Origin of the sequence: Pseudoalteromonas sp. NZS71, assembly GCF_015864715.1 — a bacterium.
GTDB classification, from domain to species: domain Bacteria; phylum Pseudomonadota; class Gammaproteobacteria; order Enterobacterales; family Alteromonadaceae; genus Pseudoalteromonas; species Pseudoalteromonas arctica.
The window spans coordinates 1-42,567 of record NZ_JADYWS010000034.1; the positions used below are offsets into that span (position 1 = coordinate 1).

The 42,567-nt window shown below is 38.8% G+C and carries 36 protein-coding genes; 26 read left to right on the plus strand and 10 right to left on the minus strand.

Annotated features, from left to right (window positions below; translation table 11 throughout):
• Window positions 1-113: 113 nt before the first annotated feature.
• Window positions 114-644 (minus strand): hypothetical protein, encoded by a 531-nt coding sequence (locus I6E85_RS18165; RefSeq protein WP_024591507.1) that lies wholly within the window; start codon window positions 642-644, stop codon window positions 114-116.
• A gap of 52 nt (window positions 645-696) precedes the next feature.
• Here I6E85_RS18165 and I6E85_RS18170 point away from each other — a divergent pair, with 52 nt between their 5' ends.
• Entirely contained in the window at window positions 697-1,089 is a 393-nt protein-coding gene (locus I6E85_RS18170; protein WP_007586205.1) for a DUF1294 domain-containing protein, read from the plus strand.
• 55 nt (window positions 1,090-1,144) lie between these two features.
• On the opposite strand, the gene I6E85_RS18175 is transcribed toward I6E85_RS18170, so the two are convergent.
• The 9 genes from I6E85_RS18175 to I6E85_RS18220 form a co-directional block, all read right to left on the minus strand.
• On the minus strand, window positions 1,145-1,489 hold the full coding sequence (locus tag I6E85_RS18175; RefSeq protein ID WP_007586203.1) for a PEGA domain-containing protein: 345 nt from the start codon (window positions 1,487-1,489) through the stop codon (window positions 1,145-1,147).
• 219 nt (window positions 1,490-1,708) lie between these two features.
• Window positions 1,709-2,038, minus strand: coding sequence for a DUF600 domain-containing protein (locus I6E85_RS18180; RefSeq protein WP_197237218.1), 330 nt, complete (start codon window positions 2,036-2,038; stop codon window positions 1,709-1,711).
• Window positions 2,039-2,047: 9 nt separating this feature from the next.
• Window positions 2,048-2,854: a PoNe immunity protein domain-containing protein gene (locus I6E85_RS18185; protein WP_197237219.1), complete on the minus strand. Its 807-nt coding sequence runs from the start codon at window positions 2,852-2,854 to the stop codon at window positions 2,048-2,050.
• Between the two features lie 5 nt (window positions 2,855-2,859).
• Window positions 2,860-3,606, minus strand: coding sequence for a PoNe immunity protein domain-containing protein (locus I6E85_RS18190; protein ID WP_024592072.1), 747 nt, complete (start codon window positions 3,604-3,606; stop codon window positions 2,860-2,862).
• Window positions 3,607-3,615: 9 nt separating this feature from the next.
• Window positions 3,616-5,415: a hypothetical protein gene (locus I6E85_RS21045; protein ID WP_231621092.1), complete on the minus strand. Its 1,800-nt coding sequence runs from the start codon at window positions 5,413-5,415 to the stop codon at window positions 3,616-3,618.
• 201 nt (window positions 5,416-5,616) lie between these two features.
• Window positions 5,617-5,958 (minus strand): immunity protein YezG family protein, encoded by a 342-nt coding sequence (locus I6E85_RS18200; protein WP_024592070.1) that lies wholly within the window; start codon window positions 5,956-5,958, stop codon window positions 5,617-5,619.
• 32 nt (window positions 5,959-5,990) lie between these two features.
• On the minus strand, window positions 5,991-6,491 hold the full coding sequence (locus I6E85_RS18205) for a hypothetical protein (RefSeq protein WP_008170468.1): 501 nt from the start codon (window positions 6,489-6,491) through the stop codon (window positions 5,991-5,993).
• 32 nt (window positions 6,492-6,523) lie between these two features.
• Complete coding sequence (locus I6E85_RS18210; protein WP_008170470.1) at window positions 6,524-7,267, minus strand: Imm49 family immunity protein; 744 nt, start codon at window positions 7,265-7,267, stop codon at window positions 6,524-6,526.
• Between the two features lie 10 nt (window positions 7,268-7,277).
• Window positions 7,278-10,832, minus strand: coding sequence for a contractile injection system protein, VgrG/Pvc8 family (locus tag I6E85_RS18220; RefSeq protein ID WP_231621093.1), 3,555 nt, complete (start codon window positions 10,830-10,832; stop codon window positions 7,278-7,280).
• A 337-nt stretch (window positions 10,833-11,169) separates the two neighbouring features.
• Here I6E85_RS18220 and I6E85_RS18225 point away from each other — a divergent pair, with 337 nt between their 5' ends.
• The 25 genes from I6E85_RS18225 (at window position 11,170) to I6E85_RS18345 (ending at window position 42,495) form a co-directional block, all read left to right on the plus strand.
• On the plus strand, window positions 11,170-11,604 hold the full coding sequence (locus tag I6E85_RS18225) for a hypothetical protein (protein ID WP_007584504.1): 435 nt from the start codon (window positions 11,170-11,172) through the stop codon (window positions 11,602-11,604).
• A 21-nt stretch (window positions 11,605-11,625) separates the two neighbouring features.
• Entirely contained in the window at window positions 11,626-12,093 is a 468-nt protein-coding gene (tssJ, locus tag I6E85_RS18230; RefSeq protein ID WP_007584502.1) for a type VI secretion system lipoprotein TssJ, read from the plus strand.
• Window positions 12,093-13,433 carry a type VI secretion system baseplate subunit TssK gene (gene tssK, locus I6E85_RS18235; protein ID WP_169044738.1) on the plus strand — a complete coding sequence of 447 codons (1,341 nt, stop codon included), beginning with the start codon at window positions 12,093-12,095 and terminating at the stop codon, window positions 13,431-13,433. The genes tssJ and tssK overlap by 1 nt, the downstream gene beginning before the upstream one ends.
• Window positions 13,434-13,448: 15 nt before the next feature.
• The gene (gene icmH, locus I6E85_RS18240; protein ID WP_007584493.1) at window positions 13,449-14,171 is read left to right on the plus strand and encodes a type IVB secretion system protein IcmH/DotU; all 723 of its coding nucleotides are present in this window, start codon (window positions 13,449-13,451) and stop codon (window positions 14,169-14,171) included.
• Between the two features lie 8 nt (window positions 14,172-14,179).
• Window positions 14,180-17,851, plus strand: coding sequence for a type VI secretion system membrane subunit TssM (gene tssM / locus I6E85_RS18245; RefSeq protein WP_024592022.1), 3,672 nt, complete (start codon window positions 14,180-14,182; stop codon window positions 17,849-17,851).
• A gap of 10 nt (window positions 17,852-17,861) precedes the next feature.
• Entirely contained in the window at window positions 17,862-18,854 is a 993-nt protein-coding gene (tagF, locus tag I6E85_RS18250) for a type VI secretion system-associated protein TagF (RefSeq protein WP_007584486.1), read from the plus strand.
• Window positions 18,851-20,422, plus strand: a complete 1,572-nt coding sequence (locus tag I6E85_RS18255) for a TssA family type VI secretion system protein (RefSeq protein WP_101163512.1) — start codon at window positions 18,851-18,853, stop codon at window positions 20,420-20,422. The genes tagF and I6E85_RS18255 overlap by 4 nt, the downstream gene beginning before the upstream one ends.
• A gap of 76 nt (window positions 20,423-20,498) precedes the next feature.
• Window positions 20,499-21,020 carry a type VI secretion system contractile sheath small subunit gene (tssB, locus tag I6E85_RS18260; RefSeq protein ID WP_007584482.1) on the plus strand — a complete coding sequence of 174 codons (522 nt, stop codon included), beginning with the start codon at window positions 20,499-20,501 and terminating at the stop codon, window positions 21,018-21,020.
• Between the two features lie 10 nt (window positions 21,021-21,030).
• A complete protein-coding gene (gene tssC / locus I6E85_RS18265) occupies window positions 21,031-22,557 on the plus strand; it encodes a type VI secretion system contractile sheath large subunit (RefSeq protein ID WP_007584480.1) in 1,527 nt (508 codons plus the stop codon).
• Window positions 22,558-22,711: 154 nt separating this feature from the next.
• Window positions 22,712-23,044, plus strand: coding sequence for a hypothetical protein (locus I6E85_RS18270; RefSeq protein WP_024592020.1), 333 nt, complete (start codon window positions 22,712-22,714; stop codon window positions 23,042-23,044).
• Window positions 23,037-23,528, plus strand: a complete 492-nt coding sequence (locus I6E85_RS18275; protein WP_029769970.1) for a hypothetical protein — start codon at window positions 23,037-23,039, stop codon at window positions 23,526-23,528. The genes I6E85_RS18270 and I6E85_RS18275 overlap by 8 nt, the downstream gene beginning before the upstream one ends.
• Before the next feature lie 144 nt (window positions 23,529-23,672).
• Entirely contained in the window at window positions 23,673-24,158 is a 486-nt protein-coding gene (locus I6E85_RS18280) for an Hcp family type VI secretion system effector (protein WP_007584479.1), read from the plus strand.
• A gap of 56 nt (window positions 24,159-24,214) precedes the next feature.
• Window positions 24,215-24,622, plus strand: coding sequence for a type VI secretion system baseplate subunit TssE (gene tssE / locus I6E85_RS18285; RefSeq protein WP_007584478.1), 408 nt, complete (start codon window positions 24,215-24,217; stop codon window positions 24,620-24,622).
• A 21-nt stretch (window positions 24,623-24,643) separates the two neighbouring features.
• Entirely contained in the window at window positions 24,644-26,362 is a 1,719-nt protein-coding gene (gene tssF, locus I6E85_RS18290; RefSeq protein ID WP_024592018.1) for a type VI secretion system baseplate subunit TssF, read from the plus strand.
• Window positions 26,359-27,342, plus strand: a complete 984-nt coding sequence (tssG, locus tag I6E85_RS18295) for a type VI secretion system baseplate subunit TssG (RefSeq protein ID WP_007584475.1) — start codon at window positions 26,359-26,361, stop codon at window positions 27,340-27,342. Before tssF ends, tssG begins: the two co-directional genes overlap by 4 nt.
• A gap of 18 nt (window positions 27,343-27,360) precedes the next feature.
• Window positions 27,361-30,096: a type VI secretion system ATPase TssH gene (gene tssH / locus I6E85_RS18300; RefSeq protein ID WP_007584473.1), complete on the plus strand. Its 2,736-nt coding sequence runs from the start codon at window positions 27,361-27,363 to the stop codon at window positions 30,094-30,096.
• Window positions 30,097-30,121: 25 nt separating this feature from the next.
• Window positions 30,122-32,143, plus strand: a complete 2,022-nt coding sequence (locus I6E85_RS18305; protein ID WP_024592016.1) for a type VI secretion system Vgr family protein — start codon at window positions 30,122-30,124, stop codon at window positions 32,141-32,143.
• A 17-nt stretch (window positions 32,144-32,160) separates the two neighbouring features.
• A complete protein-coding gene (locus I6E85_RS18310) occupies window positions 32,161-32,577 on the plus strand; it encodes a hypothetical protein (protein WP_024592015.1) in 417 nt (138 codons plus the stop codon).
• A gap of 4 nt (window positions 32,578-32,581) precedes the next feature.
• Window positions 32,582-33,742 carry a hypothetical protein gene (locus I6E85_RS18315; protein ID WP_024592014.1) on the plus strand — a complete coding sequence of 387 codons (1,161 nt, stop codon included), beginning with the start codon at window positions 32,582-32,584 and terminating at the stop codon, window positions 33,740-33,742.
• Window positions 33,732-34,763 (plus strand): DUF2169 domain-containing protein, encoded by a 1,032-nt coding sequence (locus I6E85_RS18320; RefSeq protein WP_169061371.1) that lies wholly within the window; start codon window positions 33,732-33,734, stop codon window positions 34,761-34,763. The genes I6E85_RS18315 and I6E85_RS18320 overlap by 11 nt, the downstream gene beginning before the upstream one ends.
• Window positions 34,753-35,652: a hypothetical protein gene (locus I6E85_RS18325; RefSeq protein WP_024592012.1), complete on the plus strand. Its 900-nt coding sequence runs from the start codon at window positions 34,753-34,755 to the stop codon at window positions 35,650-35,652. Before I6E85_RS18320 ends, I6E85_RS18325 begins: the two co-directional genes overlap by 11 nt.
• Window positions 35,649-36,674: a DUF4150 domain-containing protein gene (locus I6E85_RS18330; protein ID WP_197237220.1), complete on the plus strand. Its 1,026-nt coding sequence runs from the start codon at window positions 35,649-35,651 to the stop codon at window positions 36,672-36,674. The genes I6E85_RS18325 and I6E85_RS18330 overlap by 4 nt, the downstream gene beginning before the upstream one ends.
• Window positions 36,671-40,552 carry a toxin VasX gene (locus I6E85_RS18335; protein WP_024592010.1) on the plus strand — a complete coding sequence of 1,294 codons (3,882 nt, stop codon included), beginning with the start codon at window positions 36,671-36,673 and terminating at the stop codon, window positions 40,550-40,552. The genes I6E85_RS18330 and I6E85_RS18335 overlap by 4 nt, the downstream gene beginning before the upstream one ends.
• Before the next feature lie 26 nt (window positions 40,553-40,578).
• The gene (locus I6E85_RS18340) at window positions 40,579-41,748 is read left to right on the plus strand and encodes a hypothetical protein (RefSeq protein ID WP_024592009.1); all 1,170 of its coding nucleotides are present in this window, start codon (window positions 40,579-40,581) and stop codon (window positions 41,746-41,748) included.
• A 99-nt stretch (window positions 41,749-41,847) separates the two neighbouring features.
• Window positions 41,848-42,495 carry a hypothetical protein gene (locus I6E85_RS18345; protein WP_197237221.1) on the plus strand — a complete coding sequence of 216 codons (648 nt, stop codon included), beginning with the start codon at window positions 41,848-41,850 and terminating at the stop codon, window positions 42,493-42,495.
• Window positions 42,496-42,567 lie beyond the last annotated feature (72 nt).

Consider the following 42,567-nt stretch of genomic DNA (forward strand, 5'->3'; position numbering starts at 1 on the left):
ATCCGAGGTGTGTGAAACCAAAACCCAGTAAATACCCCAATAAAAAAAGCCAGTCAGCTGTTAACTGACTGGCATTAAGCCTAGGCTGCCTTTTTTGTGTTTATAAATCGCGGCTATTTAAATTTAACCGTTTTTGTACTGCGTGTATAACTTCTGCTTTCGGGCTTAGTCCATTCACCCTTTTTAAGATAAGAGGTCGATACAATAAACTTATCGTCTTTTAAATCACTAGTAGATTTAACCTTAGTCACTCCCTCTTTACTGCCTGTTACTTCCTCATAGGCTACAAACTGAGTAGGGCTTAATACCGTTATTGTGCCTTTAGTGTAAAATCCTGCCGTAGTGAAATAATAAAATACGAGTGACTTCTTTTTGCTATCATAAAAAATCATCGACTCACCGCCATACTCACCCTCGTTAATCGAGTGCATGGTACGAATAGCTTTACCGTTTAAAGCGCGTTCCCAACGGCCAACATCTTGTATTTTTTTAGCGCCTTCTGGTACTTTAAAGTCTGCTTGCCACGTTCCTAAGTAAGGTTTAAACACTTCTAGCTCTTTATCAAGGTTACTGGCAGTTTCATTAGCAAAGCTACTAAATGTGCATAAACATAATGCTAAGAATAGCGATTTAAAATATGTCATAATTTGGCTCTCGTTGTTAGGCTCTTATAAGCCCAGTATAGGTGATAATTAATTGATAAAGAAAATATTAATCACGTTCTCATTGCTTTATTTAGCTGCCATTTGGTTAGCTTACCCGCTGCAATACTTACCTGTTTATATACCAATATATGTACCTGGTTATATAAGTGTATTAAGTGCTATAACTTTTTTAATGTACGCGTGGGATAAGCGACAAGCTAAGCGTTCTTCACATACAAAAGTAAACCGCACGCCAGAGCGTACACTGCAACTACTTGCATTATTTGGAGGATGGCCGGGGGCATTACTTGCTCAACAATTACTTCGTCATAAATCGCAAAAGCGACGTTTTATTATTGTGTTGTGGTTATGTATTTTAATTAATGTTGGTAGTTATTTCGCAGTAGGATATTTGTGGCTTTATGAAGGATTTAATATGCCTTAGGCCAGTTATTAAATTAACCAGGCTAAGGCATATAAACTAAAACGTACTGAGAAGCTTATTGAGCCGATTGGCTTGCTTCCATTGTATCGAGTTCAACAGTTAGTATTGTTTTTTTATCAACTGAAACCCATTTTCTGTAAGTAAGGTATCCTGCTTTGCTTACTTCAATATCGTATTTACCTTCTTTAAGCTCAATACCAGCTTTGTAAACAGGGTTGATATTCATAATACGAACGCGAGCATCAGCAGGGTTAGTAATAACTGTTAATGAAATTGGTGCAGCTACTTCGTTAATCTCTGCAATAGGTTCTAAAACTACTTGCTCAGTTTCTTGGGCTGGAGGAGGTGTAGAACAACCGCTTAATAACAGTAAACCCAAAAGTGCGCTTAATTTTTTCATAGGTACTCCGTAAAATTATTTTAAATAATAAATGTTAAATGTCACGAAATATCATGGAGGAGTATTAATAAGTTGGGGTACCTAACTCGTCTTCCTTGACTTTCGTTTGTTTAAAAAACAAATTGGCGTACAGTTTAATATGTATCCAGCTCAGGTTCAATTATTGTTATTAATTTATAAAGTTTTAAATAAATTTAACGCTATGCTTATGCTGCTCATTTAAAGTAATAAAGTGGCTTCATCGCTATTATCGCGTTCAAAGTTTAAGTTGAACTGACCTTGACGAGTGGTAGTAAAAATAGCGCGCTGCCAATCTTCCACTTTATTTTTAATTGCGTGGTCAAATAACGTTTTAAACAACGCTGTTATATTTTCAGATACAGCAATTGCATGCTGTGTTTCGTCGTCTGCTTTAATAAAGTGAGCTTTGCACTCAATCACATTATTATCGCAATCTAAAATAAGCTGTGCTTCAAGCCACGGAGCATCAATTTGTTGATAAAGATACTGACCTAGGTGTTGCGGGATGTGTTTTATATCAGGTTGCATTGGCTGTCCTTAGCGCTCATGTTTATTACGTATTAAATCATTGGCTAGCATTGGATGTGGCGTAAGCTGTACTTTGGTTATACCAAGTAAGTTTGCCACTAACGCATGCTCTAAACACCAGTACCCAATATAATAATCAGTATATTCAAATTCACAATTACATTCATGGTTGCCGTGCCAGTCGGCATCATCAAGTTGGGCATACCACTGCGATATAAACTGGTTTAGCTTCTGTGCTTGCGTATTTTTATCAAGACTAAAGGCATCAAACAAACACTGGTAAACATCAGGGTAATAGAGGGTTTTTGCCATAGGGCGCTGTGAATCACCGAGCTTTACGGCAATAGCATCAAATAATGCATCTTTACCTTGTTCACCAATGACATCAAGCGTTTTACTAATATGCTCAGTGGGCGCGTCGCAGGCAACTAGCAACGACAGCCACCAAAGCGTATAAATATAGCGATTTATATTCGCAGAGCCACACGCATCGCCAGCGCCTCCAAGTTGCTCAAAATCAACACGGTAAAACTGATGGGGTTGTGGAATGTTATTAGCTACCAAGGTGAGCTGTTCACGATAAGGTAAAATAGCGAGTACAAAAGGGCGTAGTTCATCAATAGAGGCACCATAAGAATAATGCGCTACAGCTCGCATAATCGCTAGTTGAAACAATCTCTGAGCCACATCAACGCGCTGAGTAGGGGAGGTAAATACAGCGTCGTCGAGTGCGGCTTGTGTTTCAGTTAGAGCTTCATCAAGGTCACTCGTAAGTGTTTGAAAGTAGCTTTCATCCTTACGGTTATCACGTAACATCTATGTCATCCTTTAAGGTGAACTAAATCTTTAGGGTAATACGGGTGGTCAATAAAGCTACTGTCGTCAATATTATAAAGTTTAACGACTAAAGCCGAACCCCAGCACCAGTAGCCAATGTAAGCATCCGTATCCATTAAGTGGTAATCAGGGCTTCCTTCGGCTTTATACCATGCATCAAGATATGCTTTCACTAATTCAGGTCGCTGCTCGGGTGTCCCTTCAATAACACTGTATAACTTACCAAAACGTTTTTTGAATAACGGCATTGTTGCAGCTTGGCGTTCACTATCTCCCATCGCGATAGCGAGGTTATCGAGTAAAGCATCTTGCCCTTGATTAGCTATAAGCTCAAATGCTTTTAGGTAATAGTCTTCACCCATGCCCAAGCAGTAGGCAAAGGTAAGCCAAATAATTGTGCGCCTTAAATCATCTTCGTGTAACTCCTCCCAATCGATACGATTTTTTTGCTCATTTGCAGGCAAGGCGTCAGCATAGTCTTTTTGCCATTGACGGTATTCAAGTGCTTCAAGTAAATGAGGCTTAAGCTCAGTTAAGTTGTCTCCGCGAGAGTAACGTTCGTGAAGCAATCTTGAGGTGTAATCTACGAGTCTAAAAGAAAACCTCATTTTTGAATTAACAGTTAAGCTGTTATCATTTTTTAGGTCATCAATGTATTCTTGAATTGTTTCAAGACTAAATTCTACTTGTTCATCAAAGTAAGCTTTACTTTTTAATTTATCTCTAAGCATTTTTTCTTCCTAAAAGCCTAGGGGTGTACCGATGACACTCCCACTAATATCTAATTTTTTTACAACAAGCGTACCATCAGGCTTATTGCGTATTAATATTTTTTCAACTGAGCCATCATTTTTATCTAGGCTTTTCAAAATTTTCGATCGTTCTTTCCTACTTAGCCCTGCTTTTTCAAGTCTTTCATCATTAAGCCACTTGTCACTCATTTGCTTGCCGTCACTAGTCATTCCTAGCCTGGCCTTGTTGTACTTGGCTTCAGTAATGGCTGTTTTTGGTGGCGGGCCTATATAAGAATAAATACCATCAATGCCCGTTTCGCCCATTTTATACTGACCATTTGTATTACCGATGGGTTTATAGTTTTTTGATGTCATTAACGCATGGGCATTATATTCACCTGCGGCTGCTTTTCTATGATTAAGTGATTTAAATATGTCTTTAAAATCATCAGGTGTTTTCAGGCTTAAGCGACTCGCTGCTTTAGCCCCTTTAAGCTCATTACTAATTGGCGCATCTAATTCATTCGCAACGCTCTTTTTAGGTTTACCCACAATACCGGTGCTTTTCGGCGGTTCGAATTCATCGAGGGCTTTGTTTACGCGATTGCCAATCTCACTTGCTGCGTCTTTAACGCCCTGGTCTATTTTGGGCGCTATTTCATCAAGCTGTTTAATCGTGGCTTGCATGCCGTCTATGGCAAGCTGTGGCAGCAGCAAATCATATTGCCAACTTGTTGATATTTCGTGAAGTGTATCGCGCAGGCCTTTTATAAAGGCTTTTACTTCGCTGGCTGCTTGTTTACCTAGGTCTTGCCAATTTATTTTACGTAAATACTGAACAGGGTCGCCTTTGCCCAACTTGCGTAACACTGCAATTGCGGCTTCTATTGTGTCGCCGCTGTTTTTAATCACCACTTTACCGACGCCTTTTACCGCGGAGCCGAGCACCGGTACTAAACCTATCGCGGTGAGCGTAAAGGCAATCCAGCCATCACTGTCGTTGGCTTTATCGTCATCAGTCAGTAGCATTATATTGGCTAAAATATCCCGCACGTCCATGACTTGGTCAATAACAGGTATCATTGAAATAATACTGCCTACCACAATCTGCGCCGTTGTAGGGTCTTTATTAAAGTCACCTTGCAGTGCTCCCCATAACCAATCACCTTGCAGTGCTCCCCATAACCAATCACCTGCTTGGCTGGCTATGTTGCTTGCTTCATCAAGTGTTGCTGCTTGCCCAGCTCTGCTCATTTGTATGGCAGAGGCGGGGGTTATTCTTTTATAAAGTGGGTTTGGCGTGGTGTTATCTTGTGGTTCAAACTCGCGCGTATCTTCGCCGTATTGAACAGTAAATTGACCATTTGGTACGTCGGTTAATTGCGCTATCCCGTCTTCATCTAGCTGGCCTGTGCTTTGTGTTCCATCATCAAATTTAATTGTATAAGGTGCGTTTTTTACAGGGCTGCCATCTTGATAAACATAAAGTAAATCCACTACGCTTGACGTTGTTGCAGCAATACCTGCGTCATTAATGGTTATATCACTAATGCGGCTAATATTGGCAGGGCTTGCATTGCTCGGTGCCCGCGCTGTTTGTGGACTAGTTATGTTGTAATCAACTGGGCCATCAAAGGTTATAAATGTGCCATCGAGTGTAAGTACGTTAGTGGCGGTAATATCAACATTGCCTTGACTGTCGAGTTTTATCTCGCCGCCTGCGTTGTGAATAATTAAATCGCCATTACCTGAGCCCGTAATGCTTATATTATCGTTTGTTTGTAAAAACGTAGAGCCATTAGGCACATTAAGCTTTTACTTTTTAAGCGCAGCGTCTCTAGCCCTCTTTGTGAATAATTTACTCAAAAAACATATTGCACAAAGAGAAAAGAATGAGAAGTAAATGAGGGACCCAATTTGAAATACAGCCAAAAGCTAAGGTACTAATTTTAAAAGGCTGTAGCACCAGCAAGCATCCATGTTGTTAAAGGGCGGTTAAATTATTGCTTAACGTGTTGGAACAGCGGCGATTACTTCTTCATCGTTATTATCGCGTTCAAAGTTTAAGTTAAATTGGCCTTTACGCGTCATTGTAAAAATAGCACGTTGCCAATCTTCCACTTCATTTTTAATGGCGTGGTCAAATAACGTTTTAAACAACGCTGTTATATTGTCAGATACAGCAATTGCATGCTGTGTTTCGTCATCTGCTTTAAAGTGAGCTTTGCACTCAATCACATTATTATTATCGCAATCTAAAATAAGCTGTGCTTCAAGCCACGGAGCATCAATTTGTTGATAAAGATACTGACCTAGGTGTTGCGGGATGTTTTTAATGTCGGGTTGCATTTGCTGTCCTTAGCGTTACTTTACATCATTAATCATTGCTCAATGAGTACGACGATTGATTTACCTTGCTCAGCCGCATCTCTAAAGGTTACAAAGTACTTGTCTCGAACTAGCTCATACGCTTCGGGGTTTACTTCGTCGATACCATCTTGCTCAATTTCAGCAATAATTTGCTGACCTTCCAAATTGCTAATATCGAAGTCGTATTTTTCTTCCATTATGGTATATAAATCTTTGACCATATCAGCAGGAAAAAATCCGAAAGTACCGCTAATATCAGCGTCAGGTGGTAGTAGCTTATGAGGGAAAAAGTTAAAACTAGCAATAAGTAATAAGCGGCTATTACCAGCGATGGCATCCCACAATTGCAGTGCTGGCTCAAAGCCGCGCAGGTTTATTTCGATTGACTGCCAATGAATGGCTTCTTCTTCAGTAATTTCCAGTAACTGTTGGTATTTGCTTTCATCATCACCGTTAAGCGAGGTCGGGTAACTTTCTTCGTCAATAAGTAATAAGTGAATTAAGCTGCTCATAGGTAATAGGCTCGTGTTGTGTGATTAGCGAACTAATCAATTAAAAATAAGGGTAGATAAAGTGAATTGGTTTGGCATTGCCAGCCGTGCAGGTCTTTGCCTAATTTAGCCATAGTAAGCGCATTTAAACAGATAAAGCCTTCTTCCATATCTTTGTAATCACCAAATTTGCATTCATCAGTATGCCATTTTATGGCTTTATCAATACTGGCTTGCCAAAGTGTTATATCGGCTGATGTTAAAGCAGAAATCGCTTCGATTAACGGGAGGATATACTGTAATACATCTTTATCCTTGGTGTTTTTGGTTTCAAGTAAGGCGGCATCAATATCGCTTTGCTCAGGTGTGCCACCTGTAACAATATTTTTTAATAATTCAACATATTGGAGTTTGGCTTGATGTTGAACACTCGATAGTTTTATTTCACTGTGTTTAAGTTTTTCTAAAACTTCCTGCTCAGCAAAAAGAAGAACAATATTGAGATCTTGTTGAATAGTCCAATCGTTATGACTTGTTTTTAACTCAGGGTCAAAACCTCGTAAAAATGCAAAAGGTGCTGCTTTTTCGAAGTATGATTTAGTTTCAGGGAAATTTTCTAATACATAGTATGCATATGCTAATTCAATATATTTATTAGCTACCACAAAGGTGGCTTGCTGCCTCACTTCTATATAAACAGAATTGTCTAGTATTTGAGGTGTTCGCTTAGTTAAAACAATAGGAGCACGTTTAAATAGTCGCTCAAAGTCAATTTCACATTTATTTAAATTTAACATTAAAATTTCTCTACGGTAAAGGTTGTAATTTTCCACCAATTATTTTGCCGTTATCTTCAACAGCTTCGATAACTAATTTACTTATTTTTGGATCGCCATCTTCAATAGCATCGAATAAATTTTCACCTAATTGATTCTGAGCTTGGTATTTTTTAGATTTTTTCATGCTAGCCAGAGTGTTATCAATCCATTTATCAGTCATTTGATCTCCCTTTTTGGCTCCTTTAGTAAGTTTGGCACCAGGTCCTTTAGCTTCTACAATAAAGTATTCTAGCACGTTGCCGTCTTTATCACGCTTAGCCCAAACTTGGTCAAAACCGGGCCCAGGACCAAAACCTAATTCCATTTTCGCAGGTGGCGGTGGCTTAGAAAAGTGTTTTGCCATATATGCACTTGCAGCACGTTCTCCTTTAACCTCGGTCAGCTTCGCTTTAAATGCGCCAATGCGGCTACTAGAATCTTTATCATTAATAGCTTTGGCTAGTTTTTTCTTATATGCCGTTTCATAGTCCGCTAGGTTTTTGTAATGGGCATCAAGAGCAGGGTTTCTTACTAACTTAAGTGCTGACACTTGCGTTGTTACGCCTCGATTGGTACCTGGTTGTAATGCCGCATCGGGCTTGTCAATGCGCTCAATTAATTTAGGTTGCTCAGGCGATACTGTGTGCGATATTGTTTTATCTAGCTGTTTGCGCTTAAGTATATCGGCCATATTAACCAGTGCGCGATTGGCGCTGGCAAGGTGTTTTGATTTACTCGCTGCAGAAGCGGCAACACCCACCCCGCCTGTTAATATCGCTAATAATATTTCAAAGGCCATTACACCAGTTATGCGCTGTTTATCAACGTACGAGTGGGCTTCAATATAGTCATACGGGAAGCGCGCGAGTGTATTGCGGGTGTCTTCATCGTCCATTAAGGCGAGTAATAATTCAAAGGCATCTGATAATGCACTGGTTTTTTTTTGGCTAAAGGCTAAAATTGTTTCAAGTTCGTGCTTAACCGCGTGTTTATCACCACTTGCAACAGCGTCAATCATTCTAAAGCAGGCAGAATACACACTGATATTTACATCAATCCCCAATACGATTAAATCAGCGATACCCGTTACAAGGGACTTTGCGCCTTGATACAGGCCCGTTGCGCGTGCACCGGTTTCAATCATCCATTGGGTAAAAAAGTCCTCTTGCTCAAAAATAGCATCGCCAATAGCTGCTTGTTTGCGTATTTCATTAAGCATGGAGGTGAGATGTTGTTTAAAGTCGTTACGCAGTTGGATGAGTTGTTGTTCATCAGCTTGAGTGGTTGCGCGCAGCAAAACATCACTTTTACCTTGCGGTAAATTAGCCAAGGTGGCTACACCGTTTGCCAGTGAGCCGGTATGTTCAATGCCATCATTATCGACAACGATATAGTCAATACCATCAACGGGTGAGCCATCATCATAAAGGTATTCAAGTTCAAGCTGAGCGAGTGTACTTGCGGATAACGTATTGTCACTCAAATCAAGCGCAGTCACTTGGCTAATACTGGCAGGGCTTGCATTGCTCGGTGCCCGCGCTGTTTGTGGACTAGTTATGTTGTAATCAACCGGCCCATCAAAGGTTATAAATGTGCCATCGAGTGTGAGTACGTTTGTGGCGGTAATATCAACATTACCTTGGCTGTCGAGTTTTATCTCGCCGCCCGCGTTGTGAATAATTAAATCGCCATTACCTGAGCCCGTAATGTTTATATTATTGTTTGTTTGTAAAAACGTAGAACCAGTAGGCACATTAAGCTTTAAGTCGCTGTTATTGGTTTTTAGGTGTATGTCGCTTTGGGCATTTACTTTTAGTGCACGCCCGGTGAGGAGTGATATTTCATTCTCGCTCGTAAGGGTTGCATTTTTACCACTGAACGCTTGGCTGCCACCACTTTGATAATTTACATGGCTGTTAGTTGTGGTTTGCGACACGGTATTTTTAACATCAATAAATTGATTGTTTTTAATAACAAACTGAACATTGTTTTGTTCGGTTTCAAGGCATAGGTCGCGCCCTGCGTGTAGATTAATAGTACCGAGTTGGCTTATCCATTGAATAAATTGGCGGCCTGATTTTATAGCATTTAATTCAATATAGTGCTCACTGGCGAGTGTTTGTAAGATGACTTTGGGTACATCTTTATCGTCATCAAACATGAGTTCATTTTGCGCTGCGCTTAATAAGCGATTATGCGTTGGGTTAGCGGCTGTAACTACGCTTGGCTGGTCGGCGTTTAGTGCAAAACCCATTATAAATGTATTATTTGGGTCGTTATTAATACACCCAATAAGTACCTCAGAACCACCAACGAGTGGAAAGTGCCAGCCTGTTGCTTGAGGTTGATTTTCACAAGCATATAGCGCTAGTTTTTTTAGTGCAGGGCTTGATTGAATTACTGGGCGAGCTGTTTTATCAAACTCGGTACGAATACGGTATTGGCCGTGTTCATCTACAAATGCATTACTTGTGAGAGATTCTACGGTTGCTGGAAATACCATAGGCTTAGGTGTATGAGGCTCCGGCATTGCTTTGTAAGGTGTGCCTCGCTCTATAAATTGCGCTACGCAGTGATAGTGCGCTTCACCTTCATGACTGCTTTCGTCATTTGCTTGATTAAGGGTGTGCTCTATTGCAATGCATAGCAAATCACCACTGGCAAACCCCATATTATCGTCAAGCGAAATTGAGCAGCCTGCAAATACATCAGATACATTACCCGTAAGCGTAACCAGTTTATTGTGTGTGGCTAATGCATTACTAAAGCTTTGTGTTTGTGCTGATGCTTCTGCGCTTGAGTTGGCAGCAGGCTCGAAAAAAGATTGACTGTTACTGGCTACTTTTTGAAATTGTCCATGGGCATTACTTTGCGCTGCATTATTATATAAGGTTTGTGTTACTTCACTGTGCATAAAGCCGACAAAGTTACCCCAGTACTGGGCGTTCATCCCCGCGTTTGCTTTAACTTCTAATACACCCGTACTTAAATAGGGGCTGTTGAGGTTGCTGTCACTTATAACAAGTGTTTCGGTGTTTGATTCACTTTCAATCCAGTAAAAAAGACCATGCTGAGACATCAAGCGATTAAAAAAGGCCCAGTCACTTTCCATTGCTTGCACACATTGCTTTAAATGCGGTAAGGCGGAGCTTGTCCTAAAAACGATTTGTCCTGATGAATAACCTGCTTTTTGTGCTAAGTAATTTAATACATCTTGTACGTTTACGGTAATAAAGACTTTACTGTTTGAGGTGTCTTTTAAGGTGGATAATCGATCTTGAATGTTTATTTTAAAGCGATGTAGATTGTTGAATACACCCATATTGGTTACAGATGTAATCAGGCCGCATTGTTCTTTATATCTTTTGTTTTTATTAACAAAAATCACACTGGCATTAGCAAGTAGTATACCTGTATTAATTTTCACTGAAGATTCAACGGTGAGTGAATAACTAAAGCCTTTATTAATTTTTTCGTAGCCATGCAGGTAAGTAACATTAAAGTCTTTGTCATTAACCTTCAAAAAAAAATTAGATTTAGTCAAAACGTTGCAATCCCTGCTCGGTAAAATTAGTGGCGTAAACATACCTTTTTGTGTGTTAATGATCAACTGGATAATTGTAACTCTAAAAATAAATTGAATTATTTTTTTTGATTGTTTCATAAATAGGGATTGTTTTGTTTTATTGCGTATTATTCATTTATAACTGTTTTTTAGAGTGTTTATTCTAATTCGTAAATCGCATTAATATTCTAATATTTTAAACCTTATATAGGTTGACAATAGCGGTTAGGTGTTTGTATTATGCGCCAAATAAATGGATTTATTACTAGCCTTAGACTAAGAGTTTTTTAGTTTAACTGATGACAAGGAGCATGTTGTGAATAAAAAAGAGTTTATAAATCAAATAAATAGCTTGTACTCCTTAGCTTGGTCACTTACTGCCAGCGTTTCTTCGCTACTAGACCAGGTAGGTATTCCTGCCCATCGCGTTTTTTCTGAAAATTCTATAGAACACTTTTTCTTTTTTTTAAATAATCCCCCTAAAAGCAATGGAAAAGTTACTTTAATTAACGGTGATGTATCTGTTTATATAAAAGAGCTTTCATTAATAAATACTAAGTTAATTACGTCTATAGATGATGTTGTTACGCAGTCTTTGTTAGTTGATTCTCAAGAGAAAAGCAGGACTAAGACTCTTTTAGGCTTTTTTAAAACTAATAAATGGTCTGATTGTGCGAATGTAAGATTCAATAAAGTTATTTGCCCAGTTTATGAAGCTACTCTTTGCAAAACTAATTTTAATTTTAAATAAAAATATTTATTGAGGTAAAAAATGCGCTTTATTTTAAATGCAATTATAGGTTTATCACTTTCTATAATATTAACTGGTTGTATGAGTACTAACGTAAGTTTAGATGTTAAGGCAACAGATAATTTAAATTTAAACCAATTTGATGAAGCGTTACCAGTGGTTTTAAAGGTATATCAACTGTCTGATATACAAACATTTAAAACAGCCACATTTGAAGAGTTATGGAAGTCAGATAAGTCAGTTTTAGCTAATAGTTTAATTACATTAGAAGAGCGAACAATTCACCCTTCTGAACAATCTAAAATTAAGTTTGAACAAGCTGAAAATGCAAAGTTTGTAGCTATTGTTGCTTTATTTAGAGATCGCAGTGGCGATAACTGGAAAGCGTATTATCCGCTTGCAGATGGCCCTGTTAAGTTGTCTACATCATTAGATGTTTTGGTTACCAATAATGAAGTTCAATTACCTGGCGTGGATAAGGCTGAGTAATGAATTTAAAAGCTCCCGCAAAGCCCGTTTGGGCTGAAGGTGTTTTGCTTGCCCAGCAACACTTTCAACTATTTGACGATTATCACGATCAAAATCAGGTTGTACGTCAAGCGCTAATATCGCCATTGGCGTTCGGTTTACAGCATTTTGCTATTGATGAATCAGCACTTGCTCGCGGTATATTAAAAGTGACCAGTTTTAAATTACTTTTAGAAAATGGTCGCTTGCTTGATTTTGATCGACAGCATCAAGATGATTTAAAGCTTGAGCTCGATACTAACCATCAAGAGAGTGTTATTTATATTGCTATTGCTGCTAATAAAACAGTTAGCAATATTGAAGGTTATGCGGCCAGCGGGCAATTAAGTGCATATGAAGCGGATTATATTGATTTAGAAGATAATCATGATGCGTCGCGTAGTCGTGAGGTATTAGTTGCAAAGCCTAAATTTATATTACTGTCTGACTCAGATGTAAAAACTTATTTTGACACCATTGCATGTTTAAAAATAAGTCGCTCGGAAGATGGATCATTTGTTTTAAATAAACAGTTTGTGCCTCCTTTATTGAATATAAGTGCATCTGCTTATTTAACTGAGCTGTTAAATAGAACGGCTAATTTAGTTAATGCAAAAGTTAATGTGCTGCTTAGCAGACGTAAAAATTATGGCTCAGTTACTGACTTTGGGCCGAATGAAATGAATACATTTTTGTTACTTAATGCAATGGCTCCATCCGCCAAGCGTTTAGATCATCTTAAAAATTTGTCATTGGTCCATCCTGAACGTTTGTATTGTGAGCTTGTTGATTTAATTAGTTCAGTTTCAATGTTTGAGCACAGTGACTTAGTTAACCAAGTACCACCATACCAGCATAAAAATTTAAGCAATGTATTTGGTCAGCTTGATGGCCTATTAACTCGTTTACTTGAAGGGGTTGTACCTAAGAAAATGGTGGGCTTAAAACTTGAAAAAACCTCTAACGCTATTTATCAAGTTGCCACTATTGATTCTGCAACGTTTACTAACAACGACTTTTATTTAGCTGTGTATTTTGAATCTGAAGACACCAAATGGATTGAAACATTTAGTGATCAAGTAAAAGTTGGAGCAAGCGAAAAGCTCGATATCATGATTTCATCTGCTTTAGCGGGTGTGCAACTAACACATTGTCAGCGACCTCCAAATAAGCTGGCCATAAAAAGTGGTTATGAATACTTCAGGCTTGAGTCGCATGGTTTCATTTGGCAGCAAATTATTGAAGAGCAATCATTAAGCCTATTTGTACCATTTGGATTGCAAAGTGCACAAATTGAAATTGTTACCGTAGCACGTAATTAACGTTGAGTTGAAATTATGCAAGAAGCACAAAAAGAACAAGATTTAGTCGCGTGTATTTCGCCTGTAATTAATGCGCTAACACCATTAAAACTAAAGCAATCTACTAACTTAGAGCTTGAAGAGTTTAGAGAAAATTTACTTACTAGTTTTGATGACTATGAGCGTAATTGTTACTCGCAACAGGTAACAACAAGTTTAATGCAAGAAGTTAAGTTTGCTCTTACGGCTATGTGTGATGAATTTGTTATGAGTTCAGGTGCTCATTTTAGAATGGATTGGATGTCTCGACCGCTACAGCTTGAATTTTTTGGTAACAACCGAGCTGGTGAAGAATTTTTTGAACGTTTAGGTAAGTTGCGTACCGGCGGAGAGCAAAAGCTAGCTGCATTAGAGGTTTATTATATTTGTCTGCAGCTTGGCTTTGAAGGCATTTACAAAGTTAAAGGCATTGAGCAATTAAAAGCGTTAATTGTTGATGTTAGAGCTCAAATTGAAGATATAAAAGGAACACCGAGTTCTCAATTATCTGATAACGGTATACCTGCAGAAGGGTTTGCGATGAAGGTGGGGCGTAATATTCCTTACTGGGTGATTTTGGCTATTTGCTTGGGTTCTATTGCCTCATTATTTGCTGGATTTCATTATGTAATTAATAAGCAAGCAACGCAGAGTACTCAGGTAATAGACAACCAAATTGAAGTGCTGACTCAGCTCAATAAAACCAACGAAACACGATAGGTAACACAATGCAGGGAAGAGTTAATAAAAGCGGTTTAGTTCATTTTTTATTGGGCTTGGTATCATCGCGTGCAACGGGTCAACTTATTGGCTTTATAGCCGTTTTGAGTATTGTGTGGTTTGCCGGTCGCATGGTGGGTTTAGATACTACCGATAAAAAATTAATTGCGATGGGTGCTGTAACCGCTGTTTTTGTTTTATTTATTTTTATTCGTTGGTTATGGACTAAGCGCTCAGGCGATAAGTTAGCTTCTGAATTAGCAAGTCATAATGCCGGTTCGAGTGCTGAATTAAGCGAAATTAAAGAAAAGATGCAAGAAGCATTGGGATCTTTAAAAGCATCTCATTTAGGTGCGGGTTATCGTGGTAATACTGCTTTATACGCTTTGCCTTGGTATATGATTATTGGCCCTTCGGCTACAGGGAAAAGTACTTTATTTGCAAATTCGGGCTTACATTTTCCTTACTCTAATTCGAGTGAATTGCATATCCAAGGTTTTGGTGGAACGCGCAATTGTGACTGGTGGTTCTCAGATCAAGCTATTTTAATTGACACCGCTGGGCGTTACACAACTGAGCAGTCAGAAAATAAAGAGTGGTTGTCATTTTTAGCGCTCCTTAAAAAATATAGACCAAAACTGCCTATAAATGGTGTAATGGTGGCCATTAGTGTTGCAGATGTTTTAACTTCCGACAGTGAAGAAATTCGTCAACATGTAAAATTAGTGCGTGAGCGTATAGAAGAGCTAATTACCCAGCTTGGCGTTATTTTTCCTGTATATATCACTTTTACCAAAACTGACTTAATCAGTGGTTTTGAACCTTTTTTTAGTGACTTATCTGAAAAAGAGCGTGAGCAAGTATTTGGTGCGTACTTACTCGATATTAGTGAAGATCAAAAAAATGATCCTGCAGAAATGTTTGAAGTTCGTATGCAGGAGCTATATGAGCGACTGTGCGAGCAACGTTTAAGCAAAGTTGCACGAGAGCGCAACGAGCATCGTAAACAGCTAATACTTGATTTTCCTAATCAATTTCAATCAGCTTCAACTAAGTTAACTGAGTTTGTTAACTTACTGTTTAAGTCTAATCCATATCAAGAAGTTCCTTGGTTTGCTGGTGTTTATTTTACATCGGGCACGCAAGAAGGCACGCCTATTGAGCGTATTACTAATGGTGTACGAGATCAATTTGGTGCGGTTGTTGTTGACCAAAAACAAGAAAGCATTACTCAAAGTTATTTTATTAACCGCGTATTTAATGATGTTATTTTTAAACTACAAGATTTAACGCGAGGAAATAGAAAAAAACGGTTAGTAGGACGCTGGTTAAAAGGTTTAACAGTCACTTCAGGTTTGGCATCTATTGCAGCAATCACAGCACTCCTTATTACGTCGTACACAAGTAATCAATTATTACTTAATCAAGGTGAGTCACGCGTAAAAGCAGTTGTTGAAGCTAACGTAAGTAAGGCAAAAGATGAGCAGAAGCTTGCTGCTACGCTAGCGCTGTTTGAGCACTATGGTCAGCTTAAAACTTACGAAGATTCATTACCGTGGTACTTTATATTTGGTATTTATGAAGGTGATGAAACCTTAAGTAGTGTTGCAAATGTGCTATTTAATCAGATGAATCAGCTTATTACTTACCCAGGTGAAGAGCATTTACTTGCGCAAATAAAACAGTACGAAACACAATGGTTTGACAATGAAGGTGAAGCGAAAGCAACGATTCGTCAGCAGTATTACGATGCACTAAAAATGCATTTAATGATGAGTACGAACCCTGAGCATATTTCAACGGAGTTTGCTAAAGAGCAATTACTTAATTTTATAGCTGAGCATTTTCATATAGACATAAATGCACAAGAGCAAGCACCCATTTATACACAACTAAGTAGCTTAGTTGATATGTACCTACAAAATATGGGTAACGATATAGAGCAGCCAGGTAAAATTGCATTTTGGCAGGCTAACGAAACATCGATAGCGCTAGCGAGAGACAATTTAAATACCCAGCCAGAGGCTTTCCCGTTATATCAACAAGTAATTACAAGCTTTGCTGAACGTAAAAAGCCATTGTTATTAAACGATTTTATGATTTCTAAAAATCGTGATGTATTTAAAAGTAAGTATAAAATCCCGTATGTTTATACAAACTTAGGTTGGCAGGAATATGTATTCCCAGAGATTAAACGTATTTCACGTTTGGTGTTCTCAGGTGACTGGGTTATGGGTTCTAGCGATGAAAATGGTCAAAATGTTGTTGACGAAGCACAAGCTGAAACTTTGGCAAAGGCTATGCGAGCATATTACTTTAAAGACTACGGCAATACTTGGTTTGCTTTTATAGATAGCATAAAAGTGCCTGCATTTAGAGATCTAAACGATGCAAGTATTGATTTTGCACGCCTTTCATCGATGGATGGCCCCTTTAACGATTTAATGAAACTGATTAACGATAATATTACGCTCGCTGACGCTCCTTCAAAAAGCCAAGCTTCAATAGGTAAGACGGCTGCAGATGTTGCAAATAAATTAGCTTTAAACACGCCAACAATTACTCAAATGAGTACGGTTAGAGCGCCAGAGCTTGAAAGTCGATTTGCTGACTTAAGACGTTTTGCACAGCCTAATGAAGATAAGAATTCTTCTGATTACTTAAGACAATACATCAGTTCATTAAGTAGCATCCATTCAGACATTAAAGCAATGGCAGCGAGTAATGAAGATGATGCTCAAGCAATGATATTTGCGCAGGACTTACTTTCAGGTAATAGCCAAAGTAATGCATTACAGTCTTCGTGGATTATTATTGAGAGCCAAACTCGAGCACTAGACCCTCAAACCAAAGAAACGCTAGATAAGCTATTTAAGGCTCCGCTTCATGGTGGTATAGCGACTATCATGGCAAAAGCACGTACTCAGCTTAACCAAGAATGGGAAAATCAGGTTTATACTATGTATAACAGCAGTTTAGCTGGTAAATATCCATTTAACTTAACTGGCCCTGATGCTGCGATAGCAGATGTTTCTGAATTTTTAAATTCTGAATCAGGAATTTTATGGAGCTTTATTAACACCCAGCTCAAACCATTTATGAAAGTACGCCGCGGTGTGTGGGAAGAAAAACAATGGAATGGTGTAGGTATTGGTTTTAGCGCGCAATTACTTGATGGTTTAACTAAAGCAAATAAAGTAACTCGTTCGTTGTTTTCTAGTGGTGCCGACAGTGCTGGTTTTACTTTTCAGATGATGCCTGTTCCACACCGAGGTATTCGTGAAACATACTTAGGCTTTAGTGAGCAAGGTTATCGCTACCGCAATGAGCCTGAAGAATGGCGTAATTTTTCGTGGCCTGGTCGAGGGGCTGCAGAGAAAGCGGTTCTGTATGGTTTAGATAATAAAGGGCGTCGTATTTCTATCGAGCAAGACGGACCTTGGGCACTACTAAAAGTGCTTAACTCAGCCAGTGTTAAGTGGATTAAAGGCACAGAATTTTTAGCAACATGGGAATTAAAAGATAAATCTGATGAGGTGTTAACAGTCCAGTTTTCTCTTAAATCAGGACGCAACAGCGGTATATTTTCAAAATACATGCTTACATCGTTTGCATTACCAAGCTCTTTGTTTTCACAAAGCCCTAGCTTGGCTCAATCGCAGTCGCGAACAATGCAATAGGCCGCTAGCAATGTTTAATTTATTTACTAAAAAGAAAACACCGACATTGGTTAAGCAACACAGCTTTGGTTTTATGGGTAAAACACCAATAAGACCAGACTTTGTAAAGCTTAATATTTCATCTAGAGAATCGGTTGGATTTGATCATTGGTTACAAGAAGGTTTTGCGCATTTAAACCGTGGTAGAAAAACAACGGATACAAGCCACTTGAATGGAACTAAGTCGTTGTTTTTTATATCGGGTAATGCTGATGATGGTGGTTTACTTGGCGTTTTGCAGCCAAGTAAAGATAGCAGTGGTCGGTTTTACCCATTTAGCTCTTTTGTACATAGTGGGCTTGATACATATAAGCGACATCCTGCTTTTCTATTTTTATTTGCAAGCCAAGTAATAGAGCACCTTTTAGGTGTAAATGAAAATATTAAACAAGCTGCCAGTATTAATGAAATGGAGCAAAAAGCACAAGATTATAACCGTGTAGCTGATGCACTTAAACAGCAACCAAACTTAACTCTAGAGCTTGATAAACTTAGAACTATTCCGATGAGCGTTTTTTGGCAGCATTTAGGCTTGAACGATATTGCTAAAAGAGCAATTTTAATTGAAGAGCTATCAGCTGTGCTTAAATCTATCGCTAATAGAGGGTGTTTAAGAAGTCAGTTTGGTATTCGCCTACCAATGCCTAGTTTTAGTCATGAAAGTGCCTTAGTTGCCGGGTTTTGGTTGCACTTAGTTGCATCTATGGTGGCAGATCATAATTGGCAGCCTTGGTTTTTTTATCAGTTAGGTGATGAGAATCAAGCGCCTAGTTTAACTATTTTTTGTAGGCCTATTCCAGCGTCATACTTTAATAGTGTGTGGGAATACGATAAAAAAACAAACGATATTGTTGATCTATGTAATTTAAAAGTAGAAAAACAGCCGTCTTCACAAACACTTAATTTTGCTGATATGGATAACGTGAGTGTTTACGATGCACTTCGTCGTTGGTGTAAATCATGAGTAATAAAGCACCACATACACATACCACCTGGATTGAATGGCTTGAAGCATTAAGTGCTCCTCTGCCGGGGAACAAGTGTGGAGAAGATTTAAAATATGAAGAAACATTTAAAGCATTAAAAGCATCTTCATCAGGAGTGGGGGAAGTTGACTTTAAAGTGATGTTTATACAAGCATCAGATTTACTCAACACTCAAAGTAAAGATTTACGCATAGTAAGTTACTTAGCACTAGCTGCAACAAGTGAGTTTGGGGTTACAGGTTTAACGCATACATTATTGTTATTTAATCGTTTGTTGACTACTTATACGGATGAGGTACACCCACTAAAAGCCAGAATGCGCGCTGCAGTTAATACATGGTTTTTACAACAGCAAGAACGTTTAAAGGGTGTAGCCCAAGGGCATAATACAAACGCTGAACAATGGCCTGAACTTATAGCTGCCTTGACTCAATACAACGAGCAGTGTGTTGCGTTATTAGACAACGAATCTGGCCCTCTATCGACTTTGAATGAGTGGGCTAAAGAACAAGAAAAACGAAACCCAGTGCCTGTAGCTGAACCAGTGCAAGAAGAAAAAGCGATTAGCACAGAGCAAAAATTAGCTGAGAATTCAGCTGTAACGGCTCCAAAATCAGAAACTAATAATTCGGCACCAGCCGCAGTTGCTAGCCAGGTTAGTATTGGTAATGCTGATATTGCCTCAGATACAGCGTATTTAAGTGCGGTTAGGCAGCTACTTAACTTTGATAAAGAACAAAATAACATTGAACGAGTAATAAAGTTATCGCGAGCTGCACGTTGGACAAGATTGGCATTACCGGCTAACGAAAATGGAAAAACGCGTTTACCCGCTCCTAGAGCTGCAGCATTTGCTCCAATTGAAAATGCATTGGCAAGTGAGCAACCTGAACAAGCTTTAAATTTAGCCGAAGGGTTGTTTATGGAAGGGGCTATGCAATTTAATTTAAATCTCCAAGTGCTTAGTTTAAATGCATTAAAAAAATTAAATAAATTGCCGCTTGTTCATTGGCTTGAGCAACAATTAGTTAATTTAAATGAGCAGTTTCCTGCTTTAGTTTCCCTACAGTATGACGATGGAAGTCCGTTGTGTTCATCTGTAAATAAAGAGTTTTTAAAAGAGTTATCACATTCTGCAAAAACAGAGTCTGTTAGCTCTCAAAGTAGTGCGTTTGATGAGCAGTATAGCGAGTTAATACAAGACGTCGAAAAAGGGCAGTTATCGACTGCATTAATTAAAGTCGATCAAATAAATATTTTAAACGATTTTGATAAAGCTCAAGCGCAATTATTAAAGGCAAAATTATTAATGAAAGCTGAGCATTACGAACATGCTTTAGCATTATTAAACGTGTTACTAAAACAAATAAAAGCGCATGACTTAGCGCAATGGCAACAATGTTTTTGCATGGAAGTATGGCGATTTTCCAAGCAGTGTTATGCAAGTTTGTCACAAACGCCAGAAGATGAAATGAGTTTAGCTGCTAAACATATTAGTCAGCAAATGATGGTAACTAACCCTGCACAAGCATTAGCGTGGGTTTAGTTACAAGGGCTTGACTAATATGTCGAGGTTTAATTGGAATTGAGTCGGTAGATAACCAAACTGCAAAGGAAAAAACATGAGTGATACATTTCAAAAAGAGATCCCCAGAGCTCGGATCAATATTTCGTTAGAGCTTGATACAGATGGCGCTTCACAAAAAAGTGAATTGCCATTAAAGATGCTAGTAATTGGTGACTACTCAAATGGTCAAAATAGCCAAGAACTATCTGAGCGTGAGCGCGTAACAATTAATAAAAATAATATTGAGCAAGTGCTTAAAGATATGGCGCCTAAAGCGAACTTTCAGGTAGCGAACAAAATTAAAGGTGACGGCGAAATTAACGTAAACCTTGAGTTTGATTCTTTTAAATCGTTTGACCCAGAATCAGTTGCTTCTCAAGTGCCAGAGCTTAATAAAATGATGGCTATGCGTAATTTACTTCGCGACCTTAAATCTAATTTATTAGATAACTCATCACTGCGTAAAGAATTAGAGCGTGTTTTACAAAATCAGCCAGAGCTAGATGAGTTAAAAGCTAAACTGGATGAAATTGCGCCGCTAGCGTCTGAAGATGAAAAACAACCAATAACTGAATAAGGAGATTACCATGTCAATGCAAGAACAATTAAATGTTGCCGCGCATACCACGGAGCAAGCTCCTTTATCCACTTATGAAAATATATGTGGAATGGTTGATATTTCTCCAGTTGCAGATGAAATCAAACTTGATTCATTTAGAGATGCAAGCAACCTAGCCGAAACTCGTGCAAATGAGCGCTTAACTGCAGCTATAAATGTATTTTTAGATATGGCTAGCAGTAGTGGCCAAGAAGTAACTCGAATTGATAAATTACTTTTAGATGATTACATCGCAAAAGTAGACATTATTATTTCTCAGCAGTTAGATCAAATTTTACATCACCCAAATTTTCAAAAAATGGAATCAGCATGGCGCTCGTTACGTTACTTAATTAACCGTACGCCTAACAATGCCAACATTAAAATTGAAATGCTTGATGTAGATAAAGAAACTCTAAGAGATGATTTTGAAGAAGCGCCTGATACAACTCAATCTGCATTATATAAACATGTATATACTTCAGATTACGATACGCCAGGTGGTGAGCCAGTATCAACAATGGTTTCGAACTTTGAGTTTGATTGTTCTGCGCCCGATGTATCGTTACTGCAAGAGATATCTCGTGTATCTGCGGCAGCGCATTGTCCGTTTATGGGCAGTGTTGGTCCTAAGTTTTTTCTTAAAGACTCATTGGAAGAAGTATCTAAAATCCAAGATTTGGGTTCTTACATGGAGCGCGCTGAGTTTCTTCGTTGGAAAAACTTCCGTGAATCAGAAGACTCTCGCTACATTGGTTTAGCATTCCCGCGCTTTTTACTACGTCTACCTTATGGTGAGACAAATCCTCTTCGTAACTTTAATTACCAAGAAGATGTAAGTGCGCAGCATCATGAACGTTATTTGTGGGGTAATGCAACATTTGCATTTGCTGCAAACATTATCCGTAGTTTCCATGATAATGGTTGGGCTGTAAATATTCGTGGGCCGCAATCAGGTGGTAAAGTTGAAAATCTTCCGCTGCATTCATTTGAAGCTGGTAAAGGATCAGAAACTAAAATTCCAACTGAAGTACTTATTTCTGAAACTAAAGAACTTGAGTTTGCTAACCAAGGGTTTATTCCACTTAGTTATTATAAAAATTCAGATTTTGCATGTTTCTTTTCAGCTAATAGTGCGCAGAAGCCACAGGTATTAGAAACAAATGAAGCAACAGCTAATGCAAGAATTAACTCACGCTTACCATATATTTTCTTAGTATCGCGTATTGCGCATTACTTAAAAGTTTTACAGCGTGAAAATATTGGTTCAAGTAAACCTCGCCATGAATTAGAGCAGCAGCTTAATGATTGGCTTGGCGCATTAGTAACTAAAATGAACAACCCTGATGAATCTCTTATTGCTACGCATCCACTAAAAGATGCAAAAGTAACTGTAGCAGAAATTCCAGGTAACCCTGGTTACTACAGAGTAAGTACGTACATTGTTCCTCATTTCCAAGTTGAAGGGATTGATGTTCGTTTAGCGCTAGTAGGGCAAATGCCTGGCGAAAAATGAACTGCTACGCCGCCAATGAAACGGATTTAAGTACTATCAAATGCGTCAATTTGGTGAGTAGTTGGCAGGTGTACATAAAGGATTAAGACTTATAGTCTAAAAAATTGCCCCAAGTTGGTTGCATCCAACTTGGGACATTAAAAGGAGTTTAAAAATGAAGTGCCCAAATTTAAGTGGATTGGAGTTTTCTAAAAAAAATCTAGAGTATTTAGATAAAGCTAGAGAACTTACTAGACATACAGATCAACTTACAAAAGCACTAAGCTTCGGTAGTCTAGCTGCAATTTTTGTAGGTAATGGGGCCTTGGTCGCACAATTTAACATATCTAATACAGATTTTGCTTTGATGGCTGAGTCGTTATCCTCAGTGTCAAAAATTAAAAGATATGAGCTACAAAAAATTTCATATAGTGCTTATAGAAATAGTAGTTCTTATAAAGAGCGAGAATTTTGGAAGGCAATGATAAATGGTTGTAAAAATGATTAGAATATTGTGTATGTTCAGCTTGTTTTTGGTTTGCATTGCAAACGCAGTGGCCAGTGATAATAAAGTTTTTTTTGCGAAGAAAAAGCTACAGCTAGCAACAGTCGCATTTGAAAAGCAGATGGATAAATGTTTTTCAAATGCGAATAAAGTAAGCAGTACTGAGTTACAAAATGATGGTATTAGCTTAGAGATGACAAAGACAGCTATTGATTATATGCATTATTCTGCGCTGAGTACTTGCATGAAAGTTCAGTACGAAAATTATTTAAAAGCAGGTTACTTTTACAAAACAGTTACATCAAGTAAGGATATTGGTGATATTGATAGCTTTGTTTCAAATACTTGGGTATCTGAATTAGACGCAGAGTATAAGTTTAAGCAATTACCTAAAAGTGTACAGCAACACTTCGAAAAGTTAGCTGTTTTGCAAACTCCATTTGACGCGATGTCGTTAATACTAGAGTTAGATAATCCGTCTTTGTAAAAATTGCCCCAAGTTGGTTGCATCCAACTTGGGACATATTCCCCAGTGGCATGAAGCAGAGGGCTTTTTGGGGGGCATAAATATTACTATTTATGCCAATGCCAACTAACAGGAAACACTTCATTCTAAAAGGAGAATAATGAAATGGCAATTCCAGCGTACATGTGGTTAAAGGATGACCAAGGTAATGACATCAAAGGTTCTGTAACTGTTGCAGAGCGTGAAGGTTCAATTGAGATCCTACACTTTGATCATGAACTTCGTATTCCTACGGATAACGATACAGGTGAACTTACAGGTACTCGTAAGCATGAACCTTTTGTAATTACAAAAGCTGTTGATGCGGCTACGCCGTACTTGTACAAAGCGTGTTCAAACGGTCAAACACTTAAGCAATTAGAGCTTAAATGGTACCGTATTGATGACACAGGGACTGAGCGTGAATATTTCTGCCACAAGTTGGAAGATGTAAAGATCACTTCGATCTCACCAACAATGCATAACGTTAAAGACTTAGACAAGGAGCGTTACCCGCACCTTGAAACAGTTTGTCTACGTTACAAACGCATTACTTGGACTTACTTAGATGGCAACATCGAGTTCTCTGACTCTTGGACTGAAGGTCGTTAATTAGTCAGTAATTTTGAAGGATATGCGCAAGCATATCCTTTTATTGAGATCTAAATATGGCGTTATTCGATTTTTTAACTCAACCAGTTACACGCAATGGTCATCATGGTTTTCAAACTGATGAGCAAGTCAGTGTGTGCAAGCATTTAAATGAGCTTTTAAATGCAAGAAGAGGAGTGCTGAAGCACTTGTCTGACTATGGTTTGCCCGATGTAGAAGATATTTACGAGGGGTTACCATACTCACAACACACGTTAGCGTTTGAGGTTAAAAAATTGATAGAAAAGTACGAACCACGCGTACGATATGCAAATGTAACACCTGTTGAAATTAAAGAAGATAATTGTGTAATAAGGCTAGATATTCAAGCTTTTTTAACGAGCGGGCAAAGTATCAAGTTAAATACCCGTTTTGAATCTGGCGGTAAAGCAGACGTTATACAACATGCAAAAAACACTAACTAATGTTATTTAAAGGATTGATGAATGCAGCAATATTTTGATGCACAAATGCGCTTGTTAACCCAAGCTGGTAAGCAGTTTGCTCAGTTTTATCCTGAGCATGCAGGAATGCTTAACATTGATGCATTAAAAGATAGAGACCCTCATATTGAGCGCTTATTAGAAGGCGTAGCGTATTTAACTGCCCATACTCAAAAGCGTTTAGATGAGTCAGTACCTGAAGTTTCAGAGCAAGTACTGCGTCAACTGTGTCCAATACTCCTAAGTTATTATCCTTCTAGTACTGTGGTGCAATTTAAGCCTAAATTGGCTATGCAAAAAACACACACTATTTTAAAAGGTTTACAGCTTAATCCGCCTAAAGCAAAGGCCGATAATAAAAAAATAATTTTTAGCACAACTCACGGTTTAGACGTTGTCCCATTAGATGTTGAGCATGTTCGATACCAAGAGTCGCACTTAGGTGCAGAGCTACGAATAGGGCTTAAGTTTGTATGCCAAGGTGAACGAAGTAATTTTGATTTATCTAAACTAAACTTTTATTTACGTGGCGATACACCATTATGCAGTGCTTTATTTCAATTATTAAAAACACCTAATAAACAAGCAGAACTTGATTTTGGTGCTAACCATTTTGAGTTCAACAAAAAGTTAAAAGCAAAAGGTTGCAGCGCTACTTATTTAGATATAGATGGCGCTTTACTGCCTAGTGCAGCTAAAAGCCATCCTGGATATGCACTATTACTTGATTATTTTAATGCAAAAGATAGGTTTTATTTTTTAACATTTGATGGTTTAAAAGACGAAGAGTTTCCTGAACATATTGACCGTTTTGAAATCGTATTTAGGGGTGATAATAAATTACCGCCGGGTCATCAGTTAAGTAAAGAGAACATTTTAATCAATTGCGTGCCAGCAGTTAATTTATTTAGCCAAGCTGCAGAGCCAATTAAAATAGAGCCAAACAGAACTGATTATATGATAAGTGCAGATCAGGCACGTTTTGACCACGTTTTTAGTTATACGGTAGATGCAGTTGCAGGTCGAAACTCTATAACCGGGCAATCGTATGATTACACTCCTCGTTATCAAAGCGTATTTGAAGACGAAAAAAAGCTATTTACTGTGCTCACAAAAGACGTAGGTGCAGCAGCCCCGACTCATTATTTACAGCTTCCTTTTAATTTAGAAGATGAAAAAGAAACTCTATCAGTTGATTTAACCTCTTTTAATGCCGGTTGGCCTCGTCAGCTTTTGCAAGAGGGAGACTTGAACGAAGGCGGAAAAGACATGCCGAGCATCGTTGAGGTTAAAAATGTTATACGGCCAACTAATTATTTAGCATGTCCAAGTCAGCCAAAACACTGGCAGCTTATTAGCTTATTAAATGTAAAGTTTTCACAAATTACGCAAGTTACAGAACTAAAAAGATTACTAGTGTTATTTGATTGGTCTAATAAAGCTGAGAATCGATTACGAATTGAAAGCATTTTAAAAATAACAGCAACGCCGATCAGCCAAATTAAACGCGGAATATTTATCAAAGGTGTTGATGTACTTATTGATATTGATGAAAGTAAATTTGTTGGTGATGCTGATTTATATCATTTTTGTAATGTATTACACGAATTCTTTTTAATGTATGCCCCTATAAATGAAAGCGTACAAACGCGTGTTAATGCAATTCCTAGTTATAAATCGTGGAGTTGGGATATTGAACCGGGTAAGAGTTATCAGCTATGAGTTACGCTGATAAAAATCATGCGCACCCAGTTTGGTCTAAGTTACCCGCGCCAATAGAACTACTTATTGAGCAGCCTTGGCGGTTTAACTTATTTAAAGCGATGAGCTTAATAGAAAAACATTGGGCCGCACCTCAAGAGCTAGAGCAAGGGATTAGTAACAGAGTTGTTTTTAAACCTTTTAAAGAGCTTGGTTTTCCGGCTACTGATGTACGCGAATGTGTATTAGAGAATGATGGCAGAGGAAGATTAAGCTTATCGACCTCTTTTTTAGGTTTGTATGGTGTGGATGCACCCATGCCACACTATGTATTAGAGCAAGCAGCAAGTGATGAGCAAAGCGGTGACCGCGTTCGTCAGTTTTTAGATATATTTAATCATGTACTTTATTGCCAACTTTTTCAGGCCTGGAAAAAGTCGCAAATTAATATAGCAGGCAGAGGCGCGAGCCAATTTGATGGGTTAGTTGAATCTATTTTACTGGGAAAAACTGATCAAAAAATTCAGTGTGGTATTGCAAGTTTAAAGCAAACTAGCGCTGCTGGCTTAGCGCAGCTTCTTAAACATAGTTTAAATATAGACACGCTAAAAGTTGACGACACACGAGCAAATTGGCAAAAAATAGATACACCAAGTTCAATCGGCGAAGAAAACCAAATGGTTTTAGGCAGCTCTGCAGTACTTGGTACGAAGGTATTAGTTAGCGGAAGTATTTTAACAATAGATATAGGTCCAGTTAATAGTGATACAGCCATGAGTTTAACGCCAAGAAGCGAAGAAGGTATAAAAATGGCTGCACTTCTGACTGCGCATTTACCAAGTAATGTAGAGTGGGTTTGCCAAATAAAAGTAGCTAATGAGGCTGTTGCCGAACAAGCTTTAGGTCAGCAACCGCTAGTACTTGGACATAATTCATATTTAGGGGCCGCAGCTGCAAATACAACAACACATAGCTACAGCCATCAACAGTATAAACACTAAGGAATTAAGGATAAAAAAATGGATGCTAAAGGCATAAAACAACTCATAGATAAATTAAATGGCCACACCGCAACAGCACTTGAATCAGCAGCTGGATTTGCGAGTAGTCGTAGTCATTTTGAAGTGCTTCCTGAGCATTTACTTATTAAGTTAATGGAAGAAGGAAGTAATGGTGACCTTGAGCACATTTTTCATTTCTTTAATATTAATCAAGACAAAGTATGGCATGAGCTATTAGACTTTTTAAATAGACAGCCTGCCGGTAATCAAAGTAAGCCTACATTTTCTCGTCGTTTATACGAATGGCTAGAGCGTGCATGGTTAAGTGCTAATGTTCAGCATAAAAGTGATTTTATAACAGGTGCTGCGCTTATTGATTCATTAACAGAGTTATTACCTTACAGCCCTGTACTTCAACTACCTGCTTTACTGGATAAAATAGATTCACGCTTTTTAGCTGAAAATTTAGATAAAATTTGTCAGCAATCTTCAGAGCGTTTAAACCCAGTAGCTAAATCAAAGTCTGCAAATCAAACAGATTCATCGCACGGTACAGCTGCGCTTGATGAGTACTGTGAAGATTTAACTGAAAAAGCAAAACAGGGTAAAATTGACCCGGTTCTCGGTCGTAATGACGAAATTCGTATGATGGTCGATGTGTTATGCCGTCGAAGAAAAAATAACCCTATTTTAGTGGGTGACCCAGGTGTAGGTAAAACAGCAGTCGTTGAAGGTTTTGCCCAGCGTATAATTGATGGCCAAGTACCAAGTGACCTGCAAGGCGTACGCTTATTGGTGCTTGATATGGGGTTATTGCAAGCAGGTGCCGGCGTTAAAGGTGAGTTTGAGCGCCGCTTAAAAACAGTAATAGACGAAGTTAAAAATTCAACAACGCCAATAATTATGTTTATCGATGAAGCGCACACTTTAATTGGTGCCGGTGGCGATGCGGGCATGAGTGATGCGGCAAATTTATTAAAGCCAGCATTAGCACGCGGAGAATTAAGAACCGTTGCGGCAACAACATGGAGCGAGTATAAAAAGTATTTTGAACGTGATGCCGCTCTAGAGCGCCGTTTTCAGCTTATTAAAGTGGATGAGCCAACAGAGCAAGCGGCTCAATTAATGCTTGCAGGCTTAAAAGATAAATATCAAGAGCATCATAATATTCAAATTACGGATGACGCTATAGAAGCTGCTGTCGTTTTATCGTCGCGCTATATAACAGGCCGCCAATTACCAGATAAAGCTATTGATGTATTAGACACCGCAGCGGCAAGAGTACGTATGTCGTTTGCTACAGACCCCGCTGCCATTGAGTCTGAGCGCGAGCACATTAATTATTTAGAAACCAGAATCAATAGCCTCAATGTAGAGCTAGGGCAAGGTTTAGTTGTTGATAAAGATAAGCTTACCCATTTAGTTGAAGAGCTGGTTATTGCACAAAATAAATTGGCGCAACTTACTCACTCGCGTGAATCTCAAATTTCGACTTTGAGTCAAATTAACGAGATAAAGCAGGCAACTGATCAAGAGCTTGATAGCGAATCATTGCTGACACTTCGCCAATCACTAAAAGAGCAAAATACACAAGACAACGGCTTATTTAGTGAAGTAGACGCCGATGCTGTTGCGCAAATTATTTCACAGTGGACCGGTGTGCCTGTAGGGGCAATGGTAAAAGATCAGATTAGTAATTTAATTAATCTTGAAGCCACAATTAGCCAAGAAGTTATAGGGCAGCAGGCTGGACTCGCTAAAATAGCGCAAACACTAAGAGTGAGTAAAGCCGGCGTAAGCAACGATGAAGGCCCGCTAGGCGTATTTTTACTAGCTGGTCCATCGGGCGTGGGTAAAACAGAAACCGCTCGCTGCTTAGCTAAACAATTATTTGGTGGTGATAAATTTTTAACCACTATTAACATGAGTGAATACCAAGAGTCGCACACCGTATCGCAACTTAAAGGTTCACCACCAGGGTACGTTGGCTATGGTGAAGGTGGTGTGTTAACCGAAGCGGTAAGACAGCGTCCATATTCAGTAATTTTACTTGATGAAGTTGAAAAAGCGCACAAAGATGTAATGAACATGTTTTACCAAGTGTTTGAGCGCGGCACCATGCGTGACGGTGAAGGACGTGAAATAGACTTTAAAAATACTGTAATTATCATGACATCTAATTTAGGCTCAGCAGAGTTAATCGATGCATGTACACCGCCTACAGTTATAGACCTAAGCCCTCAAGATGACGAGGAAGAACAGGTACAGCAAAGCGATCAAGAAGCAGCTATTAACGAAGCGCTAAATCCAACGCAAGCACCTATTAATGAAGACGGAACGCCTTGGAAAGTACCATCAATCGGTGCACTGACTGATTTAATTAAGCCGCAGTTACTTGCTTTTTTTGCGCCTGCTTTACTTGCCCGTATGCAAGTTATACCTTACTTAGCGCTTGATTCTGAAGCTCTACAGTCTATCGTCAGCTTGAAACTTGAAGCCATTGCCACACGTTTGCACGAAAACCACAAAATGCAGCTACGAGTAGATGCCAGTGTTTTAGAAAAGCTGACTACTCAGTGTACGCTTTCAGATAGTGGTGCACGTATGGTGAACGCGGTTATAGAGCAGCAAATACTTCCTGGTATCGCTAAATCAATTTTAGAGTTTATGGCAGAAGAAGACATGCCTGATATTTTAACGTTGGCCGTTGACGAACAAGACGAAATTACGGCGACATTTGCAGATAACGCTTAAATAAAAGGATGTAAAAATGGGATTCATGGACATATTTAACGAGCTCAAGGCCAATAAGAGTCACTTTAGTGTTGCTATACAGGGCATGCCTGACGGGATGGTCTATGTAACTGACTTTGAGTCTAGGGACGATCGTTTATGTGAAGACTATGAATTTAAAATCCAAGTATTGAGCCCTGAGCATCTAACATCTGAAATGCTAATAGGCAAAGATGTATCGTTATCACTAGTGTGGTCAATGTTAGATCGTACTATTTCAGGGTTAATTAGTGGTTTTATAGCGCATGGTCAAAGTCATCAGGGGTATCACTATACTTTGATCATGAGTTCTCATTTAACATTACTTAAGCATCAGCATTCTAACCGTGTATTTACTGCTATGGATGCAGGTAAAATTATTTCGAGTGTGTTTGAAAAAGCAGGTTTCCCTGCGCAAAAGTTAAATGTACAAGCAAGCTCAACCATGCTCGATATGACCGTGCAATACAACGAAACTGATTACGAATTTGTAACACGCTTAATGCGTAAGCACGGTTTTGTGTACAGCTTTGTAGAGCAAACTAGTGGTGAATGTACATTGTATATTTGCAATGATTCTAATGGTATAGCGCAAGAGTTTGATGAAATAAACCTAAGCTATGTACCGCCATCTGGGCAAGTAAGAACGAGTGAGTCAATTTTTGCTATAAGCAGGCAGGCCCAATTATTTCCGCAAAGTACACACTTAGATGATTACAACTACCAAGCTCCGGGTAATTTGCAAGTTTCAAAAAATAACAGTGCGTCAGTTATTGGTTTTGGTGAAGATAGTCATTACGGTGATAATTACGGGCAATCAAACGAAGGGCAAGACTTAGCAACTATCAGACAGCAAGCGTTTGATTGCCAACGTGAGCAAATAATAATAGACACAGACTGCAGGGCGCTTCGCCCTGGTATGCGTTTAAATATTTATGACCATCCAGAGCATGATGGTCAGTATTTAGTGACGCGTGTAGAGCACAAAGGTAGCCAAAGTGCTTCGGTTGAATACGGCTCTAATGTAAAGGGCTTAACGTATAAAAACCAAGCTTATTTAATTAGTGTTAACCAGCCTTATAAAGCTCCATTGCGCCCAGCGAGACGTGTGTTTGCAACGTTTAATGCATTAATTGAGCAAGAAATTGATGACAAAGGTAACTACGTAGTAAAACTACCGTTTAATCAAGATGGAGAAGGCCAAGAAAGCCGTCCTACACGTTTAATGCAACCTTACGGTGGCAGCGGGCACGGTATGCATTTTCCACTAACTCAAGGTACAGAAGTGCTCGTTTGTGGTGAAAATGGTGATTTAGATAGGCCTATAATTTTAGGCGCGCTTTATAATGAAAATGCACCAAATCCTGTTACAAGCGAAAACCCAACTGAAAACAAATTAGTAACTAAAGCTGGGCACAGCTTTGTAATGGATGACAAAAAAGGCGAAGAGAAGATAAGCCTTGCCAATAAAAACAATAAAAACCAATTAATACTCGATGCAACAAATGGTGCGCACCAGGCAATGTTAAAGTCTGTTGATGGTGATGTTAAAATTTCAGCGAAAGAAAACCTTCAGTTTGTTGCCGAGAACGACGCAAACTTTACAGTTGCTAATAACTTTACAACGCGAGTAGAGAATAACTTGCAAATTCAAACCCGCGAAGGAGATATTACCGTTAGCTCGGCTGCGGATTTAACCTTAAATTCAGCCGCAAATAGTCGTATTCAAGCGACTGACGGTAACTTAGAGCTCACAGCAAGTGATGAGTTTAAAATGCAAGCACAGCAAGACATTAGCGTTTACTCGGTAGACGGCAACCTTGAGTTACAAGCGCCACAAGGTGATTTAGAATTAAACAGTGGTAAAAATATTACTATAAAAGCAAATGGACAGGGGTCAATTCAGTTAAGTCAAGGTGGCGCAAGTATAGAAATTGATGCTGCGGGTAACCTTACAATTGACGCCACTAATATAACGTTAAGTGCCACTAATATAGCAATTAAAGGCAGTGCAATTAGTAATAACTAAGTTAAAGGAGTAATTTAATGAACGCTAAAGTTAAAAGTATATTTAATCACGATCAGCAACTTGCACCTGTAAGTAAAGTCGATGAATTTGGCCGAGTTAAAGGCGTTACAGTAAATAACGACGAACAGAGTGTTGTAGCACAAGCGGCGCACATAACACCATGCCAAGTGGGCGACACAGTACTACTTACCCACACTGCACAAGGCTTTATAGTAACAGGGCTACTTGCAAATGAAGATCAAGCGCCCGCTGCACTCATTAAAAATAGCCAAGGCCACATAACGATTGAGGCGCAGAAAAGTATTAGCCTTCAAACTGCTAAAGGGACTATAGAAGTATTTGCCGACGGGACCATAGTGCTCGAAGGGCGAGATATAACAGCCAATAGCGAGCAAGATCTTACCTTGGCTGGCTGGCCAATTAGGCTTAATTAATACTATGTTTGCTCAAGTCGCTAAGGTTAAGCAGCATCAGCAGCGCTTAAATACTTTATTAAAACACAAACAAAAGCTGCAAGCGCAAGGTGTTTACCCGCTTGCTCGACTAAATGTAATTGAAAGCCAATTACTAAATCATTTATACACACTCAGCGATTTAAAAAGTGATGCACCCACAGATTACTTTGCAGGTAAAAATTTAACACAAGTAAGCCATTTAACGCTTGATGAATTTATTACCCTTGCGATAGAGAGCCCTGAGCACTACAGTATCTACGCGCTATTGCTACAAAGTCTTAATTTAAAAAGTGAACTTAACAGCGCCGAAACTTTTTTAGCTTTAAAGTCGGACAAACATTTAAGTTATTACAGTGTATTACAGCACTTACTTGATTATTGGCAGTTAGATGATAATAAAGCACTGCGCAATAGTGTACTCAACGAAAAAGAAGAGCTTGATAGTAACGCGATTACTTTACTTTTTTCACAGCACTTGAGTGAAACAGAGCTAAATAGTGCCATGCTACATGCTAACTTTGATATTGCTTATGCAGCACTCGTGAATGCCTATTGTAATAAAACAAGTAACTTATCAGACATACTATTTAAAGTATTTGCCAAAACAAATGATGTCGACAAAAAAGCAAAATTACTTGCCCTAGCAGGGCTTACTAACGATCCGCGCTGGGATGAACCTTGCCTACTTTTTTGTAAAGCTAACCCCGGGCTTTGCCAACATGTACTAAGCCACTTTGTATATAAGCGTGCATTGCCTTTATTTATTAATTTAATGGCGCATGGGGTAACTCAAAAACCAGCTTACGCAGCATGGCTAATTATTACTAACAGAGCGCTTGCCCAAGCAAACAAAGTAACTGTAGTAGAATCAAATAACGAAAAAAACGTACACAGCGGCATAAACCTTGACGATGCAGAGCATGCAAGGCAAGCGTTTGCACTTGTCCCAGGGGATCAATTATTAAACGGCATTAGCTTTGTGTGCAGTAATGCAAAACAAAAATTAAAAATACTTGCAGGTGAAGTTGTGCAACGTGTTGTAGCACCACATTATCCTCTGCAAAAGGCCTGTGGTTTGTACCATGTATTACTGAGCGCCAAACAATGGCAAAGTGTGATAGCGGAGAGTCCAAGTGCTGAATAATTTTTCTCCTTGGCAGGCTAGTTTTTTTGATGGTTGGTTGAGTGACCGTACGCTGGCTAAAGTTGTCCTTGTAAAACAAAACTTTGAATTTGACGAAAAAGGCAATGTAACACCAAACGAGCCCGGACCCGATATTGTTGTAGCCGATGATTACGATGGCGACCCCGCATATACACCACTTAGAGAAGTAAACGAACAAGTCGCCTTTAAGCATGGATTTGAAGTGTATGGCGACTTTACAGCTTACCCGCCTAAAGCCAAACAAGCGCGAGTAATTGAAGTAGAGCTTGGCCTTCATGATAAAGCGCAGCCACTATTTAAAAAACGTTTACGTGTAACTGGCGCACGCTTTTGGAAGCGCTCTTTACTTGGGCCTGTTGCAACTGATCCGAATATTATTGAGCCTACACCCATTAATTACAGCAATGCTTTTGGTGGAAAAGATCTTAACGATGAGTCTAATTATCTGCTTGAAAATCCGATAGGGAGAGGATTTAAGCTTAAAAACAAACAAGCAAAAGGGCAGCAATTACCTTGCATTGAATACGCAAATCAACTACTTCGTAAACCGAGTCATACTACCTCAGTTGCAAGTTTTTCAGCTATACCATCACATTGGTCACCGCGTATCGAACTTATGCCCGACATTGATAAAAAAGCACTTATGGCAGGCAATTATCCGTTTAAAACAGTGCTTGATGAACATTTTAACAATATGGCACCTTTAGATCAGCGAGTAAAAAAAGAGTTTACACAAGGGTGGGCGTTTTCACTTTCAGGGTTATACCCGTTACAAGAATATGGGCAGCACCAACGAGTTGAACTTCCATTTGAAGAGCCTATTGTTCAGCTAGTTAACACATTAAACAGACATACAATTAACTTGCGCTGCGACACGTTGGTTATTGATTCTGACGCGCAAAGTTTTTCTTTGTTATGGCGCGGCTATATTGACGCAATACACGTAGGCGCAAATAGCCAGTTAGTTGTGGCAAAAAAGGAAACTAACAATGAAGTTTGATGTACTTTGCCATATAAATGCTACAGGGTGTACACCAAGTAGCTTGTATACCGCTGTTGCAAACCAAATGTTGTTTTCTAAACCGAGTAAAGCATTAATACGTTGCGATATAAGCTTAGATGCCCCCTACATAATGGTAGAAATAGAAGAGCTTGCTCAGCTTGATAGGCAAACCAAGTGCTTATTGTTATTAAGCCAGCTGCTCGAAAATATTGATATTACAACCCTTAGAAAAACATCCCGTATAAGTCAAATAGTGTTTGTATTACCACAGGACGAGTTAAACAACCCAGTAATAAGTGACGATACACTCAGTGAGCTTTTAGCTGAGGTGATTTCGCAGCAAGTCCCTGATTTTATACAAACTACAACGCTTGATTTAAAAAGCATAGCGCCCGATACACTTATAATTGCACTCGACTCTTGCGTTAGCTACCAATACGTAAGCCATCAAGCAAAAAATAACGTGGTGCAAGTGTTAAACGGCCCGCCAGGCATTATTAATGGTGAAGGTGGATGTGTATTACTTACCCATTTACAAGGCACCCTTAGTGCACACCTTTATAATGGCGAATTAAACGAACAGCTCAACCAAGCCGAGGCTTGTGTTAATGATACTTACCTATTTGCAGGAAAGGAGTCGTTAGCATGGCAAAAAAAATGGTTTGCTAATACACAAGCATTGTATAGCCCAGAAGACGAATTAATAGAGCTCGCCAACTTAAATAATACTATTGGCCATCAAGGCGTTGCAAACGATCCAGCGGGGTTTGTGCTTGCAAATAGCTATTTAAATAACCCACTAAATGAAGGGTTACAGCATGTATTTTTATTATTTAATTCACCTAACGAGCAATTAATAAAAATTTCAAGGAGTGAAAATTCATGACATACATTAATGCAGCCGCAGGTAAACAAACAGGCAGTGTTCAGTACGACATCGACGCGCTAACCGCCGATGTGCGCTCAGGTGGATCGTTAACATGGCGACACAACAACCCAACACTATTAGGGCTTAATAATAGTGCTCGAAGTAACGGCGCATTAGGTAAAGCCAGCAATGTCGCTATTTTTGAAGACCGAGCCAGTGGAGATGCGGCATTTTTAGCTGAAATAGGCCGCCCCAAATACCGCGATAAAACACTTGGCGAAATGGTTAATGTATTTATTCCAGACTATATAATTCCACCACCTCAATGGGATGATGAAAAAAACGAACCTATCTTGCCGTGGAATGAGTCTCAAACCAATATGGATGTTAATAAACCTATTACTAATGCCCAAGCATTTTTAGATTTAGTGTCGAGCCACTTAGGGTGGGAAGCTGGGAGTCAAGAGCAATTAACCAAAGATACGCAATCGCAAGCAGCGCAAGTAGCCACAGTATCAGGGCAAAATGTATTAATTAATGGCCGCACCGCAGTGCACCAAAGTAGCGGCGGCAAGCTAAGCACTATTGATATATGTTTAACTACGGTAGGCCCAAGTGTCATCCCAATCCCTTATCCAAATATGGCCGCAGCAAGTGATGTAGCCAGTGTGGCGGGGTCAGTCAAAATAAACGGTAACGGTGCTGCCAACATAAAAAGTAACTTTTCAAAAAGTAAAGGCGATAAACCCGGAGATAAAAGAGGCCTAATGAGTGGCACTAACGATGGTAAAGCTGAATTTATAATAGGCTCATTTAATGTACTCATTGAAGGGAAACCCGCTGTTCGCCAAGGTGACTTAATGATTTCAAACTCAAAAAACACCCCGCCTATGCCGCTAGCGCAATCAGGTGGCGCATCACCAAGGGGGTTGAGTGTAGAAATGAGGGATAGTTTGGCTGACCAGCAAGTCGGTAAAAAAATAGTCATAAAAATATCAGGATCAGAAAAGTTAGATGAAGATGGAGTGTCAATTGTATGAGTGATCTAAATGTAGCAGATAAAATTGATGAAAAAAATGCGCATAGAGAGCTTGTTTTTGAACGCCAATCAGATGGTGTAAAAAATGTATCATTAATGGTTAGAGATGAATCTGTAAATAGAAGCAGTAAAGGCTACTATAAAATCCCGTTATATCAGGTAGATGCTAAAGAGGAGAGTGATAATACAGCTGATATTGAGTTAGTTCATATATTCCCAATTAGATATGCCCACCCTGCAGATGAAATTGACGATCATACAACGAACTTAAGAGATGGCTTTTTATACATTTTTGTTGACGGTCATTTATGGCGTGAGCTTAAGGTAACGACCAAAGAAAGCGTTACGCGTTTCAATGATATTAACCTTGCTTGGCAGAAAGGCTCTCTTACTTGGAAAACAAATAAAGGTTTTCGTGAGGCGACTGGTGAAACACTTAAAACGATTATAGTACCGAACAAACTTAATGGAAGTAACTGCCAAGTACAAATTGCTTTTTCTGAAGTGCAGTGGTCGTGGAAACAAATTCAATTATTTGGAGGGTTTAATCCTGAAGACCCAAGGTTAAACTATGGAGAGCCTGTTAAGCCAGGTGAGAATAATGCTGATGCAATAGAGCTTCGAAACAACAGATTGTTTACGTTAGATAAGCTTGGTGATTTTGAGCAAGGCTATAATAGTAATCAGTTACCTCAGCATGTTGCACTCGATGTTGTAAATAAAGCTGGAGTCTATTGCCCCGTTATACCTGACGCAATAGGAAAAGTAAGACAAGCCGCTGCAGATATCACGCTTACTCGCTCAGTGATTAGTTCACTACCGATAGAGCAAGTAGCAAATGGACAAACGGTTTCGAGTGTTGATGAGCTCTCAAAAGAGCAGCGAGGTGAGCTTGAATTAGCATCGTTTGTTCAACAAACCTTTTTTGCTTTTCCGCAATCTGTGTCTGACAAATTAGCAACATATGGTGAAGACAGTGTCTCTGAGCAAGAACAAAAGATTGCTTCAGATTATAAAAAGTGGGTAGAAAATAAATTTGATAAAACAGCATTCAGAAAGTTTCTAGCAACAGAAAAAGTGCTTGTGCTTGGTGAGTATATCAATGAGCTAAGAGCCAATGTAAAAGACCTTATAGAGGATGAAGATACTGCTTCTAGCTTTTATCAATGTGCAAGAGACTATGCATACCACTCAGGTAACCGACGACTCGATATATATCAACTTATGTGTGACGTATTAGCCCCTTTGAAAGATTTAACGGCAGATTTGCTTCGCTCAAGTGTAGTGTATGACCAAGACGCGCAAAAGCTTAAGCAAATCGATAGTAATGATCTAGGGCAACATATAATCTTAAAAGTGTTAGGTACACACCCGGAGGATACCAGTGACCGTTCAAATTTATTGAAACTACATAAGTTACTATTCCCTGATGAAACCAGTAGTAAGCCTAATTTAACTGAATATAAGTGTTTTCGAGATGAAGAAGATCCTAAAAATGTTGATTTTTCTATTGATGAATTTAAGACTTTGGAGAAGCAAGATGATCAACTTGATGGTTATATAGAAGGCGATTTAACGCAGGTATTACGTAGGAGTAGCCAAGCTGTATGGGGCTTTTTTAATATTATTATGGAAGTACCATCTGCCACTTATTCTATGTCTCAAGGTGGCGGAACAATTAAAGATGTGTTTACTGCCCGTATGCAAAAACAATCTAGCTTACAGCGAGAAAGTAATAAACTTGAGCGGCAAACAAAGAATTTAGAAATACAGATAAAAAATAAACAAAGTGAAATTGAAAGTTCTGAAAAGACACGCAATGATCTCATTCAGGAAGCGCGTAACCAAGGTATAGATGGCGATGACATCACCGAGCAATTAAACAGGCAGCTTAAACAAAGAAACAAAGAACTAGAGCACTATAAAACACTGCTTAAACAAGCAAAAACAAAAAGTAGTGTAACACGTGCGCATTTATCGACGCTAAAAAGTGTGGGTTTAGACATGCTTAATAGTGAGGCACGTATTAAGTCAGTTGCGATGTCGTACAACCCCTATCAAAAAATAATGCATCTCGCGCATATGGTTTCTGATGGTTTACTCGTTGAGATTGACATTGATGTTAACGACTATTATCAAGGAAACTTACCTGACTCAGTAGTCCCGCTTAATTTTGACAGCCGTTCTAAGCGTGCCGAACAACGAATTTTAGAATTTAATAAAATAACCGAAGGTATTGATGAAGCACTGAGCCAAGGTAGTTACCCAGGCAATGGCGGAACGCGGCCCATTGTTAAACTTAAAGTTAACGATAAAGTGACGATACCCGCTCGATTAGACCTTATTACTAGCTTAGATGGTTCTTTGAATGAACTAGAGGCCATGGTTACTAAGCAATACTACGAATCAGACAGCGCCAAGAAGAAAGTGATGAAAAAAATGGTGGCGCTTGATAAAAATAAGCTAGCTGCATTGGAAGGAGTAGTGAAGAGGCTTGAAGATGGTTTAGAAGCGGTTGAAGGTGCTCAGCTCAAAACAAACTGGGATTTAACTGGATATAAAGATCATAATAAATCCCTCAAAAAGTACGCGAAAACAGCATTTGGTAAGCAGCAAACGGGCAAAGTTGGCTTAGCTAGCATTGGTGTTTTGCCGTTTGTTTCTGGGCTAGAAGCCATTAATTTTTATACCGTTATAACTGGTGATGGCGTCAGTTCTATGGATAAAGCATCTGCAGCATTAGATTTACTTGATGTTATGGTGAATATTGGTAAAGATTTGGTAGAGCGTCGTTATGGTATGCCAAGCTCCGGTCAGTTGATTTTATATGCTGACAATAAAGTGCCTGTTAGCGAGCTTAGTAAAAAAATACTTAGAGGAAGGCTCGGTGTTACTTTTGCAAAAGTAGCATTATTCTACACTGCAAACTTTTTTACATTTGTTGCCGGCGGTATAAGTACTTATATCGCTGTAAGGGATGCAGTGAATGAGTATAACAAAGGTAATATAGGCCTTGCGACAGCGAATTCGATTATGGCTCTGGGCTTTTTAAGTATGACTGCCGCATCTGGCATCGCAATTATCACCAAAGGGGCGTCAGCCTTGATAGCTGTATTTGGTATTGTAGGCTTAGTGATAGTTCTTATTGCGGCAGGGCTTATTTATTATTTTAGTGAATCAGAGGTTGAGGCATGGCTTCATGCATGCCCATGGGGGAAAGCTGCCTTTATTAATGATGGTTCTTCCAGTGTAAGAGCCGCTCAGTGGCTAAACCGCCCTGACTTAGCATTACTCGATGTCTATAATGCACTTTACAAGCCCTATACAAAACTGGTTGCAAGCAACTTAGCTAAAACTATTTCAATTGGTTTATCCACGCCGGTTGCTGCGGTAAAAGAAGGCGTCGATACAAAGCTCTATTGGCGAGTAGTTAATCCAACAAGTGCAAATATAATTGCACCCTATCGAGGTTATAATGTTGAAGCAGCTGAAAAATATGCAAAAATAATACAACTTAAAATGTCACGTTATACAAAACATAGAGAATTTAAACAAATTCCCCTTAGTTCCCCCATATTAGTCGATGCGATATGGATGCTTCAGCCTTCACGAACAGGGTGGCAAGCAGAAATAAATTATAATGCATTTTTGACTGAGTTCGGCTTGCAGCCAGGCGATAAAATAGAGCTCAAATTAGAAGCCACAGTATATCCGAATGGTAAAGGTCAACCGACTATTCAAGGTTTTAATAGTACCTATGGCTTACCAATTGAGTATTACAAAGCGGATGAAAAGCCTGGGTTACTGTCTTTTAATGATGACCGCAAGTACAGTCACCGCATTGGTCAAGTTATAAGTCAAGCACTAATTAATTTATAAGAAGTAGATCGTGTCAAGGAGTAACTATGAACATAGATGATAAAAACGCAGAGGAAGAAAGAATATTTAATGAGCTAGCTGAGCGCCTCATTGCTGAAGAGGAAGATGGTTTAACTCACGAAGAACGAGAAAAAATAAAAAGAGAAAACCGTATTAACGCAATTAAAGAGTGGTGCGTTGAAAACCCAAATCGGGACCCTACAAGAGCAAAAGACAAAACCATAAAGCAAATGGCTTTAGACGAAGAAGATGTAGTGCGCATAGAAGAATTTGGAAAAAATAACCCAGAGAAAATGGCAGAAATAAGTATAAGGTCTGAAAACAAAATTAAGTACCGTAGGGATAGACAAACCTACAAAGAGCGACTGCCAAGAGACTACTTACATAAAGACAGTTATGAAACGCGATTTAAAAGAGCCGAAGCACTCAATGGCTGCGGGTTTAAAACCCGTACTTTTAAAAGTAAGCGTTTTACTGATGAATACGCAGCAGAGCTCAAGTCGCCTAATCGTGGCTCAACGCTTGAGGGTCACTGGGTTCGCACCGATGGGCAACAACTTGCTATTTCATGGTTTGGAGGGTGGTCGAACTTATTTACTATTCTTGGCTTTGGTTGTACGAGCCTCGCATTACTCGTATTTGGTTTCCATATTCTTGCTCTTATCATGGACGGGTTTGAATATTTCTGGGTGATGGCTTCAATCTATGTGGTGCTCTTTGGTTTAGGAGTGTTTACGTTAAAACACCGGGCTATTTTATCGCACCGAGATAAGTTTTACTTCAATCGCCATACCGGGCTTGTAAAAACCCCTCATACTTTATTCAGAAAACCATTTTATTTACCTTACGAAGATATTGTTTGCTATGGTGCAAATGAGCGTAATGTCGGCTCAGCCCGTGGTGGTTCACGTGTATTTGTGTCACTCATGGTGCCGTTAAAATACCCTAAACATTATCGCTTCACCAAGCCTACTTTTTATGTGGGAGGTTTTAATCGTGAATGGGATTCGCTGCAATATGCCACAGCCATAACCTTTATGGATACGTCAATCCCACTTGGTACGCACTTATATCAATCGATAGAGCATTACTTCAAAATCGATAAAGATATAACGGAAAAACACGCCTTTCCTGAGGAGCTAAAACCTTATTTAGACCCGGATGACTGCCAAGTAAACAGACATGAAGTTTGGTGATGTAAAAACAACGCTGAGCATAAATAGTAGCTTTACTTTATTAAAACCAACCTTAAACAATAGAGCTTTTATTGTTTAAGGTATTTTAAAAGGATTTTTATGAATCGCTTTGCATTTAAAAATTTATCACTCGCAATGCTTATGAGTTTTTTTGTCGAGTTTTTGTTGAGTTATAATTCATTAAACTCAAGACCCATTTTAAGTTTTAATAGTACTACATACGATAATAATATATGCAGCGCAGTAGCTGGAGCATGTTCGAGTTTAGTACCTTGGGATTCGTTTTTTTTATTACCACTGGTAATGTCTGTAGTATTTTTTTTAGTATTAAAAACGGCTGATAAATTTAACCTATGTGTTTATTTTGTTTCGTCTAATTTTTTTATAGTTATCAATGGTGATTACCCTTATTTTTTTTATTACTTGATTGAGGGTGGAGTGATTTTGTCATTGTTATATTTTTTAAATTTAAAAAAGACAAAAGATAAAAAAGAAAAGAGTCAAAGTGAACGTTTTTTTAATTGTCGAAACTATTTAAATACATTAGATAAAACAGGCATGTTTACTGGGATGGCTGCTGAAAAAGAACTTTTATCATTCTTTTTGGTCAGTTTTTTAATCTTATTTTCTTTAATTATTATGATTTTGTTTCCTTTCTTAAGTCTTTATATTAAAGGTGAAATAGATTTTAATACACTGAGTTTCATATCAGCTTCTTTTATTAAAAGCGCTTTTTTAAATTCCTAGATTCAAATTGTAAGTGCATAACTTGTTTTGGCTAGATTAAGTGGTCAGTTGCTCATAAGCTAACTGCTTTTT

Coding starts and splice junctions, on each gene's coding strand:
- I6E85_RS18165 (WP_024591507.1), bottom strand. CDS start 644: ATGACATATTTTAAATCGCTATTCTTAGCATTATGTTTATGCACATTT.
- I6E85_RS18175 (WP_007586203.1), bottom strand. CDS start 1,489: ATGAAAAAATTAAGCGCACTTTTGGGTTTACTGTTATTAAGCGGTTGT.
- I6E85_RS18180 (WP_197237218.1), bottom strand. CDS start 2,038: ATGCAACCTGATATAAAACACATCCCGCAACACCTAGGTCAGTATCTT.
- I6E85_RS18185 (WP_197237219.1), bottom strand. CDS start 2,854: ATGTTACGTGATAACCGTAAGGATGAAAGCTACTTTCAAACACTTACG.
- I6E85_RS18190 (WP_024592072.1), bottom strand. CDS start 3,606: ATGCTTAGAGATAAATTAAAAAGTAAAGCTTACTTTGATGAACAAGTA.
- I6E85_RS18200 (WP_024592070.1), bottom strand. CDS start 5,958: ATGCAACCCGACATTAAAAACATCCCGCAACACCTAGGTCAGTATCTT.
- I6E85_RS18205 (WP_008170468.1), bottom strand. CDS start 6,491: ATGAGCAGCTTAATTCACTTATTACTTATTGACGAAGAAAGTTACCCG.
- I6E85_RS18210 (WP_008170470.1), bottom strand. CDS start 7,267: ATGTTAAATTTAAATAAATGTGAAATTGACTTTGAGCGACTATTTAAA.
- tssJ (WP_007584502.1), top strand. CDS start 11,626: ATGCGCTTTATTTTAAATGCAATTATAGGTTTATCACTTTCTATAATA.
- tssK (WP_169044738.1), top strand. CDS start 12,093: ATGAATTTAAAAGCTCCCGCAAAGCCCGTTTGGGCTGAAGGTGTTTTG.
- icmH (WP_007584493.1), top strand. CDS start 13,449: ATGCAAGAAGCACAAAAAGAACAAGATTTAGTCGCGTGTATTTCGCCT.
- tssM (WP_024592022.1), top strand. CDS start 14,180: ATGCAGGGAAGAGTTAATAAAAGCGGTTTAGTTCATTTTTTATTGGGC.
- tagF (WP_007584486.1), top strand. CDS start 17,862: ATGTTTAATTTATTTACTAAAAAGAAAACACCGACATTGGTTAAGCAA.
- I6E85_RS18255 (WP_101163512.1), top strand. CDS start 18,851: ATGAGTAATAAAGCACCACATACACATACCACCTGGATTGAATGGCTT.
- tssB (WP_007584482.1), top strand. CDS start 20,499: ATGAGTGATACATTTCAAAAAGAGATCCCCAGAGCTCGGATCAATATT.
- tssC (WP_007584480.1), top strand. CDS start 21,031: ATGTCAATGCAAGAACAATTAAATGTTGCCGCGCATACCACGGAGCAA.
- I6E85_RS18270 (WP_024592020.1), top strand. CDS start 22,712: ATGAAGTGCCCAAATTTAAGTGGATTGGAGTTTTCTAAAAAAAATCTA.
- I6E85_RS18275 (WP_029769970.1), top strand. CDS start 23,037: ATGATTAGAATATTGTGTATGTTCAGCTTGTTTTTGGTTTGCATTGCA.
- I6E85_RS18280 (WP_007584479.1), top strand. CDS start 23,673: ATGGCAATTCCAGCGTACATGTGGTTAAAGGATGACCAAGGTAATGAC.
- tssE (WP_007584478.1), top strand. CDS start 24,215: ATGGCGTTATTCGATTTTTTAACTCAACCAGTTACACGCAATGGTCAT.
- tssF (WP_024592018.1), top strand. CDS start 24,644: ATGCAGCAATATTTTGATGCACAAATGCGCTTGTTAACCCAAGCTGGT.
- tssG (WP_007584475.1), top strand. CDS start 26,359: ATGAGTTACGCTGATAAAAATCATGCGCACCCAGTTTGGTCTAAGTTA.
- tssH (WP_007584473.1), top strand. CDS start 27,361: ATGGATGCTAAAGGCATAAAACAACTCATAGATAAATTAAATGGCCAC.
- I6E85_RS18305 (WP_024592016.1), top strand. CDS start 30,122: ATGGACATATTTAACGAGCTCAAGGCCAATAAGAGTCACTTTAGTGTT.
- I6E85_RS18310 (WP_024592015.1), top strand. CDS start 32,161: ATGAACGCTAAAGTTAAAAGTATATTTAATCACGATCAGCAACTTGCA.
- I6E85_RS18315 (WP_024592014.1), top strand. CDS start 32,582: ATGTTTGCTCAAGTCGCTAAGGTTAAGCAGCATCAGCAGCGCTTAAAT.
- I6E85_RS18325 (WP_024592012.1), top strand. CDS start 34,753: ATGAAGTTTGATGTACTTTGCCATATAAATGCTACAGGGTGTACACCA.
- I6E85_RS18330 (WP_197237220.1), top strand. CDS start 35,649: ATGACATACATTAATGCAGCCGCAGGTAAACAAACAGGCAGTGTTCAG.
- I6E85_RS18335 (WP_024592010.1), top strand. CDS start 36,671: ATGAGTGATCTAAATGTAGCAGATAAAATTGATGAAAAAAATGCGCAT.
- I6E85_RS18340 (WP_024592009.1), top strand. CDS start 40,579: ATGAACATAGATGATAAAAACGCAGAGGAAGAAAGAATATTTAATGAG.
- I6E85_RS18345 (WP_197237221.1), top strand. CDS start 41,848: ATGAATCGCTTTGCATTTAAAAATTTATCACTCGCAATGCTTATGAGT.